This is a genomic window from Streptomyces thermocarboxydovorans, assembly GCF_039524635.1.
Lineage (GTDB): Bacteria > Actinomycetota > Actinomycetes > Streptomycetales > Streptomycetaceae > Streptomyces > Streptomyces thermocarboxydovorans.
On sequence record NZ_BAAAGU010000003.1, the window covers coordinates 55,920 to 113,076 of the forward strand.

Here is a 57,157-nt window from a genome sequence, read left to right on the forward strand (position 1 = left end):
AAGGTCGAGATCGGCACCTACCAGGGTCTGCGTCACCGTCGCGGTCTGCCCGTCCGCGGTCAGCGCACCAGCACCAACGCGCGTACCCGCAAGGGCCCGCGTCGCGCCATCGCCGGCAAGAAGAAGCCGGGCAAGAAGTAGTCCTCAGCGGACTTCGCCGTCCAGCGGTCTTCGCTGTAGGACCGACCACCTCCCGTAGGAGTACAGATGCCCCCCAAGGGACGTCAGGGCGCGACCAAGAAGGTGCGCCGCAAGGAAAAGAAGAACGTCGCTCACGGCCACGCCCACATCAAGAGCACGTTCAACAACACCATCGTTTCGATCACCGACCCGAGCGGCAACGTGATCTCCTGGGCCTCCGCCGGCCACGTCGGCTTCAAGGGCTCCAGGAAGTCCACGCCGTTCGCCGCGCAGATGGCCGCCGAGTCGGCCGCCCGCCGCGCCCAGGAGCACGGCATGCGCAAGGTCGACGTGTTCGTCAAGGGCCCGGGCTCCGGTCGTGAGACCGCCATCCGGTCCCTGCAGGCCACGGGCCTCGAGGTCGGCTCCATCCAGGACGTCACCCCGACCCCGCACAACGGCTGCCGGCCGCCGAAGCGCCGCCGCGTCTGACCCGACGCGAGGATCCTCCCCGCCGGTGCGGGGGTGATCGTCGCCGTCGCGCAGGACGTGCGCGTCGTCACGGTCCGTGGTTCCGGGCGGTACGGCCGAGTCATATCGGCCGTATCGCCCGTTACCCTTGCAGTACCCGCATCTGTCACCGGTGCGGTTTCCGTCGGGCGTCATATAGCGGTCGCCCACGAATGAAGGATCTGATCCACACATGCTGATCGCTCAGCGTCCCTCGTTGACCGAAGAGGTCGTCGACGAGTTCCGCTCCCGGTTCGTGATCGAGCCGCTGGAGCCGGGCTTCGGTTACACCCTCGGCAACTCCCTGCGCCGTACCCTCCTGTCGTCGATCCCCGGTGCGGCTGTCACCAGCATCCGGATCGACGGTGTCCTGCACGAGTTCACCACCGTGCCGGGCGTCAAGGAGGACGTCACCGACCTGATCCTCAACATCAAGCAGCTGGTCGTCTCCTCCGAGCACGACGAGCCCGTGGTGATGTACCTGCGCAAGCAGGGCCCGGGTCTGGTCACCGCCGCCGACATCGCGCCGCCCGCCGGTGTCGAGGTGCACAACCCCGACCTGGTTCTGGCGACCCTCAACGGCAAGGGCAAGCTGGAGATGGAGCTGACGGTCGAGCGTGGCCGCGGTTATGTCTCCGCCGTCCAGAACAAGCAGGTCGGCCAGGAGATCGGCCGGATCCCGGTCGACTCGATCTACTCGCCGGTGCTCAAGGTCACCTACAAGGTCGAGGCCACCCGAGTCGAGCAGCGCACGGACTTCGACAAGCTGATCGTCGACGTCGAGACCAAGCAGGCGATGCGTCCGCGCGACGCCATGGCCTCCGCCGGTAAGACGCTGGTCGAGCTGTTCGGCCTCGCCCGCGAGCTGAACATCGACGCCGAGGGCATCGACATGGGTCCGTCCCCGACGGACGCCGCCCTCGCCGCCGACCTGGCGCTGCCGATCGAGGAGCTCGAGCTCACCGTCCGGTCGTACAACTGCCTCAAGCGCGAGGGCATCCACTCCGTGGGCGAACTCGTCGCGCGCAGCGAGGCCGACCTCCTCGACATCCGCAACTTCGGTGCGAAGTCGATCGACGAGGTCAAGGCGAAGCTGGCCGGCATGGGCCTGGCCCTGAAGGACAGCCCGCCCGGATTCGACCCGACCGCCGCCGCGGACGCCTTCGGGACGGACGACGACGCGGACTCCGGGTTCGTGGAGACCGAGCAGTACTGAGAGCTCGGGACTTCCGGTCCGTACTCGGGTGCGGGTGCGCCGTGCTTGATCGCGCAGTTCCCCGCGCCCCTTCCGGGCACGGCCCCTTTCGGGGCCTGTGCCCGGATCTCCGACAGGCGACCGCCTGCTCGGATACTGACCCCGGTACCTGATACGGCCGGGGCAGACACCTAGGAGAAACACGATGCCGAAGCCCACCAAGGGTGCCCGTCTGGGCGGCAGTGCCGCGCACGAGAAGCTGATGCTCGCGAACCTCGCGAAGTCGCTGTTCGAGCACGGCCGCATCACCACCACCGAGGCGAAGGCCCGCCGTCTGCGGCCGTACGCCGAGCGCCTGATCACCAAGGCGAAGAAGGGCGACCTTCACAACCGCCGCCAGGTGCTCCAGGTCATCACGGACAAGAGCGTCGTGCACACGCTCTTCACCGAGATCGGCCCGCGGTACGAGAACCGTCCAGGTGGCTACACCCGCATCACCAAGATCGGTAACCGCCGTGGCGACAACGCGCCCATGGCCGTGATCGAGCTGGTCGAGGCGCTGACGGTGCAGCAGAAGGCGGTCGGCGAGGCCGAGGCCGCCACCAAGCGTGCGGTCAAGGAGGACGCCCTCAAGAAGGAGGAGGCCACCACCGAGGCCAAGTCCGACGAGGCGCCCGCCGCCGAGGAGTCGGCCGAGGAGTCGAAGGACGCGTAAGGGTTCTTCGATTCCAGTGGCGGGCCCGCTCCGGTTTCCGGAGCGGGCCCGCTTCGCTGCTCCTGAGAGAATTCGTACGTGAGTGATGAAGTAGCGCCTGGACACGTCCGTATTCGTCTCGACCTGTCCTACGACGGGACCGACTTCTCCGGCTGGGCCAAGCAGGCCGGGGGGCGGCGGACCGTGCAGGGGGAGATCGAGGACGCGCTGCGGACCGTCACCCGGTCCCGGGAGACCTACGAGCTGACCGTCGCCGGACGCACCGACGCCGGAGTGCACGCCCGGGGACAGGTGGCCCATGTCGACCTGCCCGAGAGCGTGTGGCGCGAGCACCACGAGAAGCTGCTCAAGCGCCTCGCCGGGCGGCTGCCCAGGGACGTGCGGGTGTGGGCCCTGCGCGAGGCCCCCAGCGGCTTCAACGCGCGGTTCTCGGCCATCTGGCGCCGCTACGCCTACCGGGTCACCGACAACCCCGGAGGCGTCGACCCGCTGCTGCGCAACCACGTCCTCTGGCACGACTGGCCGCTCGACGTGGACGCCATGAACGAGGCCGCCCGCGGGCTGCTCGGCGAGCACGACTTCGCCGCCTACTGCAAGCGGCGGGAGGGCGCCACCACCATCCGCACCCTGCAGGAACTGAGCCTGGTGCGCGGCGACGACGGCATCATCACCGCCACCGTGCGGGCGGACGCCTTCTGCCACAACATGGTGCGCTCGCTGATCGGGGCGCTGCTGTTCGTGGGGGACGGGCACCGGCCGCCGGACTGGCCCCGCAAGGTCCTGGACGCGGGCGTACGGGACTCGGCCGTGCATGTGGTGCGGCCGCACGGGCTGACCCTGGAGGAGGTCGGCTACCCGGCGGACGAACTGCTGGCCGCGCGCAGCAAGGAGGCCCGCAACAAGCGGACGCTGCCGCCGCGGGGCTGCTGCTGAAATCTCCGGGGGCTCCTGAGGTGGTCTCCGGTGAGCGCTTCGGAGAGGCGTGAGGGCCGGTTTCCGTCCCCGTCGGGGCGGGGCCGGCCCTCGGTGCGCCTGCTCGTGCGCGCCTGCTCGTGCGCGGCTACTCGTTCGCCGCTGCCGACGCCTGGGCCTCGCCCCGGCGGCGGATCTGACGGAATGTGAACTCGGCGAGGTCGTCGCCGGTCGAGAAGACGACCTTGTCCTTGGTCGTCACGTCCTTGCCGTTGGTGAAGCCGGCCAGGGTGAAGTAGGCGTAACGGCCGTAGGAGTTGATGGTGGAACGGCACACCGCGCCGTCGCAGAACTCCTTGACCCCGCCGCCCGCCAGGGACTTGATGATGCTCTTCTTGTCGGCCTGCTTCTTGGCCTTGAGCGCCTGCGCCTCGGTGTCGAAGACCGCCACGCCGACCGTCACCGCCACGTTGTCCTTGGTGTAGCTGACGCGCATCAGGCGGGTGCAGTCGTTGTCGGTGAGCACCTTGGGCAGCGTCGCCTTCGCGGCCGACGCGCAGTTGCGGGTGTCCGCCGTGGGCCCCTTCTTGTACACCGTCTCACCCATGGTGAGCTGGGTGCCGGGGAAGAGGATGTCGGGCCCGAGCGGCGCCCGGTCCTTCTTGACGTCGGAGATGAAGTCCTTCGGGTCCAGCGGTGGCGGCGCACTGGTGGGTGCGAACGACGGCACCGTGCCGGTCGCGCTCGGTATGTCGGCGGCGCCGGGCAGCTGGGAGGACGGGCCGCCCGCGGTCTCGTTGCCGCCGCCGGCGGAGACCACGGCCAGCGCCACCGCCGTGCCTATCGCGATGGTCGCGAGCGCGCCGCCGCCTATGAACAGCAGCCGTCGCCGCCTGGCGCGGGCCTCGGAGGCCTCGGCGAGCGCGGCCCAGTCGGGGGACTGGCCGGAGCTGCCGCTGTTCCAGGGCTGCTGAGAATGCGGTTTCCAGGGATCCCACTGTTGCTGAGAGCCCCCCTGCCCATAACTCATGGGGCGCATCTTAGACGGGCTCCAGGGCGTGCTGGTCCGCCCCAACGGGCCGCGGAGCCCGTAGCGTTACGCCCGTGGTGAGGCGCAAATGCGACATCTCCGGGTGGTTGGTGCGACCGGCCGGCGGGGCCCCGTGGACGGGGTCCGGTGCGGTGCTGAACGCGCCGACGGCACGCGCGGTGCGTGTGACCTCGGACGGGGCCCGGACGGCCGGTCCGTGCAGCGGTGTGCGACGGATCGGCGGCCGGTCGCGGTGCCGGGTCTGATCGCGGCGGCGGCCGCGGAACCGTTCCTGTTCGTGCATCTCACGTCCTGGGACGGCCGGCCGGTCCTCGCCGGCCCGGCGCTTCCGCTGTGCCTGCTGCCGGCGAGCCGGGGCCGGTGGGTGACGGCGGGTGCGCTGACCGGAGTGATCGTCGTACTGGAGCCGCTGCTCGCGCCGGTGGCGCTGCTGTTCCTCTTCGCGCGCCGGTGGCGGGCGCTGGCCGTGCTGATCGTGGTGTCGGGGGCTGTATCAAGCGCGGTTTCCGGGGCTGTGCCGGTCCCGCCGGGGTTGCCGCGGGCGCCCGCCGAATGGATCTGCCCGCTCGTGGCGGCGGCCGGGGTCCTGGGCGCGTACCGGCGCTGGAGTGCGGGGGACGCCGGGCCGCTGCGGCTGGTCGAGACGGCCACCGGGCTGATGCTCTCGGCGCTGCTGGTCTCCCGGCCGTCGTACGAGCGCTCCCTGCTGATCGTCGGGCCCCTGCTGCTCGCCGGGGCACGGTACGCCGGATCGGCGGCGCGGCGGCCCTGGATCTGGCTGGCGCTGGTGCCGCAGCTGCCGGGACTGCCCCTGCCGGGGCTCGCGCGGGGAAGGCGGCCGGCCTGGCGCGGCGCCCTTACGCTCTGTGTACTGACGGGGCCCTCTCCGCCGGACGCCGGCTGCGCGGGGCCGCCCGGTGGTGGTCGGCCCTCGAGCGACCGGACCCTGCGTGCGACGACGCAGCTCCGCGGGCCCCCGCTCCCGTGGCCCGTGGCTGTGCGGCAGCCGGCCCACCAGGGGCTTTAGAATCCAAGGAGTGCGTGCAGTCCGCGCAGGCCGCCTCGTTTTGACCCGTCCGGCCGAGCGTGGGTATTCTGCATGTTCGTTATGTGTATTGGCTTGCTCATTCTCACGTGAGGGGCCCTTACACCGGTCCACCGGGCCGATGACCAGCGACCAGCACGCGGCTTGCGTCACCGCAGTGCGGTCAGGGCTGTCGTGATCGCCTTCGGTGACCTTGTCAGGACCATTCACTGAAGAAGCAAAGGCTACGAACCGTGCGTACGTACAGCCCCAAGCCCGGCGATGTGACGCGCCAGTGGCACGTCATCGATGCCCAGGACGTCGTCCTGGGCCGTCTGGCCTCCACTGCTGCCTCCCTCCTGCGTGGCAAGCACAAGCCGATCTACGCACCGCACGTCGACACCGGTGACTTCGTCATCATCATCAACGCCGACAAGGTGCACCTCTCCGGCAACAAGCGGACCCAGAAGATGGCGTACCGCCACTCCGGCTACCCGGGTGGTCTGCGCTCCGTCCGTTACGACGAGCTGCTCGAGAAGAACCCCGAGAAGGCCATCGAGAAGGCCGTCAAGGGCATGCTGCCCAAGAACTCCCTGGGCCGTCAGATGCTCTCGAAGCTGAAGGTCTACTCGGGCGACCAGCACCCGCACGCTGCTCAGCAGCCGGTGCCGTTCGAGATCAGCCAGGTCGCGCAGTAAGTCCGGCCACCCCCTAAGACTGAAGAGAATCTGAGGAGAATCGTGGCCGAGACCACTGCTGAGCAGCCGCTCGAAGAGCTTGACATCGACAGCTACACCACCGAGTCCGAGGCCCCCGTCGAGGGCGAGTACACCTCGGAGTCCATGGCGTCCCGCTTCGGCGAGCCCCAGCCGGCCGCCGGCCTGGGCCGCCGCAAGAACGCCATCGCCCGCGTCCGGATCGTCCCGGGCACCGGCAAGTGGAAGATCAACGGTCGCACCCTCGAGGACTACTTCCCGAACAAGGTGCACCAGCAGTCCGTGAACGAGCCCTTCAAGGTGCTCGAGCTCGAGGGCCGCTACGACGTCATCGCGCGCATCTCCGGCGGCGGTGTCTCCGGTCAGGCCGGCGCGCTCCGTCTGGGTGTCGCCCGTGCGCTGAACGAGGCGGACGTCGACAACAACCGTGGCCCGCTGAAGAAGGCCGGCTTCCTGCGCCGCGACGCCCGTGCGGTCGAGCGGAAGAAGGCCGGTCTGAAGAAGGCCCGCAAGGCTCCGCAGTACAGCAAGCGCTAAGTCACGCGCCTGCCTGTACTCCGAACGCCCCGGCGGCACGCCACTGTGCTGCCGGGGCGTTCGTGTTTCACTGACGTGGGCGTATGACGTCACCATGCGCTCAGCGGCTAATGTGATCGGATGGTCGTGCTGCCCGCCCCGGCGGGCCGCCCAGGGCCGGGCCGCTCCGGATGCCGCCGGCTGCCGGGCGATGCGGAGCCGCACTCGCATCGCGACCTCGCGACCGTCCAGCGCCTCGGCACCCCTACCGACGCCGCCACGGCGCGGTTTCGATACTGATGCTTCCTCAGGAGGACAAGTGGGACGACTCTTCGGCACGGACGGCGTGCGCGGTGTCGCCAACGCGGACCTGACCGCGGAGATGGCCCTCGGCCTCTCCGTGGCCGCCGCGCACGTGCTGGCCGAGGCGGGCACGTTCGAAGGGCACCGGCCCACGGCGGTGGTCGGGCGCGATCCGCGCGCCTCCGGGGAGTTCCTGGAGGCCGCCGTCGTCGCCGGTCTGGCCAGCGCCGGTGTGGACGTGCTGCGGGTCGGCGTGCTGCCCACGCCCGCCGTCGCCCACCTGACCGCCGCGCTCGGCGCCGACCTCGGGGTGATGCTCTCCGCGAGCCACAACGCCATGCCCGACAACGGCATCAAGTTCTTCGCCCGCGGCGGCCACAAACTCGCCGACGAGCTCGAGGACCGCATCGAGGCCGTCTACGAGGAGCACCGCACCGGCGCGCCCTGGGACCGGCCGACCGGCGCCGGCGTGGGCCGCGTGCGGGACTACCACGAGGGCCTCGACACCTACGTCGCCCACCTCGTCGGCGTCCTGCCGAACCGGCTCGACGGGCTGAAGATCGTCCTCGACGAGGCGCACGGCGCGGCCTCCCGGGTGTCGCCGGAGGCGTTCAGCCGGGCCGGAGCCGAGGTCGTCACCATCGGTGCCGACCCCGACGGGCTCAACATCAACGACGGCTGCGGCTCCACCCACCTGGACAAGCTCAAGGCGGCCGTCGTCGAGCACGGCGCCGACCTCGGCATCGCGCACGACGGGGACGCCGACCGCTGCCTGGCCGTGGACCACACCGGCGAGGAGGTCGACGGGGACCAGATCCTCGCCGTGCTCGCGCTGGCGCTGCGGGAGCGGGGCGCGCTGCGCTCGGAGACCGTCGTGGCGACGGTGATGTCGAACCTCGGTTTCAAGCTGGCGATGGAGCGCGAGGGCATCCAGCTGGTGCAGACCGCCGTCGGCGACCGGTACGTCCTGGAGGAGATGAAGGAGCGGGGCTACGCGCTCGGCGGCGAGCAGTCCGGGCATGTCATCGTGCTCGACCACGCCACCACCGGCGACGGCACGCTCACCGGTCTGCTGCTGGCCGCGCGGGTCGCCCAGACGGGCCGCACGCTGCGCGAGCTGGCCTCGGTGATGGAGCGGCTGCCGCAGGTGCTGATCAACGTTCCGGACGTGGACAAGTCGCGGGTGAAGACCTCGCCGGAGCTGGCGGCGGCCGTGGCCGAGGCGGAGCGGGAGCTCGGCGAGACCGGCCGGGTGCTGCTGCGCCCCTCCGGGACCGAGCCGCTGGTGCGGGTGATGGTCGAGGCGGCCGACAGCGACCAGGCCCGCACCGTCGCGGGCCGGCTCGCCGACGCGGTGAAGTCCGCGCTCGGCTAGTCTGCGGGTCAGCCGGTACCGGCCGTCGCCGACCAGCCCGCCGTTGCCCCAGCTGTCCGGCGCGTCCGACATGCCGCCGCCAGTCGCCTCGGGGTCGGACGGGGCCCGCCGCCCGGATCGTCCTGCTCGACGACGGGGCACTGCTTCCTTCCCGGGGTTTCCTGGGGTCCTCCCGGGTTCCCGGTGGGTCCTCCGGTGGTTTCCCTGGAGGGAAGCGGTGCCCCGATTTCTTATGACCCTTACAGCTTGCGCAGGCTCAGGCGCTGCACCTTGTGGTCCGGGCCCTTGCGCAGCACCAGGGTGGCCCGGCCCCGGGTGGGGGCGATGTTCTCGACCAGGTTGGGCTTGTTGATGGTCCGCCACATCGTGCGGGCGTAGTCCAGGGCCTCCTCCTCGGAGACCTGCGTGTACTTGCGGAAGTACGAGGACGGGTTCTGGAACGCGGTCTCCCGCAGCCGCTTGAAGCGGTCGAGGTACCAGCGCTCGATGTCCTCGGGGCGGGCGTCCACGTACACGCTGAAGTCGAAGTAGTCGGCGAGACCGACCCGGGTGCGGCCGTCCTTGCCCGGCAGGGCCGGCTGCAGGACGTTCAGCCCCTCGACGATCAGGATGTCCGGCCGGCGCACGACGAGCTTCTCGTCGGGCACGATGTCGTACTTCAGATGCGAGTACACCGGCGCGGTGACCTCGTCCTTGCCGGCCTTGATGTCGGCGACGAACCGGGTGAGCGCGCGGCGGTCGTACGACTCCGGGAACCCCTTGCGCGACATCAGGCCGCGGGCCTGGAGCTCCTTGGTCGGCAGCAGGAACCCGTCCGTGGTCACCCGCTCGACCCGGGGGTGCTCGGGCCAGCGCGACAGCAGGGCGCGCAGCAGCCGGGCCACGGTCGACTTGCCGACGGCGACGGAACCGGCGACCCCTATGACGAACGGTGTGCCCGACTGGGAGCCCTGCTCGCCCAGGAAGGTGTTCAGCGCTCCGCGCAGGCCGTCGGTGGCCTTGACGTAGAGATTGAGCAACCGGGACAGCGGCAGGTAGATGTCCCGCACCTCGTCGAGGTCGATGACGTCACCGAGACCGCGCAGCTGTTCGACCTCCTCGGCGGTGAGCGGCAGCGGCGTCTTGTCGCGCAGCGCACTCCATTCGGCGCGGGTGAGATCGACGTAGGGAGTCGTCTCCGGCCGCTGCCGGTGGGCGCTCCGGGGTGTCGAGGAGACCTGTGAGATCACAGTCCATTGTTATCGCTGTTTGAACGCGATGGCGGGTGGGGTGTGTCACGTCAGTGCCCGCACCCACGGCGCCCGCCGGGCCGGGCCTCCTCTCGCGGGGTCCACGCCGGAAGGTCCGGAGGCCCTGGCCGGGATCGTGGACCGGCCGGGGACGGCGCCGCGCGGGACGGGCACGCACAGAAGGCCGTCCCGCGCAGCGCCGTACCGGCGCCTAGAGCTGTCGGTCCCCCTGCCAGGTGACCGACGTCAGCGCGGCGAGGCCCCCGTTCGCGATGCCTCGGTAGGTCACCGTGCGGGCGGGGCCGAGCTCATGGGCCAGACGCTCCGACAGCTCCTTTCCTCGCCGGAACAGCTCCCTCCAGCGCTCATCGTCGCCGTCTTCCACGAGCGTCGTCTCGATCGCCTGCTTCCACTCGTAGAAGGCGGATACGAGATCTTCGGTCAGCCGGAGACCAGCGGCAGGATCGTCCGGGGCGAAGCTGCCGAGCCCCTCCGCGTGCAGCGGGTACAGTCCGTACTCGCCTTCCACGGTGATGTCGAGCGGGTGCGGGGGAGTGCCGTGGGCGTCGATGGTCCAGTGGAACTGGTCGCACCCCCAGCACAGGAACTTCTCGTCCTGCCGCCGTTCGTCCCAGAAGCGCACCGTCCAGAGCGGGCCGAGGTGCTGTGCCACCGCACGCGCTGTCTCCAGTCCCTGCTTGACGTGCTTGCGCAGCCTGGCCCGGTCTTCGAAACCGCCGGCAGGACGCGCCCGGTTCCACTCGGTCAGCCTGTGTGCGAGTTCCTCCGGCAGCCCGAGCTCCTCCGCGGTCACCGGAAGGCTGCGCGTGAAGTCCTCGATGCGAGGGAGGGGCCCGGCGTCCGTCGCATAGAGGGGCGAGGCATCTCCCTGGGCGCGTATCAGGAGCTGTGCTGGATCGTTGCGGTTCATGCCGGATTGGCCCCAATCACACGTCCCTTGTCGTGGTTGCCGAGGGTGACCGCCACCCGGTGCACCTTCCCGTTGTACACCGTCTCGAAAATCGGCCTGGTCGGCGTCTGATGCCCCACGACTTTTCCTTCACTCAGAGCCTTGCTGAGGAGCTTGGGTATCTCCTCGATCGGCACACCGCGCTGGGCGAACTCCCCGCCGTGACGGAAGATGATGTGCACGAGTCCCTTCTTCGCGTCACCGATGTCGAGCCAGGCGAGCGGAACCCCGGGCCTGGAGTGGGGGACCACCCAGAGCAGGTTTTTCTGGTCGAATGCGATCCCGGCTTCTCTCAGCTTGTTGACATATCTCATATCCAGACCTGGAGCCGCGGCCTTGGCGCGATCTGCCATGCGAACGGCCAGGCGGAGCCCCATGCCCGCCGCGCTGCCGGCGTCTGCCAGATCTTCCGCGCTGACTCTTTCGCCGTAGATCTTCTTCAGATCGGCCAGGACCTTCTCGGCGTCCCTGCCCGTCTTGATCGCGTCCTCGACCCGTTCGGCGAGCTTGACGGCCTTGGCCATCTTCGCCGCCACGGTGGGACCGCCGAACGTTGCCGCTGCCCAGGCACAGCCGGAGCCGGCACCACCGTCATCAGTGGGAGTCGCCTTGTGGTAGCAATCGGCGAAATCCTTGACGAACAGGTCGTATCCGAGACTGGCGACGAATCCAGCGAGGTTCTTGAGCCCCGCTTTCTCGACCTCCCAGAAGCTGAAGTGGTAGGTGCGTTGCTCCTTCAGCCCCTTCTTCGTCTGCGTGGTGAGGAAGAAGGTGTCGTCCCGCGGGCAGCCTGCTTCAGTGGCGGGCACATCGGGATTGGCGCAGTAGTAGTAACTGACGGTGGCATCGAAGTGGAACTCGAATGTCACACTGCAGCCGTCGAGGGTGAGGTTGCAGCCATTGAGCTGCTTGGGTGGCTCGACGAGCTCGATCTTGTCCAGGACGAAGAAGGTGCTTGCCACGCCGGTTCCGGCGCCTTCGGAGACCTGCTTGTTGGCCTGTTTGCGTTCGGCTGACTCGGCTGCTGCCCGGGCCTCCTCGGCGTATGTGTGGGCGTCCTTCGCTGCCTTTTCCGCCTCGGTGGCGGCGGTGTCGGCGCGTTCGGCGGCTGCGCGGGCCTCCTTGGCGGAGGCCTCGGCGTCGGAGGCGGCCTTGCGGGCGGCTTCCGCGTCGAGTGCGGCCTCGTCGGCGGAGTCGCGGGCGGCCTTGGCGTGGCCCTCGGCGCGGCCGGCGGCCTTGTCGGCGGCCTCCGCGTCCTCCGTCGCCTGCCGGTCGTACTCGATCGTGCGGGCCAGGGAAGCCGCGGCCTTGGACGCGGCGGTGGCGGCGTCGGCGGCGTGGCCGAGGGCCTCCTTGGCGTAGGTGCGGGCGTCCGAGGCGTGGCCGGCGGCGTTCGCCGCGTGCACGTAGGCGGCCTTGGCGTCGCCGCGTGCCGTGTCGGCGAGGGACTTGGCGGAGGCGGCCTCCGCCTGGGCGTTCCTGGCATGGGCCTCCGCGACGCCCTGCTGCTGTTCGGCGATCGACTTCGACGCCTGGCCGGTCAGCACCACCAGGGCCGCGGCCGAGTCCTTGGTGACATACGGGGAGCCCAGCTGGATCGCGTCGTTGGCCGGTGCGGCGACCTGCCGGGCCGCGTGGCCGGCGTCGACCGCGGCCTGGGCGGTGACGTAGGCGAAGCCGGCCGCCCTGGCGGATGCGGCGACGGCCTTGCCGGCCTCCTTGCGGGCCTCGTTCGCGTGCGACCTGGCGGCCTTGGCCTTCTTCTCCGCCTCGTCGGCCAGCTCGACCGCCGTCTTGGCCTCGGCGGCCGCGTGCTTGGCGGCCTGAATGGCGTCCGCGGCGGCGGCGGTCGCCGTCTTCACCGCGGCGTCCGCCTTCAGCTTCGTCGCCTTCGCCGCGTCCGCGTCGGCGCGGGCCCGTTTGGCCGCGGCCTCCGCGCGCGTCGCCGCGGCGTCGGCCTCGGCTGCCGCCTTCGTCGCCGCATCGGCCTCCGACCGCGCCTTCTTGGCGGCGGTCTCGGCGTCATCGGCGTGCTCGGCCGCCTGGTCGGCCGCCGCCCTGGCCTGCTGTGAGTTGTCGCTGGATTCGTGCGCCTGGGCGTAGGCCTCCTTCGCGTCGGCCTTGGCGCGGGCGGCATCCGCCTTCTGCTCCGCGTCCCATGCGTCGTCGCGCAGCTTGCGCGCCTTGTCACGCGCCTTGACCGCGGCGTTCCGCTTGGCCACGGCCGTGCTCTCCGCCTCCTCGGCCTTCTCCTTGGCGCTCTGCGCCCGCGTGGCCTGGGCCTCGGCGTTCTTCCGGTGCTCGGCCGCGTCGGCCTGCTTGGCGGCGGCTTTCTCCTTCTCCGCCTTGGCCGTTTTCTCCTCGGCCTCGGCGGACAGCCGCTTGGCGTGCGCGGTGGCGGCGGCGGCCTTGGCCTCGCCCTCGGCCTTCACGGCCTCGGCGAGTTTGCCCTCCGCCGTCTCCTTGTCCTTCTTGGCGTTGTTCCGGTGCACCTTGGCCGCGTCCGCGGCGGCCTTGGCCTGCAACTCGGCGGCGTGCGCGGCCTTCTTGCGGAACTCCGCCTTGGCCTGGGCCGCCTGGGCCAGGGCGCGCTGCATGATGGTCTCGCCGTCACCGGCGGACGCACGCGTGGCGGCCTCGGCCGTCTCACCGGCCTTGACCATGGCCTCCAGCGCGGCCGCGGCACCCTGGGTGACCTGGGCCTTCTGCTGCCCGACGAGCAGGCCCCGCCCGCGCGGCGCACCCTGCTGGTCCGCGATGGCGTACGCGGCCTGTTCGGCCTTGGCACTCGCGGTGGCGGCGGACTTCGCCGCGGCGGCCTGCGCCTTGAGCACCCCGAGCTGCTTCTTCGCCCCGGCCTGCGCCTTGGCCAGTTCCGCCTTCGCCTTGTCGAACTGTGCCTTCGGCGGCACCGTCCCGTTGCTGCCGGTCGGCTTGATGAAGAACTTCTGCGGATCGGTGCCATTGCACGTCCACAGCCAGGCGTTGTGGCTGTTGTCGAACGTGTGCAGGTCGAGGCACTTGCCGGTGCCCGTGTTCTTCAGGCTCGTGGTGGCACGGAGGTTCGCCTCCCAGGTCTGGGCGGGGGAGTCGTTGCACGACCAGATCTGGATCTTCGTGCCGTTCTCCGCCTTGTTGCCCGACACGTCCAGGCACTTCAGGGAGTTGACGTTGCGCAGATGCAGGCCGCTCTCGCTGCCGAAGAGCTGCCACATCTGGGCCGCCGTGCCGTTGCACGTGTAGATCTGGACCGGCGTGCCGTTGGTCTTCTTCGCGCCCTCTACATCGAGGCACTTGCCCTTGGCGGCACGCACCTGGATCACAGCGGGAGCGTCACCCACGGCGCCGACCCCGCCGGGAGCCCAGTAGTCCTGCCAGCGGGCGAGACGGTCGGCGACCCAGGAGTGGCCCAGCAGGTCGCCGAGGGTCTTGGCCCCGGTGGCGAGAGCGGCCGTGGCGTCCGAGTTGGCGTCGAGGATCGCATCGCGCTGGCCGGCCTGAGAGGCTATCTCCTGCTGCCACTCCTCGGCCGCGGTGGCGGAGACGGTGCTCAGTGCCTGGGCCGGGTCCATGGGGTCGCGCCAGGCGCAGGCGGCGAAACGGGCCTTCAGATCCTCGACCGCCATGCGGAACTCCGCCGTGCCCGGCTCGGGTGCCGTGCGGGGGAAGCCGCCGGAGGCGAGGAAGATACGGGCGTTGTCGGCGCCCATCGGCTCGAGCGGCGAGTCCGTCAGATACGCGAAGGCGTCCCGTTCGGCCAGCGCGCGGCGCCATTGGTCCTGGGGCAGGCCCGGGTCAGGTGCCTGCGCGTACGGAGCGCCCAGCTTCTTGACGGCCTCGACGGTCTGCGCGTCGGCCCTCGTGGTGGGGTCGGCGTAGAAGTCGTCCTCGTCCTTCCAGAAGCGTTCGGAGATCCACTGGGACAGGCCGGTCTGCTCGTAGAAGTTCTTCTGCCCGTCGTTGCTGCCGGGGGGCCAGTGGAACCCGGTCTCGGTGAACCCGGCCGGGGTCGTCAGGCCGACGAGGGGCTTGGCCCAGTTGGACCTCAGGGTGTCGAGGACCTCCTGTTCCTTGCGCGCGGTGTCGCGGTCCTTGGCGTAGGCGGTGGCCAGGGGTGTCTTCTGCCAGTGCTCACGGTCGGCGAGTTCGCGCAGCTTGCCGGCGGGCTGGCCCAGGGCGGCCTGTGCGGTCTTCACCATGTCCGGGCCGCCCAGGCGCAGCACATCGGTCATCAGGCACTGGTCCTGCCGCAGCTGTTCGGCGGCCGTGACCTCGTACCAGTCGTACGAGTCGGCCGCCGGGTCGGCGTCGGCGCGCGGCCCGGGATCACGGGGATCCGCTGGAGAGGTCAGACCGGCGACGACGGCGGCGGCCAGGGCGATCGGCAGGAAGCGGGACAGTGGTCTGTGGCGACGGCGCGGGCGGTGCGGGAACCGCGGGCGGCCCGCCGCTCCGCGCCGACTTGGCGTGCCTCTGCCAAGTCTGGTTGCTGCGAGGCGCAAAGGGACTTCCCCCTTGGTCGGGTGGAGGCGACCCCGGAAACCGCCCACGCGTATGTGCACGCACTCGCGCACGCGTGAAGCGGTGTCGGTGTGGGGTGTGCCGCTGTGCCGCCGTGGTCAGGGGCGGAGGGGCTGACCCGGTGCGCGGTATGCCGGTGCCTTCTCGGCCGGCATGCCCGCGCACCCTTCCCCGTAGCGACGCTGTTCCCCCGGTCGCTGATCGATGAGCACATGAACGGAGTGGTCAGATCCGTTCAGGCGCGGCGAAACTGTAGGCATCGACTCGAGAAGGAGGGAAGGGGAAATGCCGGCCGAGCGCAGGGCGGGCGGCGCGATCCTTTCCCCTGAGCGACAGTTGCCTCGGTTCACCATCCCTTCGCAGACCAACGGGCACCTGTGAAGATTTCGTGACCGAGCCGTGGATGCGGTGGTCGTCGGCCGGTGAAAGTCGGCCGAGAGTCGACGGTCCGCAGGCGGTGGGAGGGCGGTGCACAGGCGGTGCGCGGACCGGTTTCAAGATCACGCCGGTGTTACGTTCACATACCGGGTGGTCTCTCTCCTGATCAGCTGTGAGGAATCTGTGCGTAGGGTGCGCGCACAGTCATGCGGAGTCCTCCGCAGTGTTGAAGAGAGAGTCCACAGTGAAGCCCACTTCCGTCCGCCGTACCGCCCTGGCCGCCTCCGCCGCCGCCCTCGCCCTGCTGGTCACCGCCTGCGGTGGCGACGGGGACAAGGCCGACGAGGGCAAGGGCGCCTCCGAGTCGACCGCGGCGGCCGCGCCCGCGGCGAAGGCGCTGACCGCCGCCGAGCTGGAAAAGGTCGCCCTGGCGCAGTCGGACGTCAAGGAGGGCAAGGTCGCCGCCAAGGTCCCGGCGAGGGACGACATCGCCGCGGACCAGGTGAAGACCGACGACGAGGCCTGCCTGCCGCTGGCCCGTGCGCAGGCGGGTGTCGCACAGGGCGAGCCGGCGGCGACGACGAAGCGGTCCTGGACCGGCGAGCCGAAGAAGCCCTCCGCGGGCACCGACCCCGAGGAGGCGGTGAAGGCGGCCTTCGACGTCTCGAAGATGCTGATCACCCTCGCCTCGTACGAGGACGGCGGCGCGGAGAAGGCCATGAAGGACCTGAGCACCGCGGCCGAGAAGTGCGCCGCTGGCTTCAAGGCCACCACGACCGGCGAGAAGATGGAGATCGCCGAGGTCGCCGCGACCGCCGCGCCGAAGGGCGGCGACGAGGGTGCGGCCATCACTCTCACCTTGGTGGCCGACGAGGGCCTCAAGGCCCCGAACAAGCTCGTCGCCGTCCGCAAGGGCTCGACCCTGGTGACCTTCAGCGTCGTGAACCTGGCCGCGATGGCCGAGGGCAAGGACTTCGAGGTGCCGGCGGACGTGGTGAACGCGCAGGTGGCCAAGCTGGGCTGACGCCCCCTCACGGGGTTGGGGAAGCTGACGCCCCCTCATGGGGTGGGGGAGGGCGCGGTCGTCACGGGGAAACGCCGGGTGCGCGGTCCGCGCTGCTGCCGGGTGCCGCCTCGGCCCCCGCTCCGACGGCCGTGACGAGCAGCTCCACCGTCTCGGTGTGCCCGCCCTCCCGCGCCCACTCCAGGGCGGTGCTGCCGGTGTGGCGGGCGAGGCTACCCCTCGCCTGGACCCGGTGAGGGCCGGTCGGCCGTTCGTACGGTAGCGGGAATTTCCGATTTCGGGCAGGCGGCGGCCGATTTCGGCGGCTGACGGACCATAGGGTGCCCTGCATGTGCGGAATCGTGGGTTATGTGGGTTCGCAGTCGGCGCTCGATGTGGTGACCGCCGGGCTGAAGCGGCTGGAGTACCGGGGGTACGACTCGGCGGGCGTGGCCGTCCTCGCGGACGGCGGGCTGGCCACCGCCAAGCGGGCCGGGAAGCTGGTCAACCTGGAGAAGGAGCTGAGCGAACGGCCGCTGCCCACGGGCACGACCGGTATCGGGCACACCCGGTGGGCCACCCACGGCGGGCCGACCGACGCCAACGCCCACCCGCACCTCGACAACGCCGGCCGGGTCGCCGTCGTCCACAACGGCATCATCGAGAACTTCGCCGCCCTGCGCGCCGAACTCACCGAACGCGGCCACGCATTGACCTCCGAGACGGACACCGAGGTCGTCGCCCACCTGCTCGCCGAGGAGTTCTCCTCCTGCGCGGACCTCGCCGAGGCGATGCGGCTGGTGTGCCGGCGGCTGGAAGGGGCGTTCACCCTGGTCGCCGTCCACGCCGACGAACCGGACGTGGTGGTGGGCGCGCGGCGCAACTCGCCGCTGGTCGTGGGCATCGGCGAGGGCGAGTCGTTCCTGGCCTCGGACGTCGCCGCGTTCATCGCGCACACCCGGTCCGCGATCGAACTCGGCCAGGACCAGGTGGTGGAGCTGCGCCGGGACGCGGTGACCGTCACCGGCTTGGACGGCAGCCCCGCCGAGGTGAACTCGTACCACGTCGACTGGGACGCCTCCGCCGCCGAGAAGGGCGGCTACGACTACTTCATGCTCAAGGAGATCGCCGAGCAGCCGAAGGCCGTCGCGGACACGCTGCTGGGGCGGATCGACGGCTCCGGCACGCTGTCGCTGGACGAGGTGCGGATCCCCGCGGGGGTGCTGCGCGAGGTCGACAAGGTCGTCATCGTGGCGTGCGGTACGGCCTTCCACGCCGGGCTGATCGCCAAGTACGCCATCGAGCACTGGACGCGGATCCCCTGCGAGGTGGAGCTGGCGAGCGAGTTCCGCTACCGGGACCCGATCCTCGACCAGCAGACCCTGGTCGTCGCCATCTCCCAGTCCGGCGAGACCATGGACACGCTGATGGCGCTGCGGCACGCCCGCGAGCAGGGCGCCCATGTGCTGGCCATCTGCAACACCAACGGCTCGACCATCCCGCGGGAGTCGGACGCGGTGCTGTACACGCACGCCGGTCCGGAGATCGCGGTCGCCTCGACGAAGGCGTTCCTGACACAGCTGGTCGCCTGCTACCTCGTCGCCCTGTATCTGGCGCAGGTGCGGGGCACCAAGTGGGCGGACGAGATCCGGGCGGTGGTGCGGGACCTGTCCGCCATCTCCGGGGCCGTGGAGCGGGTGCTGGAGACGATGGGACCGGTGCGGGAGCTGGCCCGGTCCCTGGCCGAGAAGAACACCGTCCTCTTCCTCGGCCGGCACGTCGGACATCCCGTGGCCCTGGAGGGCGCCCTGAAGCTGAAGGAACTCGCCTACATGCACGCGGAGGGCTTCGCGGCGGGCGAGCTGAAGCACGGGCCCATCGCGCTGATCGAGCAGGACCTGCCGGTCGTGGTCGTCGTGCCGTCGCCCCGCGGCCGTTCCGTCCTGCACGACAAGATCGTCTCCAACATCCAGGAGATCCGGGCCCGTGGCGCGCGGACCATCGTCATCGCCGAGGAGGGCGACGAGGCGGTCGTCCCCTACGCCGACCACCTGGTCCGCATCCCGGCCACCCCGGTGCTGCTGCAGCCCCTGGTGGCAACGGTGCCGCTCCAGGTCTTCGCCTGCGAGCTGGCGACGGCCCGCGGGAACGAGGTGGACCAGCCGCGGAACCTGGCGAAGTCGGTGACGGTGGAGTGAGGCGTCGGCCCTCTGCCGTGGCGTGTTTCCTACTCGAAGCTGCTTGCCGATGACGAGCAGGTGGTCGCCCTGGTCGCCGAGGCGCGCACACGCGGCATGGAGGTCGTGATCAGTGCGCTCAGCCTTGTCGAGGCCATCCACACCCGCACGAACACATCGCGCCTGAACTGGTTGCTCTCCGGCCTGCGCGTCGTCCCGGTGGGGGAAGAGGAAGCCAAGGCTGCCTGCAAGCTGCTGCGGGAGGCCGGACTGCACGGGCACAAGTACGCCGTCGACGCGGTCGTCGCCGAGGCGGCGCTGCGGCAGCACCGCCCCGTCATCATGGTCACCTCCGATGCCGACGACATGAGCAAGCTCTGTGGCGACCGTGTGCGGCTCGTGGCGGTGTGACGGCTCGCAGGCTTCTTCGTTCACCGGCTTCTCCGCGCGACGCCCGCGTACCGGTCGGGCTCCGGTCGTACGGGGCATGCGGGCGCCCCGGACCGTAAGGTGCCCCCATGAGCATCATCGGCGTCGGGATCGACGTAGCTGAGATCGATCGGTTTGCGGCGTCTCTGGAGCGGACGCCCGGGCTGGCTCAGCGGCTGTTTCTCGAGAGTGAGTTGCTGTTGCCCAGTGGGGAGCGGCGGGGGGTTGCCTCGCTGGCCGCGCGGTTCGCTGCCAAGGAGGCGCTGGCGAAGGCGCTGGGGGCGCCGTCGGGGATGCACTGGAGCGATGCCGAGGTTTACGTCGAGGACAGCGGGCAACCCCGGCTGCGGGTGAAGGGGACCGTGGCGGCGAGGGCCGCCGAACTGGGCGTGCGGTCGTGGCATGTGTCGCTCAGTCACGATGCCGGGGTCGCGTCGGCGGTCGTGATCGCGGAGGGGTGAGAGGAGTGAGGGACGTGGTGACGCTGGGGTTTCCCGGGGCCGGGGTGGATCTGCCGGTCTGGGGGCAGGCCATGCTGGTCGTCGCCGCCACCCTCACGGTCGTCTTCGCGCTCGTACGGCTGATGCGGAACCGGCGTCGCTGACTTTGGCTGCGCGGGCGGGCGCCCGTGTTGCGTCTGCGGGAGACTCGGACGCATGCGTACTGCGTACAGCGTGGAGAAGGTCAGGGCGGCGGAGCGGGAACTGATGGCGCGGCTGCCGGAGGGGGCGCTGATGCAGCGTGCCGCGGCCGGGCTGGCCGCCGCCTGCGCGGATGTGCTGGGGCGGGTCTACGGCAGCCGGGTCGTGCTGCTGGTCGGCAGCGGGGACAACGGCGGGGACGCCCTGTACGCCGGTGCCCGGCTGGCGAGGCGGGGCGCCGGGGTGAGCGCGGTGCTGCTGTCGCCGGAGCGGGTGCACGCCGGTGGGCTCGCGGCGTTGCGCCGTGCGGGTGGCCGGGCCGTGGGGACGGACGGGGCCGAGCAGCTGATCGAGCGGGCCGATCTCGTGGTGGACGGGATCGTCGGGATCGGCGGGAAGGGCGGACTGCGCCCGAATGCGGTGCCGTTGGCCGCTGCGGCCGAGCGGTCGCGGGCCGTGGTGGTGGCGGTGGATCTGCCGAGCGGTGTGGACGCCGACACCGGGGAGGTGCGCGGGGTCGCCCTGCGGGCGGATCTCACGGTGACGTTCGGGACGCACAAGCCGGGGCTGCTGATCGACCCCGCGCGGGAGTACGCGGGGCTGGTGCGGCTGGTCGACATCGGGCTCGAACTCGCGGAGGAGCAGACCGAGCTGGAGGCCCTGCAGCATGCGGATGTGGCGCGGCTGCTGCCGGTGCCTCGGGCGGAGAGCGACAAGTACCGGCGCGGGGTCGTGGGGATCGCCGCCGGGTCCGCGCGGTATCCGGGTGCCGCGGTGCTCGCGGTGGCGGGTGCGCTGCGGGGCGGGGCCGGGGCCGTGCGGTACGTCGGGCCTGCGGGGAGCGCTGTGATCGCCCGGTTCCCCGAGACGCTGGTGTCCGACCGGGGGCCCAAGCACGCGGGTCGGGTGCAGGCGTGGGTGACCGGACCGGGCGCCGGGGACGACGCGGCGACGGTGGGGGAGGTGCTGGCGGCGGACGTGCCCGTGCTGATCGACGCGGACGGGCTGCGGCTGACGGATGCGGCGGCGGTGCGGGCACGGAAGGCGCCGACGCTGATGACCCCGCACGCGGGGGAGGCCGCCGCGCTGCTCGGGGTCGAGCGGGAGGAGGTCGAGAGCGGACGGCTGGCGGCGGCCAGGGAACTGGCGGAGCGGTACGGGGCGACGGTGCTGCTGAAGGGTTCTACGACGCTGGTGGCGGAGCCGGGAGGCGGGCCCGTGCGGGTGAATCCGACGGGGACGTCATGGCTGGCGACGGCCGGGAGCGGGGACGTACTGTCCGGGCTTGCGGGGTCCTTGCTGGCGGCCGGGTTGTCGGCGCGGGACGCGGGGAGCGTGGGGGCGTATATGCACGGGCTGGCCGGGCGACTCGCGGCGGGGGCGGAGACGGGGCCGGGTGGCGGTGCGGCGCCGGTCGGGGCGCATGACGTGGCTTCGGCGATTCCCAGGGCGTGGCGGGACGTCGTGCGGGAGGCGGGGGGCTAGGGGTACCGGAAACCAACCGGTTTGTCCCAGGCGTCCCCTACGGGGAGGGTGACCCCACCCGAGAAAGCCGTCACAGCCCTCGCCCGCCCCCTCTGAGACACTGACCCCACCATGAGTGAGACAGAAGCCCAGCGGACCGGCACCCTGCGCGCCCGTGCCGAGATCGATCTGGACGCCTTGCGGGGCAATGTGCGCCGGCTGCGCGAGCTGGCGCCCGGTGCTGCCCTGATGGCCGTGGTGAAGGCGGATGCGTACGGGCACGGGGCGCTCGCCTGCGCCAGGGCGGCTGTCGAGGCCGGGGCGACCTGGCTGGGTACCGCCACGCCCCAGGAGGCGCTGGCCCTGCGCGCGCCGGAGGCCGGGCTGCCGGCCGATGTGCGGATCATGTGCTGGCTGTGGACGCCCGGAGGGCCCTGGCGGGAGGCGGTCGAGGCCGGCCTCGACGTGTCGGTGAGCGGGCTGTGGGCGCTGACGGAGGTCACCCAGGCCGCCCGTGCCGCCGGGAGGCCGGCGCTGGTGCACCTCAAGGCGGACACAGGGCTCGGGCGCAGCGGGTGCCAGCCCGAGGACTGGGCCGAGCTGGTCGGCGCCGCGCTGCGGGCCGAGCGGGAGGGGCTGGTGCGGATCGCCGGGCTGTGGTCCCACTTCGCCTGCGCCGACGAGCCCGGGCATCCCTCCATCGCCGCCCAGCTCTCCCGCTTCCGGGAGATGGTGGCGTACGCCGAGGCGCAGGGCGCCCGGCCCGAGGTGCGGCACATCGCCAACTCGCCCGCCACCCTCACCCTCCCCGAGAGCCACTTCGACCTGGTCCGGCCCGGCATCGCGCTGTACGGCGTCTCGCCGAGCCCCGAGCTGGGCAGCTCCGCGGACTTCGGACTGCGGCCGGTGATGACGGTGTCCGCCTCGCTGGCGCTGGTCAAGCGGGTCCCGGGCGGGCACGGCGTCAGCTACGGGCACCACTACGTCACCCCGGGCCCGACCACCCTCGGCCTCGTTCCCCTCGGCTACGCGGACGGCATCCCCCGGCACGCCTCCTCCACCGGACCGGTGCTGGTCGAGGGCAAGTGGCGCACGGTCGCGGGGCGGGTCGCCATGGACCAGTTCGTCGTCGACCTGGGCGGGGACGCGCCGCCGGAGGGGACGGAGGCGGTGCTGTTCGGGCCCGGTGACCGGGGCGAGCCCACCGCCGAGGACTGGGCGCAGGCCGCCGGCACCATCGCCTACGAGATCGTCACCCGGATCGGACCACGCGTCCCACGCGTCTATGTGAATGCGTCAACGTGAGCGCGTCGTGAGTGCGTCTGTGTGAGCACGCCGGACATGTGAGCGCGTCGGACACGTGAGTGGGTCGGATATCTGAGTGGGTCGGATATCTGAGCGGGGGCAGGCCTGCGGGCATCCAACGCGTCCTGTGAACGCCCCCGCTGTGAAACGCGTCGCTGTGAATGAGGGGCGGGGCGGGTAAGCGATGCACAGACGGGTGATGCGGACGGGCCCGACGGGCCCAGCCCGTGAGCAGCAGCCGGTGAAGAGGAGCGGTACGTGACCGAGAGCAGTGCGGAGGCCGCCGCGAGCGCCGCCACCGCGGCCGTCGCCTCCGCCGCCGGGGCGTCCGGGGGCTGGCGCCGGGCGACCGGCATCGCGGGCGTCGCGATAGGCGTGCTCGCCACCGGCGCCGCCGCGGGCGTCGCCATCGAGCGGATGACCGTCGGCCGGGGCATGCGCCGCAAGGCCCGGCTGGTGCTCGACTCGGCGGGACCGTACGGCACGCTGCGCGGCACGCCCGGCCGGGCGTACGCCGAGGACGGCACCGAGCTGTACTACGAGGTCGACGACGTCGACCCCGCGCAGGAGGCGGGCCCCGCACGCCGGCGCCGGCTGTTCGGCCGCAAGCCGCCGGCGCCCGTCACCGTCGTCTTCAGCCACGGCTACTGCCTCAACCAGGACTCCTGGCACTTCCAGCGGGCCGCGCTGCGGGGTGTCGTACGGACCGTGCACTGGGACCAGCGCAGCCACGGGCGTTCCGCGCGGGGCGCCGCCCAGCTGGAGCGGGGCGAGCCGGTCACCATCGAGCAGCTGGCGCGTGATCTGAAGACCGTGATCGACGCCGCCGCGCCCGAGGGGCCGCTGGTGCTGGTGGGGCACTCGATGGGCGGCATGACGGTGATGGCGCTGGCCGACCAGTACCCGGAGCTGATCCGTGAGCGGGTCGTCGGCGTGGCCCTGGTCGGTACGTCGTCGGGGCGGCTCGGCGAGGTGAACTTCGGGCTTCCGGTGGCCGGGGTCAACGCGGTGCGGCGGGTGCTGCCGGGGGTGCTGAAGGCACTGGGGCAGCGGGCCGAGCTGGTGGAGATGGGGCGCCGCGCGACGGCGGATCTGTTCGCCGGGATCATCAAGCGGTACTCGTTCGCCTCCCGGGACGTGGACCCGGCGATCGCCCGGTTCGCCGAGCGGATGATCGAGTCGACGCCGATCGACGTGGTCGCCGAGTACTACCCGGCGTTCAACGACCACGACAAGACCGAGGCGCTCGCCCACTTCGCGGATCTGCCGGTGCTGGTGCTGGCCGGGGTGCAGGACCTGGTCACCCCCAGCGAGCACAGCGAGGCGATCGCCGACGCGCTGCCGGACGCCGAGCTGGTGCTGGTCCCGGACGCCGGGCACCTGGTGATGCTGGAGCACCCGGAGGTCGTCACCGACCGTCTCGCCGACCTGCTCACGCGCGCGGGAGCGGTGCCCGCAGGGGCTACCGTGGGTGGCTATGGAAGCACCAGCAGCACGGCACAACCCGGCTGAGCACGAGCCCTCCGGCCGGCCCACCGATCAGCCCGCACCGGACCAGCCGTCCGGGAAGTCCGGGTCCTTCGAGCCGTCCGGGCAGTCCGGCGGGTCCGCGCAGGCCGGGCAGACCGTCGAGCTGACGGTCACCTCGGCCGACCGGATGCGGGAGCTGGGCCGCACCCTCGCCAAGCTGCTGCGCGCCGGTGACCTGGTGATGCTCAGCGGTGAGCTGGGCGCCGGCAAGACCACGCTGACCCGGGGGCTCGGCGAGGGGCTCGGGGTGCGGGGCGCTGTCACCTCGCCGACGTTCGTGATCGCCCGGGTCCACCCGTCCCTGGGCGACGGTCCGCCGCTGGTCCATGTGGACGCCTACCGGCTCTCCGCGGGCCTGGACGAGATGGAGGACCTCGACCTCGACGTCTCGCTGCCCGAGTCGGTGGTCGTCGTGGAGTGGGGCGAGGGCAAGGTCGAGGAGCTGACCGACGAGCGGCTCCAGGTCGTCATCCACCGCGCCGTCGGCGACACCACCGACGAGGTGCGGCACGTGACCCTCACCGGCCTGGGCGAGCGCTGGGCGGAGACGGACCTGAGCGTGCTGTCGGCGTAGGGCGGAAGACGCGGAAGACGCGCCGGCTAGGACGGAAGCTCTGCCGGCGTGGGACGGGAGATTCCGACAAGGCGTCGGGAAAATGTTGCGCTCGAGCCGTCGGGCGTGGTCACATGGTATCCAGCACGTAGTTAGGTGTACCTAAGTACTTCCTCAGTGTTCCCTGAGTACCGAGTTCCTGACTGCTTCCCGCCCCCCGCCCCCCGGCCCCCAGGAGGCGTCCATGTCGGCCACCGAGAGCGAACGCCGGACCACGGCGCAGCCGAAGCCGGTCTCCGGGGTGTCCATGCGTGATCTGCTCGCCGCCTGCGCCGCCGCGGCCACGATCTCCACCCCGCCGCCGGCGCCCGCGCCGAAGCCGCACCTCGCCGGACCGGTCAGGGACCGCCGCGAGGCCGCATGAACGTTTCCCCGCACCCTCGTCTGCGCTGTGCCGTGCTCGACGACTTCCAGGACGCCGCCCTGCGCTCGGCCGACTGGAGCGTCATCGAGGACCGCGTCGACGTCGTCACCTTCCGCGAGCACATCGCCGAGTAGGACGAGCTCGCCGAGCGGCTGGCCGGCTTCGACATCGTGGTGACCCTGCGTGAACGGGTGCCGTTCCCGGGCACGTTGCTGGACCGCCTGCCCCGGCTGAAACTGCTCGTCGCCTCCGGCATGCGCAACCCGGCCATCGACTTCGCGGCCGCCGAGCGCAACGGGGTGACGGTGTGCGGCACCGCCAGCTCCTCCACCCCGCCGGTGGATGCGACAGCACCCCGGGCCGAGGACGGGGCTACAGCACCCCGGGCCGAGGACGGGGCTACAGCACCCCGGGCCGAGGACGGGCGGGCGGTCCCTACGGCACCACCACGACCTTCCGGCCGATCGTCGCGAACCTCCACATCGCCGCCCCGTCCGCCCGCGTCTCGCGCACTCCGCCGGTGCGGACCTCCGGGTCGAGCTGCGGCACGGAGCCGTCGAGTGCCGCGCTGAAGCCGATCACCGTGCCGTCGACGCCGGCGAAGCGCACCACGTGCTCGACGGGAACGCCGTCCGAACCGGTGATCCGCTTGGAGCGGGAGGTGACCCGGTAGGTGCCCGGCGACGGATCCACCGTGGAGGGGTGGACGGAGAAGGTGCGCCGGATCCGGCCGTCCTCCTCGACCAGCCACACCCGGTCCGCGTCCAGGGAGTACACCACCCGCGTGCCCTGACCGGAGCGGGCGGGAGGGGCCTCGGGGTTCCCCTTCTGGCCGGGCGTCCTGGGCGCGGACTGCGCGGTGCCCGGCTGCGCGGCGGCGCGCAGGCCGGCGGGGACGTTCTCCGCCGCCTGGTGACCGAGGTAGCCGACCGTCGCGAGCGCCGCCGCGGTCAGCCCCGCCACGATCGCCGAGCTGGTGCCTGCCACCGTCGTCACCTCTGTCCTGTCCGTACCGTTTCGGCCCGTCCTGTACGCACGTGTTCCGGACGGTAGCAGTCCGTGACCGGCCGGACCGTGCGGCCGTGGCGAAGGCGCGGGAGCCGTAGGCTGTTTGCGTGCTCTTGCTCGCTCTGGATACCGCCACCCCTGCCGTCACGGTCGCCCTGCACGACGGCGACGACATCATCGCCTCGTCGAGCCAGGTGGACGCCCGCCGGCACGGTGAACTGCTGCTCCCGGCGATCGACCGGGTCCTCGCCGACGCCGGCCGCAAGCTGGACGCCGTCACCGGCATCGTCGTCGGCATCGGGCCGGGGCCCTACACGGGCCTGCGCGTCGGCCTGATGACCGCGGACACCTTCGGGCTCGCGCTCGGCGTCCCCGTGCACGGCGTGTGCACGCTGGACGCGCTGGCCTACGCGGCCGACCTGCCGGGGCCCTTCGTCGTGGCGACCGACGCCCGCCGCAAGGAGGTCTACTGGGCCCGCTACGCGGACTCCCGCACCCGGGTCACCGGCCCGGCCGTCGACCGGCCCGCCGACATCGCCGAGCAGGTCAGGGACCTGCCCGCGGTCGGCGCGGGGGCGCTGCTGTATCCGGAGACCTTCCCCAGGGCGCACGAGCCCGAGCACGTGTCCGCGGCCGCCCTGGCCCGGCTCGCCGCCGAGCGGCTGGCCGCCGGTGAGGAGCTGCCCGCACCGAGGCCGCTGTATCTGCGGCGGCCCGACGCCCAGGTCCCCAAGAACTACAAGGTGGTCACCCCCAAGTGACCGGAACCGACACCGTCGTGCTGCGCGAGATGCGCTGGTGGGACATCGAACCCGTGCTGGAGCTGGAACGGGAGCTGTTCCCCGAGGACGCCTGGTCCCGGGGGATGTTCTGGTCCGAGCTGGCCCACTCCCGCGGCCCCGGGGCGACCCGCCGCTATGTCGTGGCCCAGGAGGGCGACCGGATCGTCGGCTACGCGGGGCTCGCCGCCTCCGGCGGTCAGGGCGACATCCAGACCATCGCGGTCGCCCGCGACCACTGGGGCAGCGGCCTCGGCTCGCGGCTGCTGACCGAGCTGCTGCGGGCGGCGACCGCCTTCGAGTGCTCCGAGGTGATGCTGGAGTGCCGGATCGACAACGTCCGCGCCCAGAAGCTCTACGAGCGCTTCGGCTTCGAGGTCATCGGCGTCCGGCGCGGCTACTACCAGCCGGGCAATGTGGACGCGCTGGTGATGCGCCTGTCCGACCCTTCCACCTCTGTCCCACCGGCCTTCCGGTGAACGGCGTACAAGGAACCGAGATCAATGGCTGACGAACCCCTGGTCCTGGGGATCGAGACCTCCTGCGACGAGACCGGCGTCGGCATCGTCCGCGGCACCACGCTGCTGGCGGACGCGGTCGCCTCCAGCGTCGACGAGCACGCCCGCTTCGGCGGTGTCGTCCCCGAGGTGGCGTCGCGGGCGCACCTGGAGGCGATGGTGCCGACGATCGAACGCGCGCTGAAGGAGGCCGGGGTGAGCGCGCGGGACCTGGACGGCATCGCCGTCACCGCCGGCCCGGGGCTCGCCGGTGCGCTGCTGGTCGGCGTCTCGGCGGCGAAGGCGTTCGCCTACGCCCTCGGCAAGCCCCTGTACGGCGTCAACCACCTCGCCTCGCACATCTGCGTCGACCAGCTCGAGCACGGTCCGCTGCCCGAGCCGACCATGGCGCTGCTGGTCTCCGGCGGGCACTCCTCGCTGCTGCTGTCCGCCGACATCACCACCGATGTCCGCCCGGTGGGCGCCACCATCGACGACGCGGCCGGCGAGGCCTTCGACAAGATCGCCCGCGTGCTCGACCTCGGCTTCCCCGGCGGCCCGGTCATCGACCGGTACGCGCAGGAGGGCGACCCGGACGCGATCGCCTTCCCGCGCGGCCTGACCGGGCCGCGCGACCCGGCGTACGACTTCTCCTTCTCCGGGCTGAAGACGGCCGTGGCCCGCTGGATCGAGGCCAAGCGGGCGGCCGGCGAGGAGGTGCCGGTGCGCGATGTGGCGGCCTCCTTCCAGGAGGCGGTGGTGGACGTGCTCACCCGCAAGGCCGTGCGCGCCTGCAAGGACGAGGGCGTCGACCATCTGATGATCGGCGGCGGGGTGGCCGCAAACTCGCGGCTGCGGGCGCTGGCCCAGGAGCGCTGCGAGGCGGCCGGGATCCGGCTGCGCGTGCCGCGCCCCAAGCTGTGCACCGACAACGGGGCGATGGTGGCCGCGCTGGGCGCCGAGATGGTGGCCCGGAACCGGCCCGCCTCCGACTGGGAGCTGTCGGCCGACTCCTCGCTGCCGGTCACCGACCCGCATGTGCCGGGGGAGGCCCACACCCACGACCAGGTGCACGAGCTCAGCACGGAGAACCTGTACTCGTGACGGGCAAGGAGAACGCGTACTCGTGACGGTCGCGTTGATGTGGGAGGCGCGGGCGGTGCCCGGCCGGGGCGGCGAGCTGCTTCAGTGGGCGCGGGCGCAGCGGCTGGACCCCGGCCCGCTGCGCCGGGAGACCTTCCGGGCGCCGCAGGACCGGGTCCTCGTGATCACCTGGTGGGACGCCCCGTACGACGCGGAGCTGCCCGAACTGCCCGAGCCGGACAGCGCGTTGGTCACCCGCGCGGTGCACCGGTGGCGGTTCGAGTCGGTGGGCACCGGCTGAACCGCACCGCCCGCCGGGTCCTCAGAACCGCTTCCGGGCGGACACGGAAACGGGTCAGACGCGCGGGAGCAGGCCGATCGGCCGGGTCTCGTCCACGTACACCAGCCCGCCGAGCGGAGCACATTGACCTGGTCCGGGGGACGGGGCCAGTGTGTGCCGATCTCCCGCTTGGGCCGGGTGACGCCCAGCCAGGCGCGGGCGGCGGCCGGTGCGGTGCGCAGATCGATGAACCAGTCGGGGTGACTGACCCGGTCCAGCGTCTCCTCCACCGAGCCGGGGGCGATCGGGCCCGAGGAGAACGTCTTCACGTCCGCGTCACTCGGCGGAGCGGCGGACCACCCCCAGGGATCACCCCGCTCCGCCGGTCCCCTCCACCCCCGAGCCCTTCAGGACGCCCGGGCTGTCCGGGAGCACCGACACCTCCGTCTCGCATCGCAGGCGACGGTCCGGCCCCAGCTGTCGCGTCTCGCCGGTGAGGGTGAGCCGGGCGGTGTGGCGCACCTCCGCGCTGGAGGCCGCCAGGCGCAGTTCCAGGTCGCCCGGTTCGACGATGCGCACGCCCCTGCGGTCGGTGAACGCCGCCAGGTCCGCGTGGAAGCGGAAGGTGACCCGGGCCGCCGCCCCCGGGTCCAGCTCGACCCGCTGGTAGCCGATCAGGCGCATGTCGGGGCGGGTCACCGACGCCACCGGGTCGTGGAGGTACAGCTGCACCACCTCGGCGCCCGCGCGGTCGCCGGTGTTGCGGACGGTCAGCGAGACGTCGTACGCCCCGTCCGTCGCGATCGCGGCCGGGGTGCCGCCGGTGAAGTCCTCCCAGGCGAACGTGGTGTAGGAGCGGCCGTGGCCGAAGGCGTACAGCGGGGTCGGGTCGAGGCTGCTGACCTCGCCGGCCAGGCCCAGCGGAGGCTGGAGGTAGGTCCAGGGCTGCCCGCCGGGGACGCGCGGCACGCTGACCGGCAGGCGGCCGGAGGGGTTGACCCGGCCGGACAGCACGCCCGCCACCGCCGGGCCGCCCTCCTCGCCCGGGAAGAAGGCCTGGACGACAGCGCCGAGGCGCCCGTCCCAGCGGCCCAGCGCGTACGGGCGCCCGGTGAGCAGCACCAGCACCACCGGCACGCCCGTGGCGATCAGCGCGTCCAGCAGCTCGGCCTGCACCCCGGGCAGGCTCAGGTCGCTCACGTCGCAGCCCTCGCCCGAGGTACCGCGGCCGAACAGGCCCGCCCGGTCGCCCAGCACCACCACGCACACGTCCGCCTCGGCGGCCCGCGCCACGGCCTCCTCGAAGCCCGAGGTGTCCGGGCCGGAGGTGTCGCAGCCCTCGGCGAACGTCACCTTGGCGTCGGGCAGTTCGGTGCGCAGGGCGTCCAGCACCGTCGGAATGTCGATGCCCAGGGGGACACCGGGGTGGTGGGTGAGGACATGGGAGGGGAAGGAGTAGCAGCCCAGCATCGCCAGCGCGTCGGCGGCGCGCGGGCCGACGACCGCGATCCGGGCCTCGGGGGCGAGCGGGAGCAGCCCGCCGGGGTTGTCCAGCAGCACCACCGACTCCTCGGCGAGGCGGCGGGCCAGGGCACGGTTCCCGGTGGAGTCCAGGTCGAGGGGTGCGGTCGGCTCGGGCGTCCAGTCCTCGTCGAGCAGGCCCAGTTCGCACTTCTGCAGCAGCACCCGGCGGGCCGCCCGGTCCACCAGTTCCTCGGGGATCTCGCCCGCGCGGACCGCGGCCACCAGGGGGGCGCCGTAGCACTTGAGGGTGGGCAGCTCGACGTCGATGCCGGCCAGCAGGGCCGCGTGCGCCGCCTCGGCGTCGCTGCCCGCGACCCGGTGCAGGGTCTCGAGGAAGCCGATGCCGAAGTAGTCGGCGACGACGGTGCCGGTGAAGCCCCACTCCTCGCGCAGCAGCCGGGTGAGCAGCCCCGGGTCGGCGGAGGCGGGCACCCCGTCGGTCTCGGTGTAGGCGGCCATCACCGAGCGGGCCCCGCCCTCGCGCAGCGCCATCTCGAACGGCGGGAGCGTGACGTCGGCGAGCTCCCGCACGCCCGCCCGCACCGGCGCCAGGTTCCGCGCCCCGGCCGAGGAGGCGTACCCGGCGAAGTGCTTCAGCGTGGCGATCACCCCGGCCGACTCCAGGCCGCGCACATAGGCCGTGCCGATCGTGCCGACCAGGTACGGGTCCTCGCCGATGGTCTCCTCCACCCGGCCCCAGCGCGGGTCGCGGACCACGTCCAGGACGGGCGCGAGGCCCTGGTGGACGCCGGCCGCGCGCAGGTCGTGGCCGATGCGGCGGGCCATCTCCTCCACCAGGGCGGGGTCGAAGCTCGCGCCCCAGGCGAGCGGCACGGGGTAGGCGGTGGCCTGCCAGGCGGTGAACCCGGCCAGGCACTCCTCGTGCGCGACCGCCGGGATGCCGAACCGCCCCGCCGCCGCGATCTGCCGCTGCGCACGGGCCAGCGCCTGCGCGCCGAGGTCCGGGTCGACGGGGGCGGTGCCGAAGGAGCGGGTGATCTGGCCGAGGCCCCGGGTGATCAGTTCGTCCCAGTCGTAGTCGGAGCTCATGTCGTGCTGGTGCGGTGCGACGCCCTCGCCGTCCGTGTCGGCGCCCACCCACACGCCGTACAACTGGGCGGTCTTCTCCTCCAGGGTCATCCGGGAGAGCAGGTCGTCGACGCGGGCGGCGGCGGGCAGGCTCGGGTCACGCCAGGGCGCGGTGGTCATGAAGCTCCTGTCGGGTGGACGGACGGCCCTCTCACGAACGTTCCTCGCGGACGTTCACCTTGACTGGGTTCGAAGTGACTGGGGTTCGAGGTGACTTGGGTTGAAGTGGCTCGGGTTGAAGTGGCTCGGGTTGAAGTGGCTAGGTTCGAATGTTTCGAAGCATTCATCGAATGTTCCGGGAACCTATGGCGCCTCGGAGACTTCGTCAAGGGGTTCTGCGGGGATACGATCGCGGCCATGAGTTCCTCGCAGCCCGCAGAAACCCGGACGCAAGGGCGCGGCGGCCAGACCGCGACGCTCGCCGAGATCGCCCGGGAGGCCGGTGTCTCGGCGCCGACTGTTTCGAAGGTCCTCAACGGTCGCGCCGATGTCGCCCCGGCCACCCGCAGCCGGGTCGAGCAGCTGCTGCGGGATCACGGCTACCGCCGCCGGCGCGCCGAGGCCACCCGTTCACCCCTGATCGACCTGGTCTTCCACGAGCTGGAGAGCGCCTGGGCGATGGAGGTCATCCGGGGTGTGGAGAACGTGGCGCGGGACGCCGGGCTGAGCGTGGTGCTCTCCGAGAGCGCGGGCCGGCTCACCCCCGGCCGCACCTGGGCCGACCAGGTCGCCGCCCGCCGCCCGTACGGCGTGATCCTGGTGCTCTCCGGCCTGGACGAGGCCGGGCGGGCGCTGCTGACCAGCCGTTCCATCCCGTTCGTGGTGATGGACCCGGCGGGCGACCCGGGCACCGACGTGCCCTCCATCGGCGCCACCAACTGGCAGGGCGGGCTGGCCGCCACCCGGCATCTGATCGAGCTGGGGCACACCAGGATCGGGGCGATCAGCGGGCCCACGCACATGATGTGCAGCCGCGCCCGCATCGACGGCTACCGCGCCGCGCTGGAGACCGCGGGCCTGCCCGTCGACCCGGCGCTGATCCTCACCGGGGACTTCCACCACGAGGCCGGCTACCGGCAGGGTCTCGCCCTGCTGCAACGGGAGGACCGGCCCACCGCCGTGTTCGCCGGCAACGACCTGCAGGCGCTCGGGTTCTACGAGGCCGCCCGCGAGCTGGGGCTGCGCATCCCGGAGGACGTGAGCGTGGTCGGGTTCGACGATCTGCCGGTGGCCCGCTGGGTGGGGCCGCCGCTGACCACGGTGCGGCAGCCGCTGACCGAGATGGCGGAGGCGGCGGCCAAGCTGGTGCTGGACCTGGCCAAGGGCGCCGGCCAGCAGACGGCGACCCGCGTGGAGCTGGCCACCAGCCTGGTGGTGCGCAGCAGTACGGCGGCGCCGGCGGGAGCGTGAGACGCGGGCCGCTGAGGCCGGCCGACGGGTCTGCGAAAGTTTCGGGCACGGGTGCGCAAGGTCGCCTGCGACGGCGCCCGGGGGGCGGGCGGAGGCAACGCAAGCAGCGTTCACCAGACGCGCGGAAGCAGCGCTCACCGAACGCGCGGAAAATTTTCCGGCGAGCGTGTCGATCCAGGCGTCTCCCGTTCGACGCAGGGGTGAGAGGCCGGGAGGGACCCGGCCCGCGCGCGCTGCTGCTGCGGCGGGCAGCGGAGCTGCCGGGGCGAGCCGAGCCGCCGCGGGGGGCGCGGGAGAGCGGCGGCTGACGGCTGATCAGCCGGCCGGACGGCCGAGCAGCATGGCCGGGGCCCCGGCGACCCGGGTGAGGAAGACCGTGACGGCCTCGCTGCCGTGCGGCTTGGGCAGCACCTTGCGGCGCAGTTCCTCCGGTTCCACCGCCGAGCCGCGCTTCTTGACGGTGAGGGTGCCGACCCCGCGCTCCCGCAGCAGCGCCTTCAGCTTCTTGGCGTTGAAGGGGAGCCGGTCGGTGATCTCGTAGGCGGTCGCGTAGGGCGTGGGGCGGTGCTCGTCGGCGGTGATGTAGGCGATGGTCTCGTCGATCAGGCCGCCGCCGAGCTCCTCGGCCACCTCGGCGACCAGATGGGCGCGGATGACAGCGCCGTCGGGTTCGTAGAGGTACCGGCCGGGCGGGCGCACCGCCGGGTCGGGCAGGCCGCGGGAGACCAGGGTGCGCGGGCCGGGCAGCAGCGTGGCGCGGAAGGCGCCCTTGGTCCGGCGCGCGCCGAACCACAGCACGGCCTCCTTGACGTCCCCGCCGTCCGAGATCCACTCGGCCTCGGCGTCGTCCGGGATCGCCTCGTGCGGGACGCCGGGCGCGATCTTCAGCGCGGCGGCGAGCGGTGCCGTGCGCGCCGCCCCGATCGCCCAGGACAGCGGGGGCGAGTAGGCCTCGGGGTCGAAGATCCGGCCCCGGCCGCCGCGCCGTGCCGGGTCGGCGAAGACCGCGTCGTACCCGGCCGTGTCGACCCGGGTGACGTCGTCCTCCCGCACCTCGATCAGGTCTGCCAGGCCGAGAGCCTCCGCGTTGGCCCGTGCCGCCGCCGCGGTGAGCGGGTCGCGGTCCACCGCCAGCACCCGGATCCCGGCGCGGGCCAGGGCGATGGCGTCCCCGCCGATCCCGCAGCACAGGTCGGCCACCGAGGTCACGCCGAGCTCGGCGAACCTCCGCGCCCGGTAGGCCGCCACACTCGCCCGCGTCGACTGTTCGACCCCGTTCGCGGTGAAGAACATCCGGCGGGCGTCCTCCTCGCCGAACTTGGCCACCGCCCGCTGCCGCAGCCGCGCCTGGGTGAGCGCCGCGGACACCAGCTCGGCGGGGTGCTCGCGGCGCAGCCGGGTGGCGACGGCGAGTTCGTCCGCCGGGGCGGTGTCGCGCACCTCCTCCAGCAGAGCGCGGCCTTCGGGGGTGAGGAGCGGGGCGAGGTCGTTCACCGGCTCATTGTGGGCCAGTCGGTGGACCGGGCGCCTCCGGCCGCGGTGTCGGACCGGATCAAGGGCGGCGGGCTGGGAGGATCCGGGCCCATGCGAGTAGTACGACAAAACGATGAAAAGAGGGCGCGGGGTGCGTGGCCGGGGCGGGGCACCCTGGGGCGGGTGCGGGTCGCGCTCGTCGTCCTCGCCCTCGCCGCCCTCGCCCCCGGCTGCGGACGCGGCGAGGCCCCGCCCGCGAGCGGCGAACGGCCCCTGAACGCGCCCCCGGCCCGCGCGCTCGACTCCTATGCCACCAAGCTGCGCGCCGCGCAGGCCGCACGCGCCGCCGCCGCGAAACGCTGGGGGCTGAAGAAGGTGCCGCTTCCCGCCCCGCCGCCGCCGGAGAAGAAGCCGCACATCACCACCCGCGAGGGCTTCGAGGTGGACGGCCACCGGCGCCTCGGGCTCCCGCCGGTCTTCACCACCGTCCCCACCAAGAAGAAGATCGTCTTCCTCACCATCGACGACGGCGCCGAGAAGGACCCGAAGTTCCTGCGGATGATGAGCGAGCTGCGGATCCCCTACACCGCCTTCCTCAGCGACTACGTCATCGACGACGACTACGCCTACTTCGAGCGGATGCAGGACCGCGGCGTCACCCTCAACAACCACACCCTCCACCACCCCTACCTGCCCGCCCTGTCCTACGCCCGCCAGAAGCGCGAGATCTGCGGCATGCAGGAGGTCATCGAGAAGCGCTACGGCACCCGCCCCGTCCTCTTTCGCCCGCCCTTCGGCAACTACAACAAGGACACGCTCCGCGCCGCCAGACGCTGCGGCATCGAGTACGTGCCCCTGTGGAACGAGGAGGTCTTCACCGACCGCTGGGAGTACCGCGAATGGGACCGCGAACTGCGCCCCGGCGACATCGTGCTGACCCACTTCCGCGGCACCGACCACTGGGACGGCACCATGCGCGACATGGTCCGCCGCTTCCTGAACAAGGTCACGGCCGAGGGATACGCGGTGGCCCGCCTGGAGGACTACCTGTGAGGCCCCGCGCCCGCGGCCCGGCGGTGGCGGCCCTCGCGCTGCTGCTCGCCGCGGGCTGCGGCGGCCCCGTGCAGCACCGGGCGGCGACGGCCGGGGACGGCGCCGGCCAGCCGGCCGGCAACAGCACGGCACCCCCTGCCGGCACGCGCCAGCCCGCCGCCGCGCTCCCGCCGGTCGTCGACCGCGTCCGCACCACCGACAGAGTCGTCTTCCTGACCTACGACGACGGCGCCGAACGCGACCCCCGCCTCATCGGCCTCGTCCGCGAACGGCGCCTGCCGGTCAGCCTCTTCCTCACCGACAGCGTGGTGGGCCCCGGCTACGCCCACTTCGCCCGGCTGCGCGCGGTCGGCGCGAGCCTGCAGAACCACACCCTCGACCACACCGCCCTGCGCGGACTGCCGTACGCCGGCCAGCGCGCGGAGATCTGCGGCCAGCAGCGCAAGCTCACCTCCCGCTTCGGTGTCCGCCCCCGCCTGTTCCGCCCGCCCTACGGCACGTACGACGCGACGACCCTGCGCGCCGCCGCCGACTGCGGCATCACGGCGGTCGTGCTGTGGCGGGTGAGCCTGGACGGGAACGGCGAACTCACCTACGCCGAGGGCCCGAAGGAGCTGAAGCCCGGCGACATCGTCTCCGTCCCCTCGGCCGACCTGCCGTCGCTGTCCCTGGCGGACCGGACGAGGCGTCTGCTGGAGGAGGCCGGCCGGCGCGGCCTGCGGGTGGCCCGGCTGGAGGACTACCTCTTCCCGGAGTGAACCCCTGGGCGCGAACCCGTGGCCGACGCGCCGTCGCCAATTGGCACTCCGCTTGACCGAGTGCTAATCGCAGTCATAGTCTCGGCTCTGGCACTCCCCGGTGGAGAGTGCCAACCACGCGACGGGCAGGTCCGGCACCCGCGACGACGGATCGACCTGGTCGCCACCTCAGACAGTTAACCCCGTGAGATCTCCGAAGGGGGAGGTCGGATCGTGACGACCGCCAGCTCCAAGGTTGCCATCAAGCCGCTCGAGGACCGCATCGTGGTCCAGCCGCTGGACGCCGAGCAGACCACGGCCTCTGGCCTGGTCATTCCGGACACCGCCAAGGAGAAGCCCCAGGAGGGCGTCGTCCTGGCCGTGGGCCCGGGCCGCTACGAGGACGGTAAGCGCATCGAGCTCGACGTCAAGGTCGGTGATGTCGTGCTCTACAGCAAGTACGGCGGCACCGAGGTGAAGTACAACAACGAGGAGTACCTCGTTCTCTCGGCCCGCGACGTCCTCGCGATCGTCGAGAAGTAATCACCTCGACGCACCTTTGCTCGACTGCGCCCCTGGCCCCCGCATCCCATAAGAAGCCGGGCGCCCGGGGCGCAGTGATTTCACCCAGAATTCCGAGAGGGCTCCCGCTGCCATGGCGAAGATCCTGAAGTTCGACGAGGACGCCCGTCGCGCCCTCGAGCGCGGCGTCAACAAGCTTGCCGACACGGTGAAGGTGACGATCGGCCCCAAGGGCCGCAACGTCGTCATCGACAAGAAGTTCGGCGCCCCCACCATCACCAACGACGGTGTCACGATCGCCCGCGAGGTGGAGATCGAGGACCCGTACGAGAACCTCGGCGCGCAGCTGGTGAAGGAGGTGGCGACCAAGACCAACGACATCGCGGGTGACGGTACGACCACCGCCACCGTGCTCGCCCAGGCCCTGATCCGTGAGGGGCTGAAGAACGTCGCCGCCGGCGCTTCCCCGGCAGCGCTGAAGAAGGGCATCGACGCGGCCGTGGCGGCCGTGTCCGAGGACCTGCTGGCCTCCGCCCGCCCGATCGACGAGAAGTCCGACATCGCCGCCGTCGCCGCGCTGTCCGCCCAGGACCAGCAGGTCGGCGAGCTGATCGCCGAGGCGATGGACAAGGTCGGCAAGGACGGTGTCATCACCGTCGAGGAGTCCAACACCTTCGGTCTGGAGCTGGACTTCACCGAGGGCATGGCCTTCGACAAGGGCTACCTGTCGCCGTACTTCGTGACGGACCAGGAGCGCATGGAGGCCGTCCTGGACGACCCGTACATCCTCATCCACCAGGGCAAGATCTCCGCCATCGCCGACCTGCTGCCGCTGCTGGAGAAGGTCATCCAGGCCAACTCCTCCAAGCCGCTGCTGATCATCGCCGAGGACGTCGAGGGCGAGGCGCTGTCCACCCTGGTCGTCAACAAGATCCGCGGCACCTTCAACGCCGTCGCCGTCAAGGCGCCCGGCTTCGGTGACCGCCGCAAGGCGATGCTGCAGGACATGGCCGTCCTCACCGGCGCCACCGTGGTCTCCGAGGAGGTCGGCCTCAAGCTCGACCAGGTCGGCCTGGACGTGCTCGGCTCCGCCCGCCGCGTCACCGTCACCAAGGACGAGACCACGATCGTCGACGGCGCCGGCAAGAAGGAGGACGTCGAGGGCCGCGTCGCCCAGATCAAGGCGGAGATCGAGACCACCGACTCCGACTGGGACCGCGAGAAGCTGCAGGAGCGTCTCGCCAAGCTGGCCGGCGGCGTGTGCGTCATCCGCGTGGGTGCCGCCACCGAGGTCGAGCTGAAGGAGCGCAAGCACCGTCTGGAGGACGCCATCTCCGCGACCCGCGCCGCGGTCGAGGAGGGCATCGTCTCCGGTGGTGGCTCCGCGCTGGTCCACGCCGCCAAGGTCCTGGAGAACAACCTCGGCAAGTCCGGTGACGAGGCCACCGGTGTCGCGGTCGTCCGCAACGCCGTCGTCGAGCCGCTGCGCTGGATCGCCGAGAACGCCGGCCTCGAGGGCTACGTGATCGTCTCCAAGGTGGCCGAGCTCGAGAAGGGCAGCGGCTACAACGCCGCCACCGGCGAGTACGGCGACCTGATCAAGGCCGGCGTCATCGACCCGGTCAAGGTCACCCGCTCCGCCCTGGAGAACGCCGCCTCCATCGCCTCCCTGCTTCTGACGACCGAGACCCTGGTCGTCGAGAAGAAGGAAGAGGAGGAGCCGGCCGCCGCGGGCCACGGCCACGGCCACGCCCACTGAGCCACACGCTCGCAGAAGGCCCGGCACCCAGCATCCCTGTGCTGGGTGCCGGGCCTTCGCCGTGCCCGCGGTGCCGTCCGCCGATCATGGAACCGCCGGACCACGCACCAGCGACCTATCGTTGGGCGGCTCGTCGGGTGGCTGCGCGGGAGAAGAGATCGGCCAGAGGGGGAGGGGCCATGCACCACACGCTCTACTCGGAACGCTCCCGGAATCCATTCGCCCGGACCGTGCAGCTCACCGAGGACGGCCTGCGCAAGGGCGGCCGGACCACCCCTCTCCACGAACTGAACCTCGCCGCCATGGCCGAGGCCTACCTGCGCGGCAGCTGGCTCGGCGGCTGCGGCACCGAACGCCCCCTGGACCACCTGCCGCAGGGTCCCGGCATCGTCCCCGTCACCCGCATCACCGGCACCACCAAACCCTGGAAGGTGCGCCGGGCAGCCGAATTCGCCCGCGCCCTCGGTGAACTCGCCGTCCGCCGCTGCGGCGGCGCCGAGCAGGTGAGCGCCCTGGCCGGCCGGGCCCGCGTGGAAGGCGTACCGCTGTGGATGGCGCGCCGCTACGCCCCCGGCCCCGCCGGACCGGTGGCCGTCGCGGTGGACCGGCGCCTGGTCCGCGTGGACGTCTGGGGCCCGCAGGCCCCCGCCGTCCGCCTCAGGGCACCCCACGGCTTCCTCGGCGACCGGTCCGCACCGGGCGCCGGCCTGGTCATGACCGTCGGTGACGTCACCGCCCGGCTCGTCCTGCAGAAGAAGCTCCGCAAGTCCAAGAGCCGGGTCGGGATCCAGCTGCCCGACCGGCAGTGGACGCTGGGCCGCGAGAACGCCATCAGCTCCTGGCTGGAGCGCGACGGCCACCGCGTCGCCCTGCTCACCCGCCCGCCGCGCCGCCCCACTCCCGCCGCGCCCGGCGACGTACTGCTCCCGCTCGCCACCGTCGATCTCGCCGGCTCCGACCCCCTGGACGCCGTCATGGCCCACGCCGTCGCCGTCTCCTTCGGCCTCGGCGACACCACGGGCCTCGCCAGATTCCGCCGCACCCGCACCCCGCCGCAGAGCCCTTCTGAATGGGACGGTCTGGGCGTGGCCGCTGGTGTGTATGGCCCTCGCCATGGCCGTCGATGTGCGGCGCCTCCAACAGGGCAAACGTGTGGTGCCGGCCGTCCTGCTCTCCTCCGAACGCGCTGATGGTGACAGCGCGGCAGCCCTGCTGCGATACGCGGCCTGGCGCCTGCCGTGGACGCTGCTGATCGTCCTTCGTTACGTCGAGCTGCGGCGGTCACTGCTGTACGCCGCAGCCGTCGCGCCGCACGACCCTGCCGCCAGCGAACTCGGTTCCATCCTCACGGGAATCACTGCGCGCATGGACGCTTCCGACAACCAGGCGGCCTGGCGGTCGGTCAACATCCGTGCCTGGCTGAGGGGAAGGCGCAGGTCTCGCACTTCCCGAGCGTGGTGGCTCCGGCTGATTCCGTGTCTCCTCATGCTGCCGTCGCTGGTGTTCCTGGGCGTCGGCTCGTTCACCTCCACCGCTGGTCTCCAGGAGTACTTCACGACGGGGCAGGGGCCGACGATCCTCATGGGGTTCGCCATCGCCGCCCTCGCCTGGATCGCTTACCAGCTGATCGTCCTGTTACGGGTCTGGCGGCAGGCTTCGTCCCAGCCCGTGGCGGAGTTGCTGGCCACACATCGCTTCCGCTGCGGCACCGCGGCAGGAGCGGCCACGGCAGGAACCTTCCTGCTGTGGCGGGGACTCGGGTCGGCCGGCCCCGACGGCAGAAGTATCGAGACCCTGCATCTGCTCGAGGCGCTGGACACATTCTTCGTATACCTCGGCTTCGCTCTTCTCCTGCTCTCCCTGCTGGCCCTGTTCCCACCCACCGGCTTTGCGCTGGCCGGAGGCGGTGCAGTCGGTGCGATCACAGCCCCAGCCGCCCTATACGCGGGTGCCCTCGGGATCGCAGGGGTTGTGCTGCTCGCAGTCGGCGCGGGGGGTTCGGGGGCGGGCGGAACGGGCGGTGGCCCTCGCAGAAGCGTTCCACAGTGGCTACGTGACCAATGGAATGAGGGGCAAAATTTCAACAAGGCAAATTGGCATCGTTACCCGGCTAATGAGATTGACCTTGCGAATGGTAAACGACTCGACTCGTACTTACCCAAAAAGGAAATAGTCTCGCGCAAGCACACGCAGATAGCCGAGATCGCTCCGGACACTTTCAGAAAGTACTTGAACGAGATCAGGCAGAAATATAGGAGAGGTGTAAGGATTGCCGACACGCCCAAGGCGCGCGCGCAGTTTCCGCAACTGATCGGAACGCGCCTACAGGGCAAGTATGTGCTGGAGGTTCCTGTTCAATCCCGACCTGTGCCTGAATGGGCACTCAGGGAGGCAGCTCGCCGTCGGATAGAGATCAAGGATGTGCAGGGTAATGTCTATCGACTGCAGAAGGGTACGGGCTGAGATCAACCATGATCTGGACCTACTGTGAGGAATGGAACCCGCTCCTGGAGACCCCCATGGAGCCGCTCACGCCTGAACAGGCGAGGGCCCGGCACGCATCCGGTGAGCAGTACACCGCCGTCGCTTCCCCCAAGGAAGGCGCTGCGCCGGAAGTGCGTGTGGAAATGCAGCTGGAGGACGGCTACGTCGTGGTCGTCTTCATGGATGAGTACGGCCGCGACGCGATCGTCTACGAGTTCACCCTGATAGACGGGTCCCTGTTCCTGGAATCGGCCAGCGTGTACGGCTACGGATCCTCCCAGGAGCGCGGCGGATACGCGGACGCGGAAAGTGTCGAAACCTACGAATTCACCACCGAGGGCGTGGTGCAGCGCATGGTCGAGGAGGGCGGGGAGGGGACCACCGAGAGCCGGTACGGCATTGACGTTTCCAAGAACTGGGAACCTGTCCCGGAGTTCGGGGAGTACGCCTCGCTGATCCGGCGCGATCGCTGAGGGCGGCGGAAAGGCACCCCCTTGCGGGAGCGGGACTCGATGAGTTGAGCCCCGCTCGCCCGCCGACGACCGTCTCCTCTACAACTCCGTTGGTTCCAGGGCTCCCAGTCGGGCCATCAGGCCCAGGCGGTCGTACTGCCACCATCCCTCGGCGATCTTGCCGTGGCTGTCGAAGCGGAAGATGGTCGTGCCGGTCATGGAGACCTTCTTGCCGGTGGGCGGGATGCCGAGGAACTCGCCCTTGTGCGTCGCGTCCCAGGACCACCGGGTGCAGACCCGGTCGCCCTCGGCGATCTGGTCCTCGATCCGCATCGTGAAGTCGAAGCCGCCGCGCCAGACGTCCATCTCGCGCCGGAAGTGGTCCAGCCCGATGATGTCCTGCTCATTGGCGGGATCATGGTCGTGGTAGTGCTCGGCGAACAGCCCGGCCATCGGCGACAGATCGCCCTCGCTCTGCAGCACCTCGAAGAACCGTCGCGCCGCGTCCGCGTTGAGCTGCGCGTCCCGCACCACGTCGAGGTCGGTGAATGTCGGCGTCTCCTCGCAGAGCGCCACCATCTCCTGGAAGATCCGGTCCGTCTCCGGCAGCCCGGAATTGCGCATCGCCTCCTCGTACGACGGGAACTCCACGATCTCGACGACATGCGTGGCGTCCGAGTGGTCCTTGCCGACCATCGCGTGCGTCGCCGTCCGCTTGCCCTTGGTCTGCTCGACCCACTTGTCCAGGAGCCGGTCCATCTCCTCCAGCCGACTCGTCTTGCAGTCGATGAGCTGTACGAAGGTCATGGTGCCCACCTTTCCGGCCCCCCTGGTTCCGGATGTGTCAGCACCATCCTCCCACCGGGGCGCCCGGCCCACAGCTCGCGTGAGCCCTGCCAGGCCGGCTACCGCTGCCCCTCTGCCGAGCCCGTGCCGGCACGGGCCACGGCGAAGAGATCCGGACCGTGTGCGTTGACCAGCACGAGGTCCTGGTCGGCGGCCCGCCACAGCTCGGAGAGCCGCTCGTGGTTGGCCTGCACGGCGCGCCGGTCGTGGGCGACGACGCGTTCGATCTGGAGCCACGGCTTCGGCGCCTTGCTGCCGTCGACCTGCCCGCGGTGATAGAACGCATCCCCGACGTGCAGCACCCAGTGGTCGCCTGCGTTCACGGCGACTGCGGCGTGCCCGCGGGTGTGGCCGGGCAGGCTGATCAGCACGATGCCGGACGAGATTCCGGTGAGCTCCGAGGCGCGGCGAAGCCGCGCCAGGCGTTCGTCGTTTCCGGCGCGACACGTCCTAACCGCGTGCAAGGAACCGGACCGGCTCCGCGAGGAGAGCGCGAGCTGCCTCCGTGTCCGCCAGGCGTGCGGCCAGAGTGGCCTGTGCGACTCGTTGAGGGAGCGCCTCGGAGAACTTCAGGCCTCGTACCGCCCGCACGTCCACCTCGGGGAGGGTCAGACCCGTTCCGGCATCCGTCACGGCGGCTCGCCAGGTCTGCGGCGTCACATCGTCGCGCAACCGGATGAAGCGGTCGTCGATGATCCGGTGCGGCAGGACCACAGAGGAGAGCGACGCGGCCAGCGTGGCGTTCGCCCGGTGTCCGCCCCAGGTCCACCAGCGGATGTCGCTGTCGCCCCGGCGCGTGATGACCGTCCCGGCAGGGTGGACTACGTCCCGGTGCGTGTCCCGCGCCTCGGTCAGCTTCGCCTGCGCACGCCGGGTGAGGATCACGGGCGGATCGGTGCCCAGAAGGATTTCCCGGGCGGCACGAGTGAGGGTGTGGGAGCGCACGCGGTCCTGTCCGAAGCCGCTCCACTTGGCCCGCCCGCCCTCGTCGACCGGTTCCACGAAGCAGCGGCGGCGCCGCCAGTCGATATAGGTGACCAGCCAGCTCCGGCCGGCGAGCAGCAATTTGCGGGGACCTTCGACTTCCTCGGTCAGCAGGTCCGGGTCCGTACGGCCGATCTCTTTGCGCCCGCTGAGCACGGTGAACTCCGGCGGTGCGGTGAACGACGCCGTCAGGTTCATGAAATGCCGGTGTCCGAAGCGCCGTTCGGCCTCGGGCCCGATGAACAGAGTGCCCCCGTCACGGTCCAGATAGCCCTGTTCCACAAGATGCTGGACCACCGGCTCGGCGGCTCGCCCGAACGGCTCGAGGCCGCCCCACCACTCGGCCCACAGGTTCTCGCCGACTCGGTGTTCCTGCAGGCACAGGGCCAGGAGTTGCTGGGCCACGAGGTGGCGCGGGTCAGGGGGCGCGGTCACCGGTTCCACCCAACCGCGTGACCAGGCCAGCAACAGGGCAGCGGCTGCCAGGAATCCCGCGTCGTCCACGGCGAGAAACAGGCAGTTGCGGCGGGTGCCGGGCCGGCGCCCGGTACGGCCGAGGCGCTGGAGGAAGGACGCCACGGTGGCGGGCGCGTTCAGCTGAATGACGCGGTCGAGATCTCCCACGTCGATGCCGAGTTCGAGGGTGCTGGTCGACACGATCACGCAGTCCCGCGCTTCGGCGAAGGCCTGCTCGGCGCGTCGCCGTTCGTCGGCAGAGAGTGAGGCGTGGGAAAGGAAGGTGGTGACGCCGCGGAGCCGTAGCTGTTCGCCCAGCTCTTCGACGGTTCGCCGGCTTTCGCAGAACACCAGCCGTTTCTCGCCCTGGTGCAGGGCCGCCACGACCGTCGCGGCATTGGCGATCGAGCCGACGTAGTCCAGTTCGATGTCGCCGGGAGGCGGGACCGCGGAGGCCGCCCGCCCGCCGACGGCCGGAAGGGGCACGCCGGGTGCGATGACGTGGCCCGGCCGCTTTCCTCGCCCTGACCCCTGGAGCCAGTCGAGCAGTTCGGCCGGGTTTCCCACCGTGGCGGACAGACCGATGCGCTGCACCGGGCGCTCGGCGATCCGCTGGAGCCGTTCGAGTACGGCGAGCAGATGCCAGCCCCGGTCGTCACCCGCGAAGGCGTGCACCTCGTCCACTACGACACTGTGCAGGCCGGAGAAGAACGCCCGGTGGTCCACATGGGTACTGACCAGCATCGCTTCCAGCGACTCCGGCGTGGTGAGCAGCAGATCCGGCCGCTGCGTCAGGATGCGTCGGCGTCTGCTCGTCGCGATGTCACCGTGCCACAGCTCAGCTGTCCTGCCCACCCAGCCCGTGTAGGTCTCCAACCTCGGGTGCAGGTTGTTCAGCAGCGCCTTGAGAGGCGTGACGTACAGGATGCCCGTACCTTTCCACCCCTGCCGCTGGGCCCGGGTGAGCAGAGGGAAGGCGGCTGCCTCGGTCTTGCCGCCGGCGGTGGGCGCGAGGAGCACGGCGTCATGGCCGGACAGCAATGGGCCGATGGCTTCCTGCTGCAGGGGCCGCAGGGACCGCCAGCCGAGCGTGTTCACAATGTGGTGGGTGAGGATCGGGTCGAGCAGGTCCAGCGCGTCGGCGCTCATGGCAGCTCCAGGTCCACGTCCCCGGCACTCGCGGCCGCGTTGCGTTCCACCTCGTCCAGTTCTGCGGTGTTCACCGTCAGCTTGTAGTGGACGCGGGGGTCGAACTCCTCGAACGTGTCGATCCGGTCGAGAACATCGGCGACCAGCTTGCGCAGGTACAGCCGGGGCGCGATCCCGGCCTTGCCGCCCAGAGTGCCGGTGACCGCGCGGGCCAGCTCGTCGAGGTAGGCGTCATCGGCGCGTCCGGCGATCCGCTCGGGGTTGCGGGCGGTGGCTTCATACACACTTCGTACCTTGCGGCCCAATTCACCGAGGGACGCAAGGTCGAAGCCGGGCAGGCGCAGCTGGACCGCGCGGGGGGAGTCGAACCGAGGGTCCGTGGTGAAGTCCGTGGCCAGCCGCTGGGCGAGCGGTGCCAGACGCTGTACGCCCTGCTGTCCGTCGTAGAAGGCCGGAGTGCCGGTGATGACGAGGAACAGTCCGGGGAACCGGCCCGCGTCGATCTCGTCCAGCAACTGGCGCAATGCGTTCAGGGACTTCTCCCGTACGTCACCGCGCACCCGCTGCAGCGTCTCCACCTCGTCCAGGACGAGCAGCAGCCCTGGATGTCCGCAGTCGCGCAGGACCGTCAGCAGTCCCTGAAGGAAGCCGAGCGCCGCGAAATGGTCGAGATCACCGCGAACGCCGGCGGCCCGCTTGGCGGAGGCTGCCACAGACTTCTGACCGCCCAGCCACGCGATCAGGGCCTCGGCCCGGGCCCCGTCGCCGTCGGCGACTGCCGCCCGGTAGCCCCGCAGCGCTGCCGAGAAGGCGGGCGTGGTGCGCGCCACCTCGGCGAGCCGCGCCTCCAGCAGGTCGTCGACGGCGCGGCCGAGAGCGGCCTCGTCGTCCTCGTCCGCCTCGCCCGCGGCGAGGACCTCCTCCTCCAGCGCGTAGAACCAGGAGTCGATCACCGCGCGCAGCGCGGACGGCGGATGCGTGGCCGTGGCCAGCCGTTCCGTGAGCCGCCGGTAGACCGTCTCCAGGCGGTGCAGAGGTGTCTCCGTCTCGGAGATCTGCACCTCGCTCACGGCAAGCCCCCGCCGTTTGGCGCGCTCGGCGAGCCAGCGGGCGAAGAACGTCTTGCCGGAGCCGTATTCGCCGCGGAGCGCGTGGAAGGCGGAACCGCCGCGGGCCACCGTGGTGAGGTCGTCCTCCAGCGCGTCGGCGAACCGGTCCAGGCCGACGGCGAACAGGCCGAGACCCTGCTGCGGTACGGTGCCGCGGCGCAGCGCGTCGATGACGTCCCGGGCGCGGGCGGCGCTGATCCCGGTGACACCGGCCGGGGGTGGGGGCGGAGTGGTCACGGTGCGTTGCCTTCCGGGAACTGCTGCCGCAGCAGCTCCCTCTCGAGGTGAACGGTGCGGCCCGATTCGATCAGCTGCAGCACGGGGTAGCCGTCGATGTTGAGGAGCCGTTCGAGCATGGTGACGAACCGCTGCGGGTTGCGTTCCGACCTGCCGGTGGCGGCCTGCGCGGCAGCGGCCACGGCGGCCGGGGACAGCTTGCCGCCGGCGCCCAGCAGGGCGTCGAGCGCGGCAGCCACCGCGGCGTTGCTCGGTGCGTTCCGCACGAACTCGCGTTGCGCCTCGTACGCCTTGCTGCGCACGGTCCGCTCGCCGGGCGTGCCGTGTCCGGGCTGCGGGAAGAGCCCTTCGGACTGGGGTTGCTGTTTCCGCGTTTCCTTGCCGCGGGACACCGGAGCAGGCGCGGTCGCTCGCGGGGTTTCCTGACCGCTGGTCCACCAGTCAGGGGCGGTGTTCTCCGCGGGGAGGGCCGTCCAGCCGGACGGGATCTCGCTGCCGGACGGCACGAACGCCAGGACCGGCACCGTCACTTCGGCGAGCGCGGCCCCTCCGTGGTAACCGGCCTGGCGGGCGGTGTACCGCAGGTCGTCGCGCCACGCGGCGGTGATCCGTCCGCCGGCGGTGAGTACGCGCGGGCCGGACAGTTCGACCTCGCCGGGCCCGGCCGGGCCGGTGCGCCAGCGCGCTCCTTGCACGCCTTCGGCCGCAGCGGGGCCGGTGCTGCGAGGGCCACGGTCCAGCACGTGCCCGTGATCGGAGACCAGTAGTACGGGCCGGCCGGCGCCGAGCGCGGCGTCGAACAGGTCGGTCAGTCTGGCGATGTCGTCTAGACGCCAGCGGGCGCGTCCGTTGTCCCGGCCGTCGGCGAGCGCATCGTCGATGGTGTTGACGATCACTCCGACCACCGCGCGGTCGTCGGCCAGCGCGCCCAGCAGTTCGGGCGCGAGCCGGTGCCCGGCCGTCCCCTCGTAGCCGCCTTTGTGGAAGAGGACCGCGTCCCGGTGCCGCTTCTTCCAGAAGGCGGTGAATCCCGCGCGTTCGACGTCCTGCCCTCCCTCTGCATGGGCGCCGGAAAGCAGTGAGGCACGGCTCACGTGCGTGAGGGTGGGCAGCATGGCCACGGCAGCGAGCCGGGCGGCCCGGCGGCCCGCCGCAGCGGCGGGCACGATCTCGGTCCAGGCTCGCCGGTCGAGTCCGGCGGCGAGTTCGACGGCGACGTCGGCACTCATCCCGTCCAGGACCAGGATGAGGGGGCGCCCGCCGTCACGAGCGAGGGGCGCTGCCGCCTCCGCCAGCACGTCCTCGATCAGCAGGGCTCCGTTCGGCGCCTGCTGGCACGCGCTCTCCGTCCAGGTGGCGAGAAGGGCGGCGAACCGTTCGTCGAGACGGCGGCGCCGTTCGCGGACCCGGTTGATCAGCCGGTGGTACGCGCCGGAGACGTCGCCGTCGTGCAAGGCGTCACCCTCGGCGAGTATCCCCACCGCCAGGTCCACCCAGCCGGTGGACTCGAGGTGGTGGCGCACCGCCTGCCCGACCGACTCCGGCTCGGGAGGCGGGGCGTCGAGCCAGCGCAGCAGGCGGACGGCCGTGCGGGCGCGTTCGGTGGAGTCCGCGTGCAGGGCGTGCAGTTGGTGGTCCTCCAGGGACCGCAGGGCGGCCCGCGCGGCGGCGGGCCGCCCGTCGAGGGCGCCGGCCACGGCCCGCAGGCGCGCCCGGTAGCCGGAGGGCAGCAGCCGGTCACCGGCGAGCAGATCAGTGAGCCGGGCGGTCGCGGCGAGCTGGTCGGCGCGTTCCAGCACGGACAGCACTCGGGCCCGGGCCTCGGCTCCGGACGCCCCGCCCGCTTCCGCCTGTGCGATCCACCGCGTCAGTACGCCGGTGGCGGCCGCGGCGTACGGCGTCAGCGCGTCGAACGAGCCGAGTGCCCGGCCGAAGAGGGTGCCGAGCGCGAATCCTGCGTCGGCGGCGGCCGGGCAGGAGAGCGCGGCGGCGGCGAGCGCACCCAGCGGGAGGGCGTCCTCGCCGCGTCCGTCGGTGGCGAGGGCGAGGAGGGTGGGGGCCGAGGGACCGGCCACCTGCGCCAGCCAGGCGGTCAGCCCCGCACGCTCCGGCTCGGGCAGCTCGGCGAATCGCCTCGGCCCGGCGGAGGAGCGGCTCCAGTCGAAGAGGGTGTCGGCGTCCAGGTCCAGCGACTCGTCACGGCTGTCACCGAGCCCGACCCGGACGGCGAGCAGGGCCCGCAGGGCGCGGTCGCGGGTGAGGACGGATCCCACGCGCGGCCAGCCGCCCGGCGGTTCTGCTTCCAGCAGCGCGTCCAGGAGCCAGGCCTCGCGGACCATGCGCGTGTCGAGGTCGCCGACGCCGAAGAGCTGCTTGACGATGTCGGCTCGTTCCACCGTCAGCGGGCGGCGGCGCACGGCGTGACCGCGTACGTCCCAGCCGAGTTGGTCGGCGGGAACGCTGCCTGTGACGACGAGGACGGTGTCGCCGTCGGCCTCCGCCTGGTGATGCTGCCAGGCCTCGGCGATGCCCAGGGGCGAGTCCTGGTCGGTGACGCGCACACGGCGCGCCCGGCCCTCCACCTGAAGGGTGAACTCGCGTTCGGCGTCGCTGCCCGCCCACACGGCGTCCACCAGCACCAGCCGACGCTCGTCGGCTCCGGCCAGCTCGGCCTGCAACAAAACTTCGATGGCACGCCGCCCGGCGGCGGGCCGTACGCCCATCAGCGGGCCTCCTCGGTGTCCTCGGGCTCCGCGGCGGCCGTGTCGTCCCCGACCGGTTGCCAGCTGATCTCCACAGCGACCCCTGGGTGGGCGGCCAGGAAGGTGCGGATGTCCTCGCCGAATCCGGCCAGCTCACCGGCGAGCTGCTCCTCCACGGGTGTGGTTCCTGTGGCGGCGACTACCCGGCGTCGGGCAGAGCGCTGCCGTTCCGCGGGCGTGCGGGTGTTGGCCTGGGCCTCTGGCTGCACGAACGGCTCGGCAGGTGCGGGCACGGCCGGCGAAGGCGCCTCGGTCCGTTCCCTCGGATGGTGCGTAGCCACCTCGGGTTCCGTGACCCGTACGTCCTGCGCTCCCGGAGCAGGTTCGTGCCGTGGCGTGAACGCGTTCTCCACCGACAGTGCCGCGTTGATGATCGCGTTCGCCTTCTCCCCGGCCTCCGCGAGCACCGGCACCAGCGACCGCTCGAACTCGGAGGCCCGCGCAGCGAGGGCGATCTCGTCGAAGAGCCGCCGTGCACGGTCGCCCACCCCGTCCTCTCGGCTGACCAGGCCGCGCACGTTGGTGAGCGCCGGCCAGGCCGCGTCGTCCAGCGCGCGCAGCACCTCACCCGCGCTGCCCATGGCGGTGCTCAGGTCGCGTTCGGGCGCCGTGAACGAGGCGGAGGCCAGCTCCCGCACGAGAGCGGTCGCGTCGCTGCCGTGCCGGGTCAGCCGGGCCAGCAGGGCGGCTGCCTCCCGCAGGATCGACGGGCGGGTGGCTGCGGCCTCGCCGGGCTTGTCGAGTCCGAGCAGGGCGGCATGCCGTTCCAGGGAGGCACGGACGCCGGCCACGTCCTTCTCCCAGGCTTCTGCCTTGCTGCGGACGTCGTCGGCGAGCCGGTTGACGTTGCGCGCGTACAGGGCGGGCTTGGCGGAGACACCGAACAGGCGGGCCGCCCGTTCCCTGGCCGCCGCGTACTCGTCCTCGCTGGGCAGCGGCTGTGCGCGCAGCGACCAGCCGGGCCCGATCTCGTGCAGGGCGGGCGCCTGCCGTTCCGGCCCGCCCTGGTAGGCCCAGGCACGGTCGTCGAGCAGCGCGTAGGCGGCGATGAGGAGGTTGCCGGTCAGCTTGTCGAGGCCGCCGTACCCGAGGTCCTTGGTGATCCAGCTGCGGATGTCCTCGACGGCGAGGTCGCCGCGCTGCTTGTGTGCGGCGGCCGCCTGGTTGATCCGGGTGCGCCAGTCCTGCCGCATGACGAGCGGCCCGTCGTGGACCGTGCCGAGTTCCAGCGGCTCCACGATCCGCTTGACCGTCTTCAGGTGGTGGCTGTCGACGTTCTGGGCACGTCCGCCCTCGTCCATCGCGCGAGTGATCCACTCCAGGGTGGTGCGCAGTTCTCCGGCCGTCACCGCCTTGTGCTGCCCCTTGGCGTCCGGCCCGAAGTCCGGGTGCTTGGGATACAACGCGGAGAACATGCCGTCGGCCAGATGCTGCACGTTCGCCTCGAAGCTCTTGCCGCCCTCCTCACGGGGCTGGGAGAACTCCGGCTGCAGGGACAGCACGTGCCGTCCGTCGGGCACCTCCGGACCCGGATTGGCGTCGGTGCGCCCGGCCAGTCCGTACACCTCGGCGAGCGCTCCCTTGAGCTGGTCGGTGAGCGTGTCGCGGGCCACCTCCAGCTGCCGCCGCACCTTGGCCCGGTCGTCGGGCGGGAAGGTGCCGGTGTAGTCGGCGAGCCGGTCGCGCTCCAGCAGGAAGTTGATCCGCATGAGCCGGCCGAGCTGTGCCTTGCGCTGGTCGGAGAAGAAGTCGGTGAGCCACACCAGGGTCGGCGCGGTGACGCCGCTCTTCTTCAGCTCCTCCACCCGGTGGAAGTCGTCGCTCGGGTAGTGGTCGCCGTCGTCGAAGGGGTAGTCCACGACGAACCGCACATTGCCGGGGGTGGCGGGGCTGAACTGCTCGTCGGGCAGGTCGGCTCGGTCCCGTACGTTGCCGAAGACGAACTCGGCCACCCGTCGCGTACCGCGCCAGACGATCTCCTTCTCGGCGACGAACTGCCCGTCGCGGACCCCGATCGCCTCCCACAGCCGGTCACGCAGCCAGACCCGCCGCACGCCCGCCCTGTCCTCCTCGGCGACGGCGTCGAGCAGCGGTTCGATGTCCAGGTCGGACAGGTGCAGCGAGAACACGGGATCGGCCTCGCCGTCCGAGCGCACCTCGGACGGAAACGCCGCCTGAAGATCCCGCATGCGCCGTACGACCACGTCACCGGCCGGAACGGTCCGCGAGCGCACCGAACCGTGGTTGAGGGCGGCCAGCCGCGCGCCGGTCAGTCGCCGCAGCGCGGGCACGTCGGGAGCGAGCGCACCGAGCAGGAGCGTCTTGACGAACCGGTCGTCGGCCTGGAAGTCGGCGTGGTCGTCCGAGCCGTACTTGTCGAGCAGGTGGGCGCGGGCCTTGGTGTAGAACTTCACCGCGGCCTCGGACTCGCGCTTCAGCTTGTCCGTGAAGGCGGTTTTGGTGCCGCTGAGGAGGACGTCCCACAGATCGCCGAGCGGGATGAGCCGCCCGACCGCCGCCTCGGCGTTCCGCTCCAGCAGCTGCTGGACGAGCTTGAGGCCGGTGCGCTCTCGCTGGAGGGCGCCGGAGAGCGCCACGAGCACGTTGAGCAGGGCCGGGGACAGCGGGTACACGGCCCGGAAGTCGTTCCAGTCGGCGTGGGTGGCACCCCCGCCGTCCAGCAGGATGTCCTTGACCTGCTGGTTGGAGCGGTCGATGCCCGCGAAGGCGGCCTCCAGCGCCGACTCCTTGCCGGGCAGCGGCTTCAGCACCCGCTCCTTGATGATCTCCGGCAGGTTGCGGTCCTCCAGGTCGACGATCTCGAACCGCTCGTTGAGGTACTCGAGAGCCTGCTCCATCGCCTTGACGTCGGAGCCGAGCACGTCGGAACCGACGAGCTGGGACAGGTCGCGCTGGCGCGAGATGAACGACACGATCGGCACGGGCCGGGCCGCGTCGCCGGACTCGATCAGCTTCACCAGTTTCTGGATCTCGCTGTTGACGAAGGTCCGGTCCCGCATGTTGGCCTGCAGCCACAGCACCAGCTCGTCGAGGAACAGCACGACACCGTCGTAGCCGAGCGTGCGGGCGTGCCGGCTCATCACGGCGAGCCCGGTCTCCAGCGGCACGTACTTGGCCGCGTCACCGTGTGCGCTCTCCGCGTACGATCGCATCGGCCCGCTCAGCAGCCCGGCCACCAGCCGCTCACGCCGCCGGTCGTCGGCGGGCGCGGCGAACGCGTCGTCCAGCTCCCCGGACGTCCACGAGCCGCCGGCGCCGATCACCTTCAGTTCGCCGTCGTCGTCCCCGCCGCCGGAGTCCGCGGGCAGCAGCCGCACGAACGCGTCGTCGCCGAGCTGCTCCCGCAGCCGCCGGGCGTCGGCGAGCAGTGCGTCGGAGCGGAACACGGTCGGTGTGGGCGCCTCCGGGTGACGCTCGCGCACCGCCCGCACGTACCCGCCGAGCAGCGCCTCGTCCAGGTTGGCGGCGCCGACGAGGTGGTACGGCACCATCAGGAACCGCTTGCCGCGCAGCCACTCGTCGTGCTCGGCGACGACCTCGCGCAGCCGCGGTTTGGCCCGCACCGACGGGTCGCCGTTGAGGACGGCGTGCAGCACGGTCAGGAAGTGGCTCTTACCGGCGCCGAAGGAGCCGTGCAGGTAGGCCGCGTACGACGTGTTCTTGCGGATGGCGCCGCGCACGAGGCTGAGCGCCTTGCGGAACTGCTCCTGGAGCTGTGGCGTGACGACGTACTCCTCGACCCGCCCCGCGGACTTCCCTGTGAACCCCTGGGAGAGTTCGACCTTGAAATCGCCGGCGTAGACATCTTCCTTGATGTCGAGGACGTCCTTCAGTACGACGGTGTCGCCACCCCTGGCCATCAGCCGCTCCCGCTCCCCGTAGCCCTTCACACGTCGCCCTTATCCTGCCAGGCCGGACAGGGATGGGTGTACGGGACAGCGGAGACCGGTGCGCTCAGATCACCGGCCGGGCGCCGGGGGCCGGGACCCGGTGGGCACGGCGGCCCACACGGTCTTGCCCGGTGCGCCGGGCCGCTCGGCCACGCCCCACTCCTCGGCCAGTGCCGCCACCAGCGCAAGCCCCCGCCCGCCGTCCGCCAGCGGCCGGTGGCTTCGGGCGAGCACCGGCCGCCGCTCCCCCCGGACGTCGCTCACCTCCACGACCACGCGCCCTCGCCGGTCGCGGGTCAGCCGCAGCTCCGCGTCCCGTCCGGGCACCCGCCCGTGCGTGACGGCGTTGGCGGCCAGCTCGGCCACGACGAGTTCCACGGCGTCGTGCACGGGCGTCCCGTACGCCCACCCCCACAGGTCCATCTGGTGCGCGGCGAGCCTGCGGGCCAGGCGGGCGCCGCGCGGGGTGGCGGAGAAGCGGAGCACGAAGGGCTGCCCGGTGGCGGGGGCCGTGCCGGTGGGGGATACGGTCGTCATGCTCCGAAGATCCCGTCCCGGCACGCCCCCTGACCAGCGTCTACGGCCCGACAGACGTCATCTGTGGTGGTCGGGGCCGTGGCTGTCGGGGCGGTCGGCCCCTGGTGCTCATCCGCCCGGACATGTACGACGGAGAGACCGGATCGAGCCACTTCAGGTCGGGGTTCTTCTTGAGCAGGCCGTAGTAGAGGTTGAAGCCGTCGATGTAGACATCGGTAGTCATGTGACTACCGTACGCGGCCCGCGAGTTGAGTGGCAGTCAGCTCGATACGGCCCTGCAGCGCGGGCAGTGCGTCTCATCGCCGACAGGTCGGAACAGCAACGGCTGCACATGGTCGCCCGCGCACTCACGGGCGCCTGCGAGGCGGGGCGACAGGCGGGGAACCGAGCCAGGGGCGGGGTCGGAACCGGGGGCGGTACCGGGCTGGGGTGGCGTGGTGCCGCCGGTCAGTGCGGCACGGGGCGGCACCAGCGGCGGCGGGACCTCGCCGAGCAGGTGCCGCAGGAAGCCGCCGGGGCGGCGCACGGGGGTGCCGTCGTCGGGCAGGCCGCGCAGGAGGTGCGTCCGGATGTCGGCGGGCCCATGGCCGGCGGCCAGCCAGCGCGCGGTGAGCCGCGTCAGCTCGGAGCGCATGGCGCGGGGGATGTGCAGCAGGTCGGGGGAGAGGGAGGGGAAGGCGTCGACGAGGGCGCGGGCCGTTTCGAGGTGGGGGGTGGCGGCTTCGTCGTCCAGGGCCGGTTCCAGGGCCGGTTCCTGTGCCGGTTGCTGGGCGGGGGGCCTGGGGGGTTGGTGGGAGGTCGTCCCGACGGGGTCTTGGTTGGTGGGAGAGCCGTCGGTGACCGGACCGGTCGGCTCACCGACGGTCGGGATACGAGGACCCGGTGCCGGTGCCGTTGGGCGCGGCTGCGGCTGCGGCTGTGGCTGTGGCGGGGAGACGCGCTCGGTGGTCGTACCGGCAGGGCTGACTGGCGTCTGTGCGAACAGCTTGGCGGCTTCCGCTTCGCTCAACGGAACGCTGGAAACGAGCTGTTGGGTGACCCACAGCCCGCCGGGCCCCTGGAGGCGCCGTTCGTGGACGAAGCCCTCGTCCTTCAGCTGCCGCTTGGCGCGGGTGAAAGCCGTGGCCCCGATGTTGGCGCGTTCGGCGGTGCGGGACAGGGATTCGCGGGCGTGCTCCGGGAGGGAGAGCTGCCAGGTCAAAAGTCGAACGGCGTCGGAGGACAGCCTCGGGTGCCGGATGATGTCGTGAGAGAAGCGGGTGAAGGCGCGCGGGGGCGCGATAAGGTGCCGGTAAATCACTGTGGGAGCTCCTGACTTCCACTGGTGGTCCAGGCCCTCGCTGACGGGTCCAGCCGTCGCGGGGGCCGATTCATTGTCTGCGCTGATGCGCTGAGGTGACGGTAGCGCACGGAGCGTGCCTGTATGGCCGCGATGAGTGAAGAAGGCTTTCGCGGAGGCGTTCACTCACACGAACCAACTTGCCTACGTTCTGGCGCCGTTGACGCACAGACGTCCTAGTCTCCGGTCACCAGGAGTGACAGGGCGAGCGCAAGGGGGCGTGAGCGGATGGACGCGGGTGCGGAGGCGGGTGCGGGCGGGGTGGAACCGGACTCCAGCGGGCAGTTCCTGCGTTGCTTCGGACGCCAGATGAAACTGCTGAGGGAGACGGCGGGGCTGACGCAGGCGCAGTTGGGGGATCGCGTCGGGTACGGCGAGGCACTGATCGCGGCGGTGGAGCAAGGGCGGCGGATTCCCAAGCCGGAGCTGATCGACGCGGTGGACCGGGCGGTGGGGGCACGTGGGGTGCTGACGGCGATGAAGGAGGAGGTGGCGAAGGCCAGGTATCCGTCGTTCTTCCGGCGGTTCGTGAGTCTGGAGGCGGAGGCTGCGGAACTGCACGCCTATGACACGCACCTGGTGAACGGTCTCTTGCAGTGCGAGGAGTACATGCGGGCCGTCTTCGGTATGTGGCGCCCGCTGCTGGACGTGGAAACCGTGGAGCAACGGGTGTCGGCGCGACGGGACCGGCAGAAGCTGTTGTCCCGTACCCCCAAACCGCTCTTGAGCTTCGTCATCGAAGAGCACGTCCTCATGAGGCCCCTCGGCGGCACTTCCGTGCATCGCGCTCAGCTGGAACATCTGCTTCTGCTCGGCCACGAGCGGCACATCGAGCTACAGGTCATGCCGACTGACCGTGATGAGCACGCTGGAGTTGCAGGCCCGTTCACGTTGATCCTCACGCGGACAGGGCGCAGGATTGCTTACACGGAGGTGCAGAGCAACAGTGCCCTCTACACAGAGCCAGCGAAGGTTCAGGGGTTCGAGTCCACGTACGGGGTTCTCCGCGCACAGGCCATGACCCCCAGGGAATCGCTGACCTGGATCGAGAAGCTGTTGGGAGAGCTATGAAGGTAAGCAGCTCAGAGCCCGCTGACGGTCTGCGCTGGTACAAGAGCAGTTACAGCGCGGGAGACGGAGGCCAGTGCGTCGAGGTCGCCGAAACCGGAACGGCCATGCTGGTCCGTGACTCCAAGCGGCCGGAGGGCGGGCTCCTCCGGGTCGGCGTGGAATCGTGGACGGCGTTCGTACGGATGGCCGCGCGCGGCTGATACGACGACGAGGGGCGGCCGGCGTACACCGGCCGCCCCTCGCTCGTCTCACGCGCTCTTCTTCGGGCCCCGCGTCTTCTTCTCGGGACGCCAGTTGATCAGGTCGGACTCTGACAGGCCACGGTCGATCCGGCCGGAGTCCAGCGCGGACTGGAACTCCTCAGCGGGGTTGCCTTCCCACTCCTCGTCGTAGCCGCCGTACCACTGGTGTACCCACGGCATGACTTCGCGCAGGCCGGCGAGGAGCGGGACAAAGCGCGGGTCGTCCTTGGCCCAGCCGCCTTCTTCCACACGGCTGTGGAGGAGTCCGACAAGGGCTTCGGCCTGCTCGCGGTGGTTCCAGCCGGCCCAGCCGAGGAGGAGGGAGCCGTCGGACTCCAGGGAGGCGCCGGGGTAGGAGATGAAGCGCTCCTTGGGGACGTCGAGCTTGCCGCGGTGGGACCAGTAGGAGTGCTTCTGGAAGTCGGCGCTGGTGTATTTCGGCGGCACCTTGATGTCGAGCCGCTTGCCGGTACGGTCCTCTTCGCGCTGCTGCTCCCAGACCTGCTCCCACTGTGCCCGCTTGCGCAGCCCGGACTCCTTGTAGCGCAGGGCGGCGAGGTACGGCACGTGCTCGGGCTCGATGACGGCGGCGAGGACGGTGGCGAGGGAGACGTCGCGCTTACCGAGGTGATCAGCGGCGTACAGCGCGGCGACGGCCTGGACGTCGTCGTCGTGACGGAGGGCGTCGGCGAGCTGGTTGACGGTGAGCGGACGGGGCACGGTGAAGCCGTCCCGCTCCTCGAACCACAGCTCCTCACGCTCGGCGGCGTCGAGCAGCCAGTTCCGCAGAGCGGCGGCCTCCCGCTTCTCCCACGGCTCGGTGGACCAGCGGCGCTTGTACTCGGGGCGCTCGATGAGGCGGATGTGCTTGTTGGCCTCGATGAGGTCGATACGTGCCTGGACGACCTTGCGGTACTCCTCGGGCCAGTCGGCGGGGATCTCGGTGACGGGAGTGGACCCGTGCCGCTCGAACCACGCGGTGTCGGCCTCCCCGGCGGCCACCTTCCGAGCGAGCACGATCTCGAACGCCCGCTGCCCAAGGGCTACTTCGGGCGTCTGGTCGGCGGTCGTCCGGGCAACCTCCTCGGGCGTGAGCAGGCCGTATGCCAGGTAGACAGTCCAGTCCAACTCCTCTTGCAGCGCGATCATGCGCCCCCGAATCCGCTCCTGTGCCCGCCGAGCCTCATCGAGGGCTTCCCGGGTGGGGACGGCAGCGCGGGTGAACGCGGAGGGCTCGTGCTTGGCGGATTCCTGGGCCAGCGTGTCGAGTTTCTGCGCGAGGGAGAGGGGGAGCTGCTTGGGG

At 71.4% G+C, this 57,157-nt stretch carries 50 protein-coding genes and 2 pseudogenes (2 of these 52 only partly in view); 34 read left to right on the plus strand and 18 right to left on the minus strand.

Annotated elements, in window-relative coordinates; genetic code table 11:
- From rpsM to truA, 5 genes are all read left to right on the plus strand, one after another.
- On the plus strand, positions 1-141 hold the 3' end of the coding sequence (gene rpsM, locus ABD198_RS02055; RefSeq protein WP_167991146.1) for a 30S ribosomal protein S13. 240 nt of this gene lie to the left of the window's left edge; 141 of the gene's 381 nt are visible here — the last part of the coding sequence; its start codon lies off the left edge, out of view; the stop codon is at positions 139-141.
- 66 nt (positions 142-207) lie between these two features.
- Positions 208-612: a 30S ribosomal protein S11 gene (gene rpsK, locus ABD198_RS02060; RefSeq protein WP_125496499.1), complete on the plus strand. Its 405-nt coding sequence runs from the start codon at positions 208-210 to the stop codon at positions 610-612.
- A gap of 211 nt (positions 613-823) precedes the next feature.
- Positions 824-1,846 (plus strand): DNA-directed RNA polymerase subunit alpha, encoded by a 1,023-nt coding sequence (locus ABD198_RS02065; protein ID WP_167991148.1) that lies wholly within the window; start codon positions 824-826, stop codon positions 1,844-1,846.
- Between the two features lie 184 nt (positions 1,847-2,030).
- Complete coding sequence (rplQ, locus tag ABD198_RS02070; RefSeq protein ID WP_343997534.1) at positions 2,031-2,540, plus strand: 50S ribosomal protein L17; 510 nt, start codon at positions 2,031-2,033, stop codon at positions 2,538-2,540.
- Positions 2,541-2,618: 78 nt separating this feature from the next.
- Entirely contained in the window at positions 2,619-3,473 is an 855-nt protein-coding gene (gene truA, locus ABD198_RS02075) for a tRNA pseudouridine(38-40) synthase TruA (RefSeq protein ID WP_343997536.1), read from the plus strand.
- A gap of 127 nt (positions 3,474-3,600) precedes the next feature.
- Here the strand turns inward: truA and ABD198_RS02080 are convergent, their stop codons facing one another.
- Positions 3,601-4,482: a hypothetical protein gene (locus ABD198_RS02080; protein WP_343997537.1), complete on the minus strand. Its 882-nt coding sequence runs from the start codon at positions 4,480-4,482 to the stop codon at positions 3,601-3,603.
- 298 nt (positions 4,483-4,780) lie between these two features.
- Between ABD198_RS02080 and ABD198_RS02085 the strand changes: the two genes are divergently transcribed.
- The 4 genes from ABD198_RS02085 (at position 4,781) to glmM (ending at position 8,437) form a co-directional block, all read left to right on the plus strand.
- Entirely contained in the window at positions 4,781-5,530 is a 750-nt protein-coding gene (locus ABD198_RS02085; protein ID WP_343997538.1) for a hypothetical protein, read from the plus strand.
- A 251-nt stretch (positions 5,531-5,781) separates the two neighbouring features.
- The gene (rplM, locus tag ABD198_RS02090; protein WP_167991155.1) at positions 5,782-6,225 is read left to right on the plus strand and encodes a 50S ribosomal protein L13; all 444 of its coding nucleotides are present in this window, start codon (positions 5,782-5,784) and stop codon (positions 6,223-6,225) included.
- A gap of 42 nt (positions 6,226-6,267) precedes the next feature.
- Complete coding sequence (gene rpsI / locus ABD198_RS02095; protein WP_167991157.1) at positions 6,268-6,780, plus strand: 30S ribosomal protein S9; 513 nt, start codon at positions 6,268-6,270, stop codon at positions 6,778-6,780.
- A gap of 298 nt (positions 6,781-7,078) precedes the next feature.
- Positions 7,079-8,437, plus strand: a complete 1,359-nt coding sequence (gene glmM / locus ABD198_RS02100) for a phosphoglucosamine mutase (RefSeq protein WP_343997539.1) — start codon at positions 7,079-7,081, stop codon at positions 8,435-8,437.
- Between the two features lie 239 nt (positions 8,438-8,676).
- Here glmM and coaA read toward each other — a convergent pair whose 3' ends face one another.
- The 3 genes from coaA to ABD198_RS02115 all read right to left on the minus strand — a co-directional run bounded on the left by coaA (position 8,677) and on the right by ABD198_RS02115 (position 14,868).
- Positions 8,677-9,666 (minus strand): type I pantothenate kinase, encoded by a 990-nt coding sequence (coaA, locus tag ABD198_RS02105; RefSeq protein WP_343997540.1) that lies wholly within the window; start codon positions 9,664-9,666, stop codon positions 8,677-8,679.
- Positions 9,667-9,877: 211 nt separating this feature from the next.
- Positions 9,878-10,597, minus strand: a complete 720-nt coding sequence (locus ABD198_RS02110; RefSeq protein ID WP_343997541.1) for a hypothetical protein — start codon at positions 10,595-10,597, stop codon at positions 9,878-9,880.
- Positions 10,594-14,868, minus strand: a complete 4,275-nt coding sequence (locus ABD198_RS02115; protein ID WP_343997600.1) for an RICIN domain-containing protein — start codon at positions 14,866-14,868, stop codon at positions 10,594-10,596. Before ABD198_RS02115 ends, ABD198_RS02110 begins: the two co-directional genes overlap by 4 nt.
- 911 nt (positions 14,869-15,779) lie before the next feature.
- Between ABD198_RS02115 and ABD198_RS02120 the strand changes: the two genes are divergently transcribed.
- The 11 genes and pseudogenes from ABD198_RS02120 to ABD198_RS02170 form a co-directional block, all read left to right on the plus strand.
- Positions 15,780-16,559, plus strand: coding sequence for a hypothetical protein (locus ABD198_RS02120; protein ID WP_343997542.1), 780 nt, complete (start codon positions 15,780-15,782; stop codon positions 16,557-16,559).
- A gap of 329 nt (positions 16,560-16,888) precedes the next feature.
- Positions 16,889-18,736 carry a glutamine--fructose-6-phosphate transaminase (isomerizing) gene (glmS, locus tag ABD198_RS02125; RefSeq protein WP_343997543.1) on the plus strand — a complete coding sequence of 616 codons (1,848 nt, stop codon included), beginning with the start codon at positions 16,889-16,891 and terminating at the stop codon, positions 18,734-18,736.
- Positions 18,737-18,748: 12 nt separating this feature from the next.
- Positions 18,749-19,126, plus strand: a complete 378-nt coding sequence (locus ABD198_RS02130; RefSeq protein ID WP_343997601.1) for a PIN domain-containing protein — start codon at positions 18,749-18,751, stop codon at positions 19,124-19,126.
- Positions 19,127-19,233: 107 nt separating this feature from the next.
- Complete coding sequence (locus ABD198_RS02135) at positions 19,234-19,605, plus strand: holo-ACP synthase (protein ID WP_343997544.1); 372 nt, start codon at positions 19,234-19,236, stop codon at positions 19,603-19,605.
- A gap of 14 nt (positions 19,606-19,619) precedes the next feature.
- Positions 19,620-19,748, plus strand: coding sequence for a hypothetical protein (locus tag ABD198_RS02140; RefSeq protein ID WP_343997545.1), 129 nt, complete (start codon positions 19,620-19,622; stop codon positions 19,746-19,748).
- Between the two features lie 52 nt (positions 19,749-19,800).
- The gene (locus ABD198_RS02145) at positions 19,801-21,270 is read left to right on the plus strand and encodes an NAD(P)H-hydrate dehydratase (protein WP_343997546.1); all 1,470 of its coding nucleotides are present in this window, start codon (positions 19,801-19,803) and stop codon (positions 21,268-21,270) included.
- A gap of 111 nt (positions 21,271-21,381) precedes the next feature.
- Complete coding sequence (gene alr / locus ABD198_RS02150; protein WP_343997547.1) at positions 21,382-22,554, plus strand: alanine racemase; 1,173 nt, start codon at positions 21,382-21,384, stop codon at positions 22,552-22,554.
- 258 nt (positions 22,555-22,812) lie between these two features.
- Positions 22,813-24,066 (plus strand): alpha/beta fold hydrolase, encoded by a 1,254-nt coding sequence (locus ABD198_RS02155; protein WP_343997548.1) that lies wholly within the window; start codon positions 22,813-22,815, stop codon positions 24,064-24,066.
- The gene (gene tsaE, locus ABD198_RS02160; RefSeq protein ID WP_343997549.1) at positions 24,032-24,658 is read left to right on the plus strand and encodes a tRNA (adenosine(37)-N6)-threonylcarbamoyltransferase complex ATPase subunit type 1 TsaE; all 627 of its coding nucleotides are present in this window, start codon (positions 24,032-24,034) and stop codon (positions 24,656-24,658) included. Before ABD198_RS02155 ends, tsaE begins: the two co-directional genes overlap by 35 nt.
- Before the next feature lie 223 nt (positions 24,659-24,881).
- Positions 24,882-25,061: a hypothetical protein gene (locus ABD198_RS02165; protein WP_343997550.1), complete on the plus strand. Its 180-nt coding sequence runs from the start codon at positions 24,882-24,884 to the stop codon at positions 25,059-25,061.
- Positions 25,058-25,411, plus strand: a pseudogene (locus ABD198_RS02170) (Rossmann-fold NAD(P)-binding domain-containing protein); the annotation flags it as partial. The gene ABD198_RS02165 and the pseudogene ABD198_RS02170, both read left to right, overlap by 4 nt.
- A gap of 85 nt (positions 25,412-25,496) precedes the next feature.
- On the opposite strand, the gene ABD198_RS02175 reads toward ABD198_RS02170, so the two are convergent.
- Positions 25,497-26,048, minus strand: coding sequence for a hypothetical protein (locus tag ABD198_RS02175; RefSeq protein WP_343997551.1), 552 nt, complete (start codon positions 26,046-26,048; stop codon positions 25,497-25,499).
- Positions 26,049-26,176: 128 nt separating this feature from the next.
- On the opposite strand from ABD198_RS02175, the gene tsaB reads away from it, so the two are divergent.
- From tsaB to ABD198_RS02195, 4 genes are read left to right on the plus strand one after another with little or no spacing between them, the layout of a single operon-like run.
- Complete coding sequence (gene tsaB / locus ABD198_RS02180) at positions 26,177-26,830, plus strand: tRNA (adenosine(37)-N6)-threonylcarbamoyltransferase complex dimerization subunit type 1 TsaB (RefSeq protein ID WP_343997552.1); 654 nt, start codon at positions 26,177-26,179, stop codon at positions 26,828-26,830.
- Positions 26,827-27,327, plus strand: a complete 501-nt coding sequence (gene rimI, locus ABD198_RS02185) for a ribosomal protein S18-alanine N-acetyltransferase (protein ID WP_425580398.1) — start codon at positions 26,827-26,829, stop codon at positions 27,325-27,327. Before tsaB ends, rimI begins: the two co-directional genes overlap by 4 nt.
- A gap of 24 nt (positions 27,328-27,351) precedes the next feature.
- Positions 27,352-28,449 carry a tRNA (adenosine(37)-N6)-threonylcarbamoyltransferase complex transferase subunit TsaD gene (tsaD, locus tag ABD198_RS02190; protein WP_343997553.1) on the plus strand — a complete coding sequence of 366 codons (1,098 nt, stop codon included), beginning with the start codon at positions 27,352-27,354 and terminating at the stop codon, positions 28,447-28,449.
- 22 nt (positions 28,450-28,471) lie between these two features.
- A complete protein-coding gene (locus ABD198_RS02195) occupies positions 28,472-28,729 on the plus strand; it encodes a hypothetical protein (RefSeq protein ID WP_343997554.1) in 258 nt (85 codons plus the stop codon).
- Positions 28,730-28,860: 131 nt separating this feature from the next.
- Here ABD198_RS02195 and ABD198_RS02200 read toward each other — a convergent pair.
- Positions 28,861-29,049: pseudogene (locus tag ABD198_RS02200) on the minus strand (erythromycin esterase family protein); the annotation flags it as partial.
- Positions 29,050-29,077: 28 nt separating this feature from the next.
- Positions 29,078-31,441, minus strand: coding sequence for a beta-xylosidase/alpha-l-arabinosidase (locus ABD198_RS02205; RefSeq protein WP_343997555.1), 2,364 nt, complete (start codon positions 31,439-31,441; stop codon positions 29,078-29,080).
- A 237-nt stretch (positions 31,442-31,678) separates the two neighbouring features.
- Between ABD198_RS02205 and ABD198_RS02210 the strand changes: the two genes are divergently transcribed.
- Positions 31,679-32,731 (plus strand): LacI family DNA-binding transcriptional regulator, encoded by a 1,053-nt coding sequence (locus ABD198_RS02210; RefSeq protein ID WP_343997556.1) that lies wholly within the window; start codon positions 31,679-31,681, stop codon positions 32,729-32,731.
- Positions 32,732-33,046: 315 nt separating this feature from the next.
- On the opposite strand, the gene ABD198_RS02215 is transcribed toward ABD198_RS02210, so the two are convergent.
- Positions 33,047-34,225, minus strand: coding sequence for a THUMP-like domain-containing protein (locus ABD198_RS02215; protein WP_343997557.1), 1,179 nt, complete (start codon positions 34,223-34,225; stop codon positions 33,047-33,049).
- Between the two features lie 90 nt (positions 34,226-34,315).
- On the opposite strand from ABD198_RS02215, the gene ABD198_RS02220 reads away from it, so the two are divergent.
- From ABD198_RS02220 to ABD198_RS02250, 7 genes are all read left to right on the plus strand, one after another.
- Complete coding sequence (locus ABD198_RS02220) at positions 34,316-35,257, plus strand: polysaccharide deacetylase family protein (RefSeq protein WP_343997558.1); 942 nt, start codon at positions 34,316-34,318, stop codon at positions 35,255-35,257.
- A complete protein-coding gene (locus ABD198_RS02225; RefSeq protein ID WP_343997559.1) occupies positions 35,254-36,015 on the plus strand; it encodes a polysaccharide deacetylase family protein in 762 nt (253 codons plus the stop codon). The genes ABD198_RS02220 and ABD198_RS02225 overlap by 4 nt, the downstream gene beginning before the upstream one ends.
- A gap of 213 nt (positions 36,016-36,228) precedes the next feature.
- Positions 36,229-36,537 carry a co-chaperone GroES gene (gene groES / locus ABD198_RS02230; protein ID WP_167991189.1) on the plus strand — a complete coding sequence of 103 codons (309 nt, stop codon included), beginning with the start codon at positions 36,229-36,231 and terminating at the stop codon, positions 36,535-36,537.
- Positions 36,538-36,649: 112 nt separating this feature from the next.
- Positions 36,650-38,275, plus strand: a complete 1,626-nt coding sequence (gene groL / locus ABD198_RS02235) for a chaperonin GroEL (protein WP_343997560.1) — start codon at positions 36,650-36,652, stop codon at positions 38,273-38,275.
- 179 nt (positions 38,276-38,454) lie between these two features.
- On the plus strand, positions 38,455-39,465 hold the full coding sequence (locus ABD198_RS02240; protein ID WP_343997561.1) for a hypothetical protein: 1,011 nt from the start codon (positions 38,455-38,457) through the stop codon (positions 39,463-39,465).
- Positions 39,389-40,738: a hypothetical protein gene (locus ABD198_RS02245; RefSeq protein WP_343997562.1), complete on the plus strand. Its 1,350-nt coding sequence runs from the start codon at positions 39,389-39,391 to the stop codon at positions 40,736-40,738. Before ABD198_RS02240 ends, ABD198_RS02245 begins: the two co-directional genes overlap by 77 nt.
- 56 nt (positions 40,739-40,794) lie before the next feature.
- Positions 40,795-41,232 (plus strand): hypothetical protein, encoded by a 438-nt coding sequence (locus ABD198_RS02250; protein ID WP_343997563.1) that lies wholly within the window; start codon positions 40,795-40,797, stop codon positions 41,230-41,232.
- A gap of 78 nt (positions 41,233-41,310) precedes the next feature.
- Here ABD198_RS02250 and ABD198_RS02255 read toward each other — a convergent pair whose 3' ends face one another.
- From ABD198_RS02255 to ABD198_RS02295, 9 genes are all read right to left on the minus strand, one after another.
- Complete coding sequence (locus ABD198_RS02255) at positions 41,311-42,018, minus strand: ester cyclase (protein WP_343997564.1); 708 nt, start codon at positions 42,016-42,018, stop codon at positions 41,311-41,313.
- A gap of 98 nt (positions 42,019-42,116) precedes the next feature.
- Complete coding sequence (locus ABD198_RS02260) at positions 42,117-42,428, minus strand: MBL fold metallo-hydrolase (RefSeq protein ID WP_343997565.1); 312 nt, start codon at positions 42,426-42,428, stop codon at positions 42,117-42,119.
- Positions 42,429-42,507: 79 nt separating this feature from the next.
- Complete coding sequence (locus ABD198_RS02265) at positions 42,508-44,646, minus strand: DEAD/DEAH box helicase (RefSeq protein ID WP_343997566.1); 2,139 nt, start codon at positions 44,644-44,646, stop codon at positions 42,508-42,510.
- Positions 44,643-45,992, minus strand: a complete 1,350-nt coding sequence (gene brxD / locus ABD198_RS02270) for a BREX system ATP-binding protein BrxD (RefSeq protein ID WP_343997567.1) — start codon at positions 45,990-45,992, stop codon at positions 44,643-44,645. Before brxD ends, ABD198_RS02265 begins: the two co-directional genes overlap by 4 nt.
- The gene (gene pglZ, locus ABD198_RS02275; protein WP_343997568.1) at positions 45,989-48,715 is read right to left on the minus strand and encodes a BREX-2 system phosphatase PglZ; all 2,727 of its coding nucleotides are present in this window, start codon (positions 48,713-48,715) and stop codon (positions 45,989-45,991) included. The genes brxD and pglZ overlap by 4 nt, the downstream gene beginning before the upstream one ends.
- Positions 48,715-52,665 carry a BREX-2 system ATPase PglY family protein gene (locus tag ABD198_RS02280; protein ID WP_343997569.1) on the minus strand — a complete coding sequence of 1,317 codons (3,951 nt, stop codon included), beginning with the start codon at positions 52,663-52,665 and terminating at the stop codon, positions 48,715-48,717. Before ABD198_RS02280 ends, pglZ begins: the two co-directional genes overlap by 1 nt.
- 69 nt (positions 52,666-52,734) lie before the next feature.
- Positions 52,735-53,202 carry an ATP-binding protein gene (locus tag ABD198_RS02285; protein ID WP_343997570.1) on the minus strand — a complete coding sequence of 156 codons (468 nt, stop codon included), beginning with the start codon at positions 53,200-53,202 and terminating at the stop codon, positions 52,735-52,737.
- Between the two features lie 40 nt (positions 53,203-53,242).
- Complete coding sequence (locus tag ABD198_RS02290) at positions 53,243-53,425, minus strand: PIN domain-containing protein (protein WP_343997571.1); 183 nt, start codon at positions 53,423-53,425, stop codon at positions 53,243-53,245.
- A 36-nt stretch (positions 53,426-53,461) separates the two neighbouring features.
- On the minus strand, positions 53,462-54,403 hold the full coding sequence (locus tag ABD198_RS02295) for a hypothetical protein (protein WP_343997572.1): 942 nt from the start codon (positions 54,401-54,403) through the stop codon (positions 53,462-53,464).
- Positions 54,404-54,769: 366 nt separating this feature from the next.
- Here ABD198_RS02295 and ABD198_RS02300 point away from each other — a divergent pair, with 366 nt between their 5' ends.
- The gene (locus ABD198_RS02300; protein WP_343997573.1) at positions 54,770-55,612 is read left to right on the plus strand and encodes a helix-turn-helix domain-containing protein; all 843 of its coding nucleotides are present in this window, start codon (positions 54,770-54,772) and stop codon (positions 55,610-55,612) included.
- The gene (locus ABD198_RS02305; protein ID WP_343997574.1) at positions 55,609-55,812 is read left to right on the plus strand and encodes a DUF397 domain-containing protein; all 204 of its coding nucleotides are present in this window, start codon (positions 55,609-55,611) and stop codon (positions 55,810-55,812) included. The genes ABD198_RS02300 and ABD198_RS02305 overlap by 4 nt, the downstream gene beginning before the upstream one ends.
- 48 nt (positions 55,813-55,860) lie before the next feature.
- Here ABD198_RS02305 and pglX read toward each other — a convergent pair whose 3' ends face one another.
- Positions 55,861-57,157: the final stretch of a BREX-2 system adenine-specific DNA-methyltransferase PglX gene (pglX, locus tag ABD198_RS02310; RefSeq protein WP_343997575.1), read on the minus strand. It continues 2,465 nt past the right edge of the window; 1,297 of the gene's 3,762 nt are visible here — the last part of the coding sequence; its start codon lies off the right edge, out of view; it ends in the stop codon at positions 55,861-55,863.

Bases quoted from the DNA above. Each gene is read 5' to 3' on its own strand.
- ABD198_RS02290 (WP_343997571.1), bottom strand. From the start codon at position 53,425: ATGACTACCGATGTCTACATCGACGGCTTCAACCTCTACTACGGCCTG.
- ABD198_RS02110 (WP_343997541.1), bottom strand. From the start codon at position 10,597: ATGAACCGCAACGATCCAGCACAGCTCCTGATACGCGCCCAGGGAGAT.
- ABD198_RS02220 (WP_343997558.1), top strand. From the start codon at position 34,316: ATGCGAGTAGTACGACAAAACGATGAAAAGAGGGCGCGGGGTGCGTGG.
- ABD198_RS02250 (WP_343997563.1), top strand. From the start codon at position 40,795: ATGGAGCCGCTCACGCCTGAACAGGCGAGGGCCCGGCACGCATCCGGT.
- alr (WP_343997547.1), top strand. From the start codon at position 21,382: ATGAGTGAGACAGAAGCCCAGCGGACCGGCACCCTGCGCGCCCGTGCC.
- ABD198_RS02145 (WP_343997546.1), top strand. From the start codon at position 19,801: ATGCGTACTGCGTACAGCGTGGAGAAGGTCAGGGCGGCGGAGCGGGAA.
- ABD198_RS02210 (WP_343997556.1), top strand. From the start codon at position 31,679: ATGAGTTCCTCGCAGCCCGCAGAAACCCGGACGCAAGGGCGCGGCGGC.
- ABD198_RS02115 (WP_343997600.1), bottom strand. From the start codon at position 14,868: ATGACCGATGTGCTGCGCCTGGGCGGCCCGGACATGGTGAAGACCGCA.
- ABD198_RS02080 (WP_343997537.1), bottom strand. From the start codon at position 4,482: ATGAGTTATGGGCAGGGGGGCTCTCAGCAACAGTGGGATCCCTGGAAA.
- pglZ (WP_343997568.1), bottom strand. From the start codon at position 48,715: ATGGGCGTACGGCCCGCCGCCGGGCGGCGTGCCATCGAAGTTTTGTTG.
- ABD198_RS02205 (WP_343997555.1), bottom strand. From the start codon at position 31,441: ATGACCACCGCGCCCTGGCGTGACCCGAGCCTGCCCGCCGCCGCCCGC.
- ABD198_RS02300 (WP_343997573.1), top strand. From the start codon at position 54,770: ATGGACGCGGGTGCGGAGGCGGGTGCGGGCGGGGTGGAACCGGACTCC.
- tsaD (WP_343997553.1), top strand. From the start codon at position 27,352: ATGGCTGACGAACCCCTGGTCCTGGGGATCGAGACCTCCTGCGACGAG.
- ABD198_RS02305 (WP_343997574.1), top strand. From the start codon at position 55,609: ATGAAGGTAAGCAGCTCAGAGCCCGCTGACGGTCTGCGCTGGTACAAG.
- ABD198_RS02245 (WP_343997562.1), top strand. From the start codon at position 39,389: ATGGCCGTCGATGTGCGGCGCCTCCAACAGGGCAAACGTGTGGTGCCG.
- ABD198_RS02265 (WP_343997566.1), bottom strand. From the start codon at position 44,646: ATGAGCGCCGACGCGCTGGACCTGCTCGACCCGATCCTCACCCACCAC.
- rplQ (WP_343997534.1), top strand. From the start codon at position 2,031: ATGCCGAAGCCCACCAAGGGTGCCCGTCTGGGCGGCAGTGCCGCGCAC.
- tsaE (WP_343997549.1), top strand. From the start codon at position 24,032: ATGGAAGCACCAGCAGCACGGCACAACCCGGCTGAGCACGAGCCCTCC.
- glmS (WP_343997543.1), top strand. From the start codon at position 16,889: ATGTGCGGAATCGTGGGTTATGTGGGTTCGCAGTCGGCGCTCGATGTG.
- groL (WP_343997560.1), top strand. From the start codon at position 36,650: ATGGCGAAGATCCTGAAGTTCGACGAGGACGCCCGTCGCGCCCTCGAG.
- ABD198_RS02285 (WP_343997570.1), bottom strand. From the start codon at position 53,202: ATGACGACCGTATCCCCCACCGGCACGGCCCCCGCCACCGGGCAGCCC.
- rpsK (WP_125496499.1), top strand. From the start codon at position 208: ATGCCCCCCAAGGGACGTCAGGGCGCGACCAAGAAGGTGCGCCGCAAG.
- ABD198_RS02255 (WP_343997564.1), bottom strand. From the start codon at position 42,018: ATGACCTTCGTACAGCTCATCGACTGCAAGACGAGTCGGCTGGAGGAG.
- ABD198_RS02065 (WP_167991148.1), top strand. From the start codon at position 824: ATGCTGATCGCTCAGCGTCCCTCGTTGACCGAAGAGGTCGTCGACGAG.
- ABD198_RS02165 (WP_343997550.1), top strand. From the start codon at position 24,882: ATGTCGGCCACCGAGAGCGAACGCCGGACCACGGCGCAGCCGAAGCCG.
- ABD198_RS02240 (WP_343997561.1), top strand. From the start codon at position 38,455: ATGCACCACACGCTCTACTCGGAACGCTCCCGGAATCCATTCGCCCGG.
- ABD198_RS02135 (WP_343997544.1), top strand. From the start codon at position 19,234: ATGAGCATCATCGGCGTCGGGATCGACGTAGCTGAGATCGATCGGTTT.